At 33.9% G+C, this 57671-nt stretch carries 45 protein-coding genes and 2 tRNA genes (2 of these 47 running past the window's edge); 26 read left to right on the top strand and 21 right to left on the bottom strand.

What is annotated here, in order from left to right:
* The 3 genes in view from ACFQ1Q_RS03540 to tsaB are tightly spaced (at most 2 nt apart) and all read left to right on the top strand, a layout consistent with a single transcriptional unit that may run on beyond the window.
* On the top strand, nucleotides 1–20 hold the 3' end of the coding sequence (locus ACFQ1Q_RS03540; protein ID WP_386128042.1) for a TolC family protein. Its footprint begins 1300 nt before the window's first position; 20 of the gene's 1320 nt are visible here — the last part of the coding sequence; the start codon falls outside the window, past its left edge; its stop codon occupies nucleotides 18–20.
* 2 nt (nucleotides 21–22) lie between these two features.
* Nucleotides 23–1336: an efflux RND transporter periplasmic adaptor subunit gene (locus ACFQ1Q_RS03535; protein ID WP_386128040.1), complete on the top strand. Its 1314-nt coding sequence runs from the start codon at nucleotides 23–25 to the stop codon at nucleotides 1334–1336.
* Complete coding sequence (gene tsaB / locus ACFQ1Q_RS03530) at nucleotides 1337–2011, top strand: tRNA (adenosine(37)-N6)-threonylcarbamoyltransferase complex dimerization subunit type 1 TsaB (RefSeq protein ID WP_386128038.1); 675 nt, start codon at nucleotides 1337–1339, stop codon at nucleotides 2009–2011.
* On the opposite strand, the gene ACFQ1Q_RS03525 is transcribed toward tsaB, so the two are convergent.
* The 4 genes from ACFQ1Q_RS03525 to ACFQ1Q_RS03510 form a co-directional block, all read right to left on the bottom strand.
* Nucleotides 2008–2820 (bottom strand): mechanosensitive ion channel family protein, encoded by an 813-nt coding sequence (locus tag ACFQ1Q_RS03525; protein WP_386128036.1) that lies wholly within the window; start codon nucleotides 2818–2820, stop codon nucleotides 2008–2010. The two genes, tsaB and ACFQ1Q_RS03525, sit on opposite strands and share 4 nt — an antisense overlap.
* A 68-nt stretch (nucleotides 2821–2888) precedes the next feature.
* A complete protein-coding gene (locus tag ACFQ1Q_RS03520) occupies nucleotides 2889–3563 on the bottom strand; it encodes a hypothetical protein (protein WP_386128035.1) in 675 nt (224 codons plus the stop codon).
* Nucleotides 3564–3692: 129 nt separating this feature from the next.
* Nucleotides 3693–3893 carry a dodecin family protein gene (locus tag ACFQ1Q_RS03515; protein WP_386128033.1) on the bottom strand — a complete coding sequence of 67 codons (201 nt, stop codon included), beginning with the start codon at nucleotides 3891–3893 and terminating at the stop codon, nucleotides 3693–3695.
* A 50-nt stretch (nucleotides 3894–3943) separates the two neighbouring features.
* Nucleotides 3944–4846, bottom strand: coding sequence for a NifU family protein (locus tag ACFQ1Q_RS03510; RefSeq protein WP_386128031.1), 903 nt, complete (start codon nucleotides 4844–4846; stop codon nucleotides 3944–3946).
* A 134-nt stretch (nucleotides 4847–4980) separates the two neighbouring features.
* Between ACFQ1Q_RS03510 and ACFQ1Q_RS03505 the strand changes: the two genes are divergently transcribed.
* The 5 genes from ACFQ1Q_RS03505 to ACFQ1Q_RS03485 all read left to right on the top strand — a co-directional run bounded on the left by ACFQ1Q_RS03505 (nucleotide 4981) and on the right by ACFQ1Q_RS03485 (nucleotide 14340).
* Nucleotides 4981–9579, top strand: coding sequence for a choice-of-anchor L domain-containing protein (locus ACFQ1Q_RS03505; RefSeq protein WP_386128029.1), 4599 nt, complete (start codon nucleotides 4981–4983; stop codon nucleotides 9577–9579).
* 4 nt (nucleotides 9580–9583) lie between these two features.
* Entirely contained in the window at nucleotides 9584–10594 is a 1011-nt protein-coding gene (locus tag ACFQ1Q_RS03500) for a PorP/SprF family type IX secretion system membrane protein (protein ID WP_386128027.1), read from the top strand.
* A gap of 220 nt (nucleotides 10595–10814) precedes the next feature.
* On the top strand, nucleotides 10815–12977 hold the full coding sequence (locus ACFQ1Q_RS03495) for a histidine kinase (RefSeq protein WP_386128025.1): 2163 nt from the start codon (nucleotides 10815–10817) through the stop codon (nucleotides 12975–12977).
* A 96-nt stretch (nucleotides 12978–13073) separates the two neighbouring features.
* On the top strand, nucleotides 13074–13808 hold the full coding sequence (locus tag ACFQ1Q_RS03490) for a LytR/AlgR family response regulator transcription factor (protein WP_386128023.1): 735 nt from the start codon (nucleotides 13074–13076) through the stop codon (nucleotides 13806–13808).
* 16 nt (nucleotides 13809–13824) lie between these two features.
* On the top strand, nucleotides 13825–14340 hold the full coding sequence (locus tag ACFQ1Q_RS03485; protein WP_386128021.1) for a gamma carbonic anhydrase family protein: 516 nt from the start codon (nucleotides 13825–13827) through the stop codon (nucleotides 14338–14340).
* A gap of 33 nt (nucleotides 14341–14373) precedes the next feature.
* On the opposite strand, the gene murI is transcribed toward ACFQ1Q_RS03485, so the two are convergent.
* The 8 genes from murI to ACFQ1Q_RS03445 all read right to left on the bottom strand — a co-directional run bounded on the left by murI (nucleotide 14374) and on the right by ACFQ1Q_RS03445 (nucleotide 22651).
* Entirely contained in the window at nucleotides 14374–15153 is a 780-nt protein-coding gene (gene murI / locus ACFQ1Q_RS03480; RefSeq protein ID WP_386128019.1) for a glutamate racemase, read from the bottom strand.
* 66 nt (nucleotides 15154–15219) lie between these two features.
* Nucleotides 15220–15753, bottom strand: coding sequence for an OmpH family outer membrane protein (locus ACFQ1Q_RS03475; RefSeq protein WP_386128017.1), 534 nt, complete (start codon nucleotides 15751–15753; stop codon nucleotides 15220–15222).
* Nucleotides 15754–15789: 36 nt separating this feature from the next.
* Entirely contained in the window at nucleotides 15790–16887 is a 1098-nt protein-coding gene (locus tag ACFQ1Q_RS03470; RefSeq protein ID WP_386128015.1) for an OmpH family outer membrane protein, read from the bottom strand.
* Nucleotides 16888–17036: 149 nt separating this feature from the next.
* Nucleotides 17037–19610: a BamA/OMP85 family outer membrane protein gene (locus ACFQ1Q_RS03465; protein WP_386128013.1), complete on the bottom strand. Its 2574-nt coding sequence runs from the start codon at nucleotides 19608–19610 to the stop codon at nucleotides 17037–17039.
* A complete protein-coding gene (locus ACFQ1Q_RS03460; RefSeq protein ID WP_386128011.1) occupies nucleotides 19582–20322 on the bottom strand; it encodes an isoprenyl transferase in 741 nt (246 codons plus the stop codon). The genes ACFQ1Q_RS03465 and ACFQ1Q_RS03460 overlap by 29 nt, the downstream gene beginning before the upstream one ends.
* 2 nt (nucleotides 20323–20324) lie before the next feature.
* On the bottom strand, nucleotides 20325–21014 hold the full coding sequence (gene porG / locus ACFQ1Q_RS03455) for a type IX secretion system protein PorG (RefSeq protein WP_386128009.1): 690 nt from the start codon (nucleotides 21012–21014) through the stop codon (nucleotides 20325–20327).
* A 98-nt stretch (nucleotides 21015–21112) separates the two neighbouring features.
* On the bottom strand, nucleotides 21113–21991 hold the full coding sequence (locus ACFQ1Q_RS03450) for an NAD kinase (protein WP_386128007.1): 879 nt from the start codon (nucleotides 21989–21991) through the stop codon (nucleotides 21113–21115).
* A 3-nt stretch (nucleotides 21992–21994) separates the two neighbouring features.
* Nucleotides 21995–22651, bottom strand: a complete 657-nt coding sequence (locus ACFQ1Q_RS03445; RefSeq protein WP_386128005.1) for an acetoin utilization protein acuB — start codon at nucleotides 22649–22651, stop codon at nucleotides 21995–21997.
* Nucleotides 22652–22741: 90 nt separating this feature from the next.
* Here ACFQ1Q_RS03445 and ACFQ1Q_RS03440 point away from each other — a divergent pair, with 90 nt between their 5' ends.
* The 7 genes from ACFQ1Q_RS03440 (at nucleotide 22742) to clpX (ending at nucleotide 29083) form a co-directional block, all read left to right on the top strand.
* Nucleotides 22742–23455 (top strand): pyridoxine 5'-phosphate synthase, encoded by a 714-nt coding sequence (locus tag ACFQ1Q_RS03440; protein ID WP_386128003.1) that lies wholly within the window; start codon nucleotides 22742–22744, stop codon nucleotides 23453–23455.
* Entirely contained in the window at nucleotides 23452–24219 is a 768-nt protein-coding gene (locus ACFQ1Q_RS03435; RefSeq protein ID WP_386128001.1) for an alpha/beta fold hydrolase, read from the top strand. Before ACFQ1Q_RS03440 ends, ACFQ1Q_RS03435 begins: the two co-directional genes overlap by 4 nt.
* A gap of 3 nt (nucleotides 24220–24222) precedes the next feature.
* Complete coding sequence (locus ACFQ1Q_RS03430; RefSeq protein WP_386127999.1) at nucleotides 24223–25083, top strand: class I SAM-dependent methyltransferase; 861 nt, start codon at nucleotides 24223–24225, stop codon at nucleotides 25081–25083.
* Nucleotides 25084–25113: 30 nt separating this feature from the next.
* Nucleotides 25114–25464, top strand: a complete 351-nt coding sequence (locus tag ACFQ1Q_RS03425; protein ID WP_386127997.1) for a phage holin family protein — start codon at nucleotides 25114–25116, stop codon at nucleotides 25462–25464.
* A 76-nt stretch (nucleotides 25465–25540) separates the two neighbouring features.
* Nucleotides 25541–26863, top strand: coding sequence for a trigger factor (gene tig, locus ACFQ1Q_RS03420; RefSeq protein ID WP_386130146.1), 1323 nt, complete (start codon nucleotides 25541–25543; stop codon nucleotides 26861–26863).
* A 180-nt stretch (nucleotides 26864–27043) separates the two neighbouring features.
* Entirely contained in the window at nucleotides 27044–27718 is a 675-nt protein-coding gene (locus ACFQ1Q_RS03415; protein ID WP_386127995.1) for an ATP-dependent Clp protease proteolytic subunit, read from the top strand.
* Between the two features lie 132 nt (nucleotides 27719–27850).
* Nucleotides 27851–29083 (top strand): ATP-dependent Clp protease ATP-binding subunit ClpX, encoded by a 1233-nt coding sequence (gene clpX / locus ACFQ1Q_RS03410; RefSeq protein WP_386127993.1) that lies wholly within the window; start codon nucleotides 27851–27853, stop codon nucleotides 29081–29083.
* Between the two features lie 68 nt (nucleotides 29084–29151).
* Here the strand turns inward: clpX and ACFQ1Q_RS03405 are convergent, their stop codons facing one another.
* Nucleotides 29152–30666, bottom strand: coding sequence for a GH3 auxin-responsive promoter family protein (locus ACFQ1Q_RS03405; protein ID WP_386127991.1), 1515 nt, complete (start codon nucleotides 30664–30666; stop codon nucleotides 29152–29154).
* A gap of 80 nt (nucleotides 30667–30746) precedes the next feature.
* Between ACFQ1Q_RS03405 and ACFQ1Q_RS03400 the strand changes: the two genes are divergently transcribed.
* On the top strand, nucleotides 30747–31538 hold the full coding sequence (locus tag ACFQ1Q_RS03400; protein WP_386127989.1) for a DUF2797 domain-containing protein: 792 nt from the start codon (nucleotides 30747–30749) through the stop codon (nucleotides 31536–31538).
* Between the two features lie 46 nt (nucleotides 31539–31584).
* Here ACFQ1Q_RS03400 and ACFQ1Q_RS03395 read toward each other — a convergent pair whose 3' ends face one another.
* The 5 genes from ACFQ1Q_RS03395 to ACFQ1Q_RS03375 all read right to left on the bottom strand — a co-directional run bounded on the left by ACFQ1Q_RS03395 (nucleotide 31585) and on the right by ACFQ1Q_RS03375 (nucleotide 37944).
* The gene (locus tag ACFQ1Q_RS03395; RefSeq protein WP_386127987.1) at nucleotides 31585–32943 is read right to left on the bottom strand and encodes a TrkH family potassium uptake protein; all 1359 of its coding nucleotides are present in this window, start codon (nucleotides 32941–32943) and stop codon (nucleotides 31585–31587) included.
* A 290-nt stretch (nucleotides 32944–33233) separates the two neighbouring features.
* Complete coding sequence (rpsU, locus tag ACFQ1Q_RS03390; protein WP_386060435.1) at nucleotides 33234–33428, bottom strand: 30S ribosomal protein S21; 195 nt, start codon at nucleotides 33426–33428, stop codon at nucleotides 33234–33236.
* 104 nt (nucleotides 33429–33532) lie between these two features.
* Nucleotides 33533–34396, bottom strand: coding sequence for a sigma-70 family RNA polymerase sigma factor (locus tag ACFQ1Q_RS03385; protein ID WP_386127985.1), 864 nt, complete (start codon nucleotides 34394–34396; stop codon nucleotides 33533–33535).
* A gap of 105 nt (nucleotides 34397–34501) precedes the next feature.
* Nucleotides 34502–37132 (bottom strand): AsmA-like C-terminal region-containing protein, encoded by a 2631-nt coding sequence (locus ACFQ1Q_RS03380; protein WP_386127983.1) that lies wholly within the window; start codon nucleotides 37130–37132, stop codon nucleotides 34502–34504.
* Nucleotides 37133–37239: 107 nt separating this feature from the next.
* Nucleotides 37240–37944 (bottom strand): queuosine precursor transporter, encoded by a 705-nt coding sequence (locus ACFQ1Q_RS03375; protein WP_386127981.1) that lies wholly within the window; start codon nucleotides 37942–37944, stop codon nucleotides 37240–37242.
* Nucleotides 37945–38015: 71 nt separating this feature from the next.
* Between ACFQ1Q_RS03375 and folK the strand changes: the two genes are divergently transcribed.
* Both folK and ACFQ1Q_RS03365 read left to right on the top strand, forming a co-directional pair.
* Nucleotides 38016–39149 carry a 2-amino-4-hydroxy-6-hydroxymethyldihydropteridine diphosphokinase gene (folK, locus tag ACFQ1Q_RS03370; protein ID WP_386127979.1) on the top strand — a complete coding sequence of 378 codons (1134 nt, stop codon included), beginning with the start codon at nucleotides 38016–38018 and terminating at the stop codon, nucleotides 39147–39149.
* Nucleotides 39136–39618, top strand: a complete 483-nt coding sequence (locus ACFQ1Q_RS03365; protein ID WP_386127977.1) for a GyrI-like domain-containing protein — start codon at nucleotides 39136–39138, stop codon at nucleotides 39616–39618. Before folK ends, ACFQ1Q_RS03365 begins: the two co-directional genes overlap by 14 nt.
* Nucleotides 39619–39674: 56 nt before the next feature.
* Here the strand turns inward: ACFQ1Q_RS03365 and ACFQ1Q_RS03360 are convergent, their stop codons facing one another.
* Nucleotides 39675–40289 carry a class I SAM-dependent methyltransferase gene (locus ACFQ1Q_RS03360; RefSeq protein ID WP_386130143.1) on the bottom strand — a complete coding sequence of 205 codons (615 nt, stop codon included), beginning with the start codon at nucleotides 40287–40289 and terminating at the stop codon, nucleotides 39675–39677.
* A gap of 105 nt (nucleotides 40290–40394) precedes the next feature.
* Nucleotides 40395–40934, bottom strand: coding sequence for an RNA methyltransferase (locus ACFQ1Q_RS03355; RefSeq protein WP_386127975.1), 540 nt, complete (start codon nucleotides 40932–40934; stop codon nucleotides 40395–40397).
* Between the two features lie 109 nt (nucleotides 40935–41043).
* Here ACFQ1Q_RS03355 and mutS point away from each other — a divergent pair, with 109 nt between their 5' ends.
* From mutS to ACFQ1Q_RS03340, 3 genes are all read left to right on the top strand, one after another.
* Complete coding sequence (gene mutS, locus ACFQ1Q_RS03350) at nucleotides 41044–43656, top strand: DNA mismatch repair protein MutS (protein WP_386127973.1); 2613 nt, start codon at nucleotides 41044–41046, stop codon at nucleotides 43654–43656.
* A gap of 93 nt (nucleotides 43657–43749) precedes the next feature.
* Nucleotides 43750–43821: transfer RNA gene (locus tag ACFQ1Q_RS03345), tRNA-Gly, on the top strand.
* 44 nt (nucleotides 43822–43865) lie between these two features.
* Nucleotides 43866–43952 (top strand) — tRNA-Leu (locus ACFQ1Q_RS03340).
* Nucleotides 43953–44194: 242 nt separating this feature from the next.
* Here the strand turns inward: ACFQ1Q_RS03340 and ACFQ1Q_RS03335 are convergent.
* The gene (locus tag ACFQ1Q_RS03335; RefSeq protein WP_386127971.1) at nucleotides 44195–45304 is read right to left on the bottom strand and encodes a formylglycine-generating enzyme family protein; all 1110 of its coding nucleotides are present in this window, start codon (nucleotides 45302–45304) and stop codon (nucleotides 44195–44197) included.
* A 61-nt stretch (nucleotides 45305–45365) separates the two neighbouring features.
* Here ACFQ1Q_RS03335 and ACFQ1Q_RS03330 point away from each other — a divergent pair, with 61 nt between their 5' ends.
* The 5 genes from ACFQ1Q_RS03330 to ACFQ1Q_RS03310 form a co-directional block, all read left to right on the top strand.
* Nucleotides 45366–49259: a hybrid sensor histidine kinase/response regulator transcription factor gene (locus ACFQ1Q_RS03330; RefSeq protein WP_386127969.1), complete on the top strand. Its 3894-nt coding sequence runs from the start codon at nucleotides 45366–45368 to the stop codon at nucleotides 49257–49259.
* A 170-nt stretch (nucleotides 49260–49429) separates the two neighbouring features.
* Nucleotides 49430–52606, top strand: coding sequence for a SusC/RagA family TonB-linked outer membrane protein (locus tag ACFQ1Q_RS03325; RefSeq protein ID WP_386127967.1), 3177 nt, complete (start codon nucleotides 49430–49432; stop codon nucleotides 52604–52606).
* Between the two features lie 11 nt (nucleotides 52607–52617).
* A complete protein-coding gene (locus ACFQ1Q_RS03320) occupies nucleotides 52618–54150 on the top strand; it encodes a RagB/SusD family nutrient uptake outer membrane protein (RefSeq protein WP_386127965.1) in 1533 nt (510 codons plus the stop codon).
* Between the two features lie 16 nt (nucleotides 54151–54166).
* Nucleotides 54167–56557, top strand: a complete 2391-nt coding sequence (locus ACFQ1Q_RS03315; RefSeq protein ID WP_386127963.1) for a glycoside hydrolase family 3 N-terminal domain-containing protein — start codon at nucleotides 54167–54169, stop codon at nucleotides 56555–56557.
* A 1-nt stretch (nucleotide 56558) separates the two neighbouring features.
* Nucleotides 56559–57671: the 5' portion of a sulfatase family protein gene (locus ACFQ1Q_RS03310; RefSeq protein ID WP_386127961.1), read on the top strand. The gene runs 528 nt beyond the window's last position; the window shows 1113 of its 1641 coding nt (coding positions 1–1113); its start codon is at nucleotides 56559–56561; its stop codon lies beyond the right edge, outside the window.

Below are 57671 nucleotides of genomic sequence, written 5' to 3'. Positions count from 1 at the left end.
CCACAGAATTAAAATTTTAAAAATGAGTAAAGGACTAAAAATTACGTTAATCGTTGTAGCTGTGCTACTCCTAGCATTAGTAGGAGGAAAAGCTTCAGGATTATTCGGAAAAAAAGGAAACCTTAAGCAAGTTATTACTAAAGAAGTCGCGCTAAATGAGATTGTTGAAACTGTTTCTGCTACAGGAAAAATTCAACCAGAAGTTGAGGTAAAAATTTCTTCAGAAGTTTCTGGTGAAATTCTTGAGCTTCCATTTAAAGAAGGGCAACAAGTTAAAAAAGGTGATTTGTTGGTAAAAGTAAATCCAGATTTAGTCATGTCTGCATTAAACCGTGCGCAAGCATCTTATCAAAATGTAAGAGCAAATTTAGAGCAAGCAGAAGCAAACTTAAAACAAGCCAAGGCAGATTATGAAAGAAGTAAGAGCCTTTTTGAAAAAGGAGTTATTTCTAGAGCAGATTGGGATAGAGCAATTGCAACTTACGAAACTGCTCAAGCAGGAAAAAGCTCGGCTTATTATGGTGTGCAAAGTGCAGGAGCTACTGTAAATGAGGCGCGAGATAATTTAGGAAGAACAACTATTTACGCACCAATGAGCGGAACAATTTCTCTCTTAAATGTAGAACTTGGAGAACGTGTAGTTGGTACGCAGCAAATGGCAGGTACAGAAATTTTAAGAGTAGCCAACCTTAACAATATGGAAGTTGAGGTAGATGTCAATGAAAATGATATTGTAAAAGTAAATATTGGCGATACAACTATTGTTGAAGTAGATGCCTATTTAAAGAAAGAATTTAAAGGTATTGTTACAGAAATTGCGAATTCTGCCGCAGGAGCATTAGCAGCAGATCAAGTCACTAATTTTAAAGTAAAAGTTAGAATTATTGAAGAGTCTTATGCCGAATTAACAGAAGGAAAACCAGAATCATATTCGCCATTTAGACCAGGAATGACAGCGACAGTTGATATTATTACAAATAAGCGCGAAAAAGCAGTGGCAGTTCCAATTAGTGCTATTGTTATTAAGACAGATACAAGTTCGACAAAGAAATCCTATAGCTCTAAGCCAGTCTCAAACGATATAATTACTACTCAAGATGAAGAAAAGTTTGAATGCGTTTTCATTGATGACAATGGAGTTGCTAAACTCCGTGTTGTAAAAACTGGCATCCAAGATGATTCTAATATCGAAATTGTTTCAGGATTGCAAGAAGGTGATAAAATTATTGTTGGACCATACGACATGGTTTCAAAAAAATTGAATCCTGGTGATAAAATTGAAGATAAAAATAAAACATCTTCAAGTAGCTCAAAAGAAGACTCAGAAGAAGATTAAATGGCTTTAATCTTAAATATAGAAACCAGCACAACCAATTGTTCAGTCTCCTTATCTAAAGATGAGGAGATTTTGGTTTTAAGAGAAGATAATAATGCTGGTTACTCTCATGCCGAAAAATTGCATCTTTTCATAAAGGACGTTATAAGCTCTTCAGGGTTTTCAAAAAATGATATTGATGCCGTTTCTATTAGTAAAGGACCAGGTTCTTATACAGGTTTACGTATTGGTGTGTCAACAGCAAAAGGTTTGGCTTTTTCATTAAATAAACCCTTAATTTCTATTTCTACGCTCGAGGCTTTAGCGCATCAAGTTAAGATTGAAACTGGTCTCATAGTTCCTATGCTAGATGCCAGACGTATGGAAGTGTATTCTGCAATATTTGATGCAAATTATAATCTTATAAGAGGCGTTGAAGCTCAGGTGTTAAACGACGCAAGTTTTATTTCAGAATTAAAAAATGATAAGGTGTATTTTATAGGGAATGGAACTGAAAAAACAAAAGCACTTATTACCAACACTAATGCTGTTTTTATTGAAGGTAAATTGCCTTCAGCTTCAACAATGGGAAAACTAGCCAATAATAAGTACAAAAAAAGCGACTTTGAAGATGTCGCTTATTTTGAACCCTATTATCTTAAAGATTTTGTGGCTATAAAATCAAAGAAAATTTAACCTTGCTTTTGTATTTCAACTTGATGTGGGTATGGTATCTCAATACCTGCTTCATCTAGGGCTAATTTAACGTTTTCAGTCACATCAAAATATACTCGCCAATAATCTGCGGCATTAGACCAAGGTCTAACTGCAAAATTTACTGAACTATCTGCCAAGGCCAAAACATCAACAGTAGGTGCAGGTTCTTTAAGTATTAGTGGATGTGATGTTAAAACATTCATTACAACCTCTTTAGTTTGTTTGATGTCTGAGTCGTAACTAACTCCGATAACTAAATCTACACGCCTAGTGCCTTCAGTTGTGTAGTTAACAATAGTATCGTTAGATAGTTTTCCGTTTGGAATTATAATTTCTTTATTAGAAAGTCCAATAAGTTTAGTTGTAAAAATTTCAATTTCTTTTACACTTCCAATTTCGCCTTGTGCTTCTATTAAGTCTCCAATTTTAAATGGTTTAAACAACATAATTAATACACCACCCGCAAAATTAGATAATGATCCTTGAAGTGCTAATCCTATAGCCAAACCAATAGAAGCCAAAATTGCCGCAAAGGACGTTGTAGCTATGCCAACAGTACTTAATACTGAAATTATTAGAATTACAAATAATCCCCAACGGGTGAGATTTACCAAAAACTTTTGCAAACTTACATCGTGTTTGCTTTTTGCTAAGACGCGCTTAACGCCCCTGACCATAAACTTTATAACAATACCACCGACAACCCAGATAAGTAAAGCTGCAATAATTTTGGGAGTTAACGCTATGATTAATTCGTAACCTTTGTTAATCCAATCTTGTTTTTCCATGTATTAGTTTTTGTAAATAAAAAAGATGGCTATAAGTAGCCATCTTTAAAATTATTTATTTTCTACTTTTATAATGTAGCTAAGAATCCTGATAATTTTATTAAATCAGCTTCATCTTTAAGTGAGATTTTATTCTCTTTCATAAAACCTTTTATTTTTTTAGCATCTTTTGGATATGCTTTCAATAAGTCTTTTTTCTTAGTAGGAAACACTTTAATTACATTTCCTTTTTTTAGATAGTAATTTGGATCCTCTTCAACAAATTTTGCTGGCTTATCTTGTTGATAACTGGTTGCAGCAGGTTGTTTTTCATAATATTTAACAATCTCTTGCTTTAAAAGCTCATAAGAATCGCTTGAACTCACTACATTTAAAAATCCTCTTTTGGCAATTCCACTTGGCGTTGAAAAATTATAAGTTCTATAAATTTTATTGTTTTGTGTAAACATAACTTCATATCCTTTGGAAACATCTAAGGCAATAACTTTAGTTCCTAAATTAATTTCCATTTCACCGTTGTTTGCATTGTACCTTCCAGTGAATAATTGGTTATCGTATCCAGATATTCTAACAGGTAAGAAATTTTCATCAACGTAAGGCGTTCCATATGCATCGATTGCTTTACTTGCGTCAGAAGACATATATAATCTTTCAGAACTTGTATCTATTGTATACACACCTTGTGCAAAAGATGTTAAAGCTATCACTATTGTAAACACGCTTGTTAAAATTGTTTTTTTCATAGTTGTTATTTTTTTTAAAAAGATTAGTTTCTAAGTCAATATTCAAATCAACAAATAATAGATTGAAATAATAAATTCCTAGTAATATTTAACAATTAAATAACAATAATAGTGCCAAGTTACAGAGATTTACTTCACTTCAAAAGTTAATTTTAAATTAACTCTAAATTCGGTTACTTCACCATCTTTAACTATTGCGCTTTGGTCTTTTATGTAAACAGATTTAATGTTTTTAACTGTTTTTGATGCTTCCATTACTGCTTTTTTTGTTGCATCTTCCCAACTTGTGTTTGAGTTTGATAATACTTCTATAACTTTTAATACTGCCATATTTTTTTATTTTAAATTAATTCAATTTCTTTAAATATAAGAAATTACTACTAACCATTTATGGCATTAACTGTTATATTTTGGTCGTTAAGCATTTCTTTTAGCATACTTTCTATTCCGTTTTTTAAAGTAAATGTTGACGATGGGCAACCACTGCAAGCACCTTGAAGTAAAACTTCTACTTTTTTTGAAGTATCATCATATGAGATAAACTCAATATTTCCTCCGTCACTAGCCACGGCAGGTTTAACATATTCTTCCAATATATTTACAATATTCTTAGAGGTATCATCGAGTTTTTCAAATTGCTGTTCTGTTTTTTGCTCTTTAACTTCTTTTTGTTGAGAAATCGGTTTTGCTAAAACTGGTTTTCCATTTTCTACGTAAGATTTAATAAATTCACGCAATGGTGTTGTAATTTCTTCCCATTCTGCAACATCATACTTTGTAATGGACACATAATTTTTGTCCATAAAAACACTTTTTACAAACGGAAACTGAAACAATTCCATAGCCAACGGTGCATCTTTAGCATCATCTATTGAAGAAAACTCGCAAATCTGCCCAACTAAAGCTTTATTGCAAACAAATTTTAAAACACTTGGGTTTGGTGTGCTTTCTGCATAGACTGTCACAGCATTTTTTGGTTTTGTAGTTTCTTCTTTTACAACAGGTGCATCCGAATTTAAATATGCTTTAATCTGCTCAGCCACTTCATCTTGTACGTCTTGCCATTCTACAATACTGTAGCGTTCTATAGCTACAAAATTAGAAGCGATGTAAACCTTTTTAACAAATGGTAAATAAAACAATTGTTGAGCTAAAGGAGAGTTTTTTGCTTCATCGATATTATTAAATTCGTAACTATTATGTTGAGTTATAAAACGACTGGCTTCGAATTTAACAATAGCATCGTTGGCTGTAGGCTGTATAGTAATATCTGTAGAAGTCATTCTTTTTTTTGCAAAAATATGAAAACCAAAATCTTTACGTTATCTATTTAACCAAAGTTTAATGCCAATTTTAACTTATATAGTTGTTTAAAATTCTTAAATTTCGAACCCATTTAAAAAGTCGGGCAAATTAGATGAAATACAGTTACCCAAATCGTTTTTATAAACTACTTTTTTTTGTAGTTTTTCTTTTTGCACAAAGTCCTTTATTTGCTCAAAATATAAACATGCAGAACGGTATTTTTAACCGTTGTGCGCCTGACCGATTTTTTGATTCTGGTGGAGAATTTGGTAATTATAATTCTAATGAAAATTTTGAAATCACCTTATGTCCTACAAATCCTGGAGAAGTCATAATCCTAGATTTTGTAAGATTTAATACTCAAGTGGGTGAAGATATAATGACTATCTATGACGGTGATAGTACAGCATCGCCAGTTATTGGTAATTTTTCTGGTACAATGAGTCCTGGACGCGTAAACTCTACAGATGCGTCGGGTTGTTTAACCATAACCTATTCTACAAATGGCTTTGGAAATACAACAGGTTGGGAAGCAGATATTATATGCGCTACAGCATGCCAAACCATTACAGCAAGTATTGATAGTACAACTCCTGCCGTTAATCCGATAACCAATCAAATAAATATCTTGGCGTCACAAACGGTAAATTTTGAAGCGAGTGCCACATATTCAGATACTGATGCAAATGCAACGTATTTATGGAATTTTGGTACAGGTGGTACAGCTACGACATTAACGACATCTCACCAATTTAACACATCAGGTACATTTGATGTTACATTTACAGCATCAGACAATAATCCACTAGGTTGCTCAGACACACAAACTGTCCGAGTTGTAGTAGCAGACCCTTTTGTAACAATTAACAATTCTGCTTTTCCCGAATCTTTTTTAGCACCGCCAGATTTAATAGACGAAGTTTTAGTAACAGGTGGTTGTTCTGCAGTTGGAAATTTTATTACTCAAGTTTCTGGAGCACCTTTAGATAATCAAAATAAAAGTTACGGCTATTTTACACGTGGAGGAACTGATTTTCCTTTCGACGAAGGTATTGTTTTAACTAACGGTGTTGCATTTCAAGGAGGAAATACAGCATCTGCTCCTATTGTAGGAACTGACAATGGTTTCGGTGAGGACTTAGACCTAGAAACAGCTGTAGGGATAACTGATTCTAGAGATGCCACTTTTATACAATTCGATTTTACACCAACTACAGACAATATTAGTTTTAGATACATCATGGCTTCTGAAGAGTACAATATGAACGACGAATGTTCTTTTGCTGATAGTTTTGCTTTTCTGTTAAGAGTAGCAGGTAGTGGTGACCCTTATCAAAATTTAGCTGTTTTAGCAAACGGTACGACTGTAAATGTGACGAATATCAACGGCATCAGTTGTCCTGGAGCTCCTCAAAATCCAGATGCTTTTGCAGGATATAATCTTGGTGATACAAATTATGGCGGACGCACAGAAGTGTTAACAGCTTCGGCTGTAGTTATACCAAACACAACTTATGAAATAAAATTGGTTGTTGCCGATGCTGGTACCGATAGTATATTTGATACTGCTATTTTTATTGAAGCAGGAAGTTTCAATCTTGGTGGCGATTTAGGTGATGACATTACTTTGGCTAATGGTACAGCACCTTGTGGAGATATTGAAACGGTAACCTTAGATACACAAGCGCCAGACGCCACACATACATGGTTTTTTAACGGTATGCCAATTGCTGGAGCAGGAATTGGTTCTACTTTAGTAATCGATGAAGCTGGTACATATAGTGTAAATGTAGAATTTGCTCCTGGATGCTCTACAACAGATGAAATTATCGTAGAGTTTAGAGAAAGCCCAGAAATTGTAGCGACACCAGAAGACTTGGCAGGTTGTAATTCAACAGGTATTGCAGAATTTAATTTAGAACAAAATACGCCAATCGTATTTGGTTCTCAAGACGATACCCAATTTGCAATAACTTATCATAATTCTTTAGCTGAAGCAGAATCTGGAGCAAATCCTATTATTGCCGACCTCAACAACTACAGTGGTACTGATGGCGAAATTATTTTTATTCGTTTAGACGATATTGCAACAGAGCAATGTGTTTTAACAACGAGTTTTACACTTAATGTATTTAGCAACGTATCTGCTGAAGACGACATTTATGAGCTATGTGATAACAACGACGATGGCGATGACACAAATGGCGAAGTAGAATTTAATTTACCATCACGAAACCCGATTATTTTAGGTACCCAAAACCCAACACAGTTCACAGTAAGTTATCATCTTAATTTTGCAGATGCAGATAATGGACAAAATCCTTTGCCAGATATGTATACCAATACAACGGCAAATTCGCAAGTGATTTTTTCAAGAGTACAAAACAATAGCGCTATTGAGTGTTATGCTGTTTCAAGCGTAACACTTCAAGTTAATGAGCTTCCAACAATCACAAATAGCGTTGATTTGTTACAGTGCGATGATGATACCGACGGTATTTCAAACTTTAATCTAACTGAATCTAACGAACTTATATCAACTAATGCAGCGGCCGAAACATTCACGTATTACACAGATTTGGCAGATGCTCAAGCTGGTATTAATGCCATTACAAACGAGTTAAGTTACCCAAACACAGATCCATCAGCAACTCCAGATTTGTTATTCGTGCGCGTAGAAAATGCAAATTCGTGTTTTAGAGTTGCAGAGTTAGAATTATTTGTATCAACGACACAAATTCCTGCAGGTTTTGCTATTCCGCCATATCAAGAATGTGACGATACTCGCCTTGACGATAATATTACAGATGGCATAACTATTTTCGATTTTAGTAATGCAACTTCTCAAATTGAAGCTGTTTTTCCTCCTGGCCAAATTATCACAATTTCTTATTACGAATCAGAAGCAGATGCATTAGCTGAGACTAATGCTATAACTGACACAGCAAACCATATTAATTCGGCATCACCATTTAATCAAACAATTTATTTTAGAATTGAGAACGACACTGACAATTCATGTTTAGGTTTAGGTAATTTTGAATTAGAAACTATAAACCCGATACCAAGAACAGATACCGAATCTGTTGATATTATACAGTGTGATGACGTGACAATAGGTAATAATTCTGAAGAGTTCGACCTTACCCAAAATGAAGCTTTTATCTTTGATGGTGAACCCAACTTGGATGCACGTTACTTTTTAAGCTATAATGATGCATTAAACGATATTGTGGCCAATGAAATTATAACGCCAACAGCCTACATAAATACAAATGTAACAGAAACAATATACGTTCGTGTACAAAACAACTTGACGAGTTGTTTTGCTATCGTAGATTTTGATATTACGGTGAATCCATTACCAACTGTTGTGCCTGTTTCGCCTTTAGAAGAGTGCGAAAACGGAACCGATTTTGTATTTACTTTTGATTTAGGCGAGAAAAGAGACGAAATTTTAAACGGTCAAGATCCAACGCAATTTGATGTAACTTTTCATATTTCTCAAGCAGATGCAGATAATTTGAATAATCCGCAGCCCGATATGTTTGAAAATACTGCGAACCCACAAGAAATTTTCTTTGCTATAACAAATAACATAACAACATGTTCAAACAGTACTGGTTCATTTTTCATAGAAGTATTTGAAGGTGCGCAAGCAAATCCTGATGGAGAACCTTTAGATTTTGAACTTTGTGACGATGAATCTAATGATGGTTCTGAACAATTCGATTTAAGAACATTACAAGACGAAGTGCATGATGGTCAAGACCCAGATGATTATACTTTAACTTATCATTTTTCTGAAATTGATGCTATTGATAATGCAAACGAATTACCATTTTTATACGAAAACTTAACAAACCCACAGACTATTTGGGTAAGAGTGAGTAATAATATTTCACCAGATTTATGTTTCGAGGTACAACCAGTACCTTTAATTGTTAATCCTTCACCAGAATTTAGTCTTGAAGATTTATATATTCTTTGTACTAGTACAAATGGTTCTGAAGTTGTACCGGTGCCGCCGGTCATAGATACTGGTTTATCGGATGCTATTTACGATTTCGAATGGTTTTTAGACAACGTTCTTCTACCAACCGAGACCAATCCTAGTCTTGTCCCAACCCAAGGCGGAACATATACTGTCATTGTTACAGATACAACTACATCTACAGTAACACAATGTACAAACAGTGCAGAAACTGTTGTTTTAGAGAGCGAAGTACCTATTGTTGATGCTGAAGTTGTTTCAGAGGCATTTTCTGCTAATCATACTGTAGAAGCTACAACTTTAAATGTTGGAGATTTTGAATTTAGCTTAGATTTAGGTCCGTATCAAGACTTTGGAACATTTGAAAACGTGACTCCAGGAATTCATACGGTCTATGCTAGAGATATTAATGGTTGTGGTGTTGGTTCTACACAAATACTAGTAATGGATTATCCACGGTTTTTTACGCCAAACGGTGATGGAAACAACGACACTTGGAACATAGTAGGAATTGGCATACAACCTAATTCAAAAATTTATATATTTGACCGATACGGAAAATTGTTAAAACAATTGAGTCCGACTTCTTTTGGTTGGGATGGAACCTACCAAGGAAATTTAATGCCAAGTGATGATTATTGGTTTACGGTTGAATATGTTGAGCCGCTTACAGGCGAGACAATGCAACAAACAGCCCATTTTTCACTGAAACGATAAACTTATGAGATTACAAAAAATTTGTATAATAGCCATAACAGGTATAATGTCTTTCTTAGGATTCTCTCAGGAAGGTATGCCTGTATATTCAGACTACTTAACCGATAATTATTATTTACTTCATCCTTCAATGGCTGGTGTTGCAAATTGTGCAAAAGTACGTCTTACCGCTAGACAACAGTGGTTTGGTGTAGATGATGCACCAAGTTTACAAACATTAAGTGCGCATAGTAGACTAGGGGATGGACCATCTGCAATTGGTGCTATTGTTTATAATGATGAAAATGGTTTTCACTCAAATACCGGAGCGTATTTAACTTATGCTTATCACTTATTACTATCCCGGAATGAAGTAGATTTAAATATGATTTCTTTTGGTATGAGTGCCGGTTTTATTCAGTATAAATTAGATGAAACTAGCTTTTTAGCTCCAGGAGATTTTGATCAGTTAATTGCTGGGATTGAGCAAAGTGCTACCAATTTTAATATTGATGTAGGTATGTCTTATCACTTTTTAGACTTTTATGCACATGCAACGGCAAAAAATATTTTAAATAACGAAGGCATTAACTTTAATGAGCAAGGTTTTGAATTTAACAATTTAAGAACCTATTTGTTATCTATTGGTAATGTGTTTCAAAAATACGGTAGTGATTGGAGCTACGAGCCTTCAATTATGTATATGTACAGAGATGCCACCGAAGAATCTTCAATTGATGTAAATCTTAAGGTTTATAGAGAAATGGATTTTGGTAAAGTTTGGGGCGGATTATCTTACAGACGTAGTTTGGATGGTGCTCAATTTTTAGAAGGCAATTCTGTAAGCAGTCAAAAATTACAATATATCACACCTTTTATCGGTGTTGACTATAAACAGTTTGTGTTTGCTTATACATACTCTTACCAAGCCAATACAATTAATTTTAATAATGGTGGTTTTCATCAATTAACTTTAGGATATAACTTTAATTGTCGAAGAGAAAAATACGAATGTAATTGCCCTGCAATTAACTAATACAACAAGCCTCAACTTAAAGTTGAGGCTTTTTTTATAGCTGCTAAACTTTTCTTATAAAAAAACCAGACTGTTTTAGTTTACTGTTTCAATGAGTGTATGGTATATTTTAATGAGTATAATGCCCTTTTTAAGACTTAATGATATCTATAAATCTAATTTCTGATTTTTTAAAGTCGTATAAAGGCAGTAAGTTTATTAAAAATTAGGACGTATTTCTGTGCAAACCATTTTTAGATTCATATTTATATCACTGTTTTTAATAACAAATAATACTGAAGGTAACTGTCAAAACAACAGTAATCAACCTGAATATTTTACGGTACGCGGTTCTGTAAGAGAAGCAGAAACCTATGAACCAATTGCAAAAGCATCAATACAAGTCAATGGAGGCAAATACACCGTAACAGGATATGATGGCAATTTTAAAATCAATGTAAAAATTGGCGACCAATTAATGATAAGTCATAAAGAGTTTCAAACTGTTTATCATACTATAAAAAGTGACGACAGACTCTTAATAGAAGTAGAGCAGCAGAAGCCACAGCCATCCTCAAAATATTTACGCAAACAAAATATAATTGAATTTAATCAACTCATAGATTCTGCTGACACATATTTAAAGACCGATGCAGAACGTAGTGTGCAATTTATTACAGATGCGTTAGAAAAAAGTACATCTCAATCTCAAAATGCTGAAGCTTATTTAACGTTAGCCGATTTATACATGCATTTAAATCAATACGATTTAGCCATTGCCAATTACCGCATAGCACTTCAAAATGTTAATGCAAATGCTACAAAACTAAAATTAGCAAAAGCATTTTTAGCTGATGGACAATACCAAAATGCTTTAAATACATTACAAAATATCGCCGAAACAAATCTCAATAATTACCAGAAAATAGAATATTACGAGACTTTAGGAGATGTTTATTTGAAGCTAAAAAATCAAAAACGTGCTATTACAAATTACGAAGATGGATTGTCTGTTGCCAAGACTACAAATATTCAAGCAAAAGTAACCGATTTAAATTCCAAACTAGCACAAGCATATAATGCTGGCGGTGATGTACAAAAAGCTAAAAAGTTATTTAATAATTCTTTAAATCTTGCAGAACGACAGAGTAAAAAAAGAGGTGTCGAAGAAAAGGTAAAGGTCGCAGAATTTAATAGCGAAAACAAAAACTACGAAGGAGAAATACAATTAAGAAAACAGGTTGTTGAAGAAGTTAAACAAATCGAAAAAGATTCTGTGGTTGAAAACAGCAGCCCAATAACACCACAAAAGCAAAATTATAAAATTGGCGATGCTTTAACTAAACAAGGTAGATTTGAAGATGCCATTTTGTACTATGATGAAAGTATTGAAGAAGCTGATAAACGAGAAGATTTAGAGGTAAAAAAAGATGCGCAACGACGCAAAGTAGACATCTATAAAAACTTAGGAGAGTTTGATAAAGCAAAAATTGCTTTTGAAGAATTTATGGTTACAGTAGATTCGCTTTACATTCGCAAACAACAACAAATTACGCAATCATCAAGATTGGCAAGAAGTATAGAAGAAAGTAGACTGCGCGTAAAAAGTTTAGAAAACGACCGTGAGCTAAATCAGCGTAATTATGAAATAGCCGAGATACGCACAAAAAATCAGGAGATAATTATATACTCACTAATTGGCGGATTGGCATTGCTTTTAATCGCTGCATATTTTATGTACAAATACATCAAGCAGCAACGCTTAGCAAACAATTTACTGGCGTTAAAATCATTGCGCAGTCAAATGAACCCACATTTTATTTTCAACGCTCTAAACTCCGTAAATAGCTTTATAGCATTAAATGATGAGCGTACAGCTAATAAATATTTATCCGACTTTTCGTTTCTAATGCGTGCTGTTCTAGAAAATAGCGAAGAAGATTTTATTCCGCTTCAAAAAGAAATCGAATTGTTAGAATTATATACAAAATTAGAACACTTTAGATTTAAGGATAAATTTGATTATTCCATTATAATAGACGAATCTATAAATGTTGAAGACTACGAAATTCCGCCAATGCTATTACAACCGTACATTGAAAATGCTGTCTGGCATGGATTGCGGTATAAATCTGAAAAAGGAATTTTAAAAATTGAAATTAAAAAGAAGTCTGAAAACGAAATTTCTATTGCTATTATTGATGATGGTGTTGGTAGAGAACGTTCAAAATCTCTAAAAACAGACAATCAAAAGAAACACAATTCTAAAGGCTTAAGTAATATTAAAAAACGAATAAAAATCCTAAACGATATGTACAAAGATAAAGTTGATGTAACAATTAGCGATTATCAAAATGCCGAAGATGTTGGGACAAAAGTTGAGGTCACTTTAAAGAAAGATTAATTATGAAATGAGCCATAATGATTACTTCGATTTCTTACAGAAATGATTAGTGGCGAATTCCATCTGACAATTAAAGATGAAATAAAAAATAAACAGATGAAACTAAATGCCATAATCGTCGAAGACGAAAAAACAAGCCGAGATATTTTAAAAAATTACCTCTCTAAATATTGCCCAACAATCAATGTGGTTGGCGAAGCCGAAAACGTAAACGAAGCTTTAGTTTTAATCCGAAATAATGATTTAGATGTTGTGTTTTTAGATGTAGAAATGCCTTATGGAAATGCTTTTGATTTATTGGAGAAAGTTGGCGATATCGATTTTCAGACCATATTTGTAACGGCGTATAACCATTATGCTATGGATGCCCTAAATGCGCATGCATCTTATTACTTAATGAAACCAATTTCTATTGATGAATTAATAAAAGCAGTCGATTATGTCTCGGAAATATATGCAAAAGAAGATGCATTGCAAGACCAAGTATTAGTAACAAAGACCAATAGCGTTGAAGGTAAAATTACAATTCCGCAGCAAAATGGTTTTGAGGTTTTAGAAACTAAAAACATTTTGTATTGTAAAGCAGATGATAATTATACCGAGATTTATTTAAAAGACAATAAAAAACGACTCATTAGTAAAACATTAAAATATACTGAAGACGCTTTATCCGAGGCAAACTTTGCTAGAGTCCATAAAAGCTACCTAGTCAATGTTGATGAAATTGTAAAATATCTAAAAGGAAAAGGCGGAAGTATTGTATTGAGTAATGGAAAAGAAATCATGGTTTCAGCTTCAAAAAAATCAGATTTGTTAGCTTATTTTAAATAAAATTAAACCTGAAATAATGCCAATTATAAAGTCAGTAAGAGGAAAGTCGCCACAAATTTCAGATGATTGTTATATCGCAGAGAATGCAACTATTGTCGGCGAAGTTTCAATAGGAAAACAATGTAGTGTTTGGTTTAATGCGGTACTTCGTGGTGATGTACATTTCATTAAAATAGGAGATAAGGTAAATATTCAAGATGGAGCTGTGATACACGCAACGTTTCAAAAATCACCAACAACCATTGGTAATAATGTGTCTATTGGGCATAATGCTATTGTTCATGGTTGTACTATTAAAGATAATGTACTTGTTGGTATGGGAAGTATTGTTATGGACGATTGTATTGTAGAATCTAATAGCATTATTGCTGCTGGCGCTGTGGTTACAAAAAATACTATTGTAGAATCTGGTAGTATTTATGCAGGTATTCCTGCCAAAAAGGTGAAGGATATTAGTAAAGAATTAATTTCGGGCGAAATCAATAGAATTGCAGATAACTATGTGGAATATTCGAGTTGGTTTAAGGAATAATTGTAATACTATTTCCTATCGTTTCAGCATTTTTTAAAAATCTAAATAATTTACTTCAAAAGAATCTTCTACAAACGTTTTTAGTATGTCTACATCACTATTAGTGTAAAACTGAACAAAGCCATTTGTCTTTTCTTTATTTAATAAATCATTCGCCTTTAAAACGGCTTCAGTTTGTTTGGCTACCGCTAATCCTGAATCTATAATTTTCACATGACTAGGAAGAATTTCTTTTAATTGCGGAATGAGATATGGATAATGCGTACAACCTAAAACCAAATAGTCGATATTAGCTTTCAACATAGGTTCAATATAGCCAATCAATAGTTTTTTAATCTCATCAGAATTTTGTTTTCCTGCTTCAATTAAAGGGACCAAACCTTCACCAATACGTTCAACTACAGTAACATTTTTAGCATATAGGTCTGAAGTTTTGTGAAACAAAGCGCTGCTTAAAGTACCTTTTGTTGCTAAAATACCAATTGCTTTTGATGCACTTAGTAACGATGCAGGTTTAATGGCTGGCTCAATCCCAATAAATGGAATTTTATAATTTTTTCGAAGATAATCTATAGCATTGGTAGTTGCTGTATTACAAGCCACAACAATGATTTTGCAGTTTTTTTTAAGAAGTAATTCAGTGTTTTTAATACTTAATTGAATAATGTTTTCTTCAGACTTATTACCATATGGTGCATTTTTACTATCGGCTAGGTAGATAATTTCTTCATTAGGCAAAAGGGCACGTATCTCTTTAAAAATAGATGTGCCGCCAATTCCTGAATCAAATATGCCAATAGGGTGTTTACTCATACTTACAAAAATAAAAAGCCGCTTTTAAAAAAGCGGCTTTTAGATATTATTTTATAGAGTTATCAATTAATAACCCAATTGCTTCTTCACGTCAGCAGTAATGTCTTTTCCGTTAGCTACGATAAGCGTACCTTTTTCAAGAATGTAATCGTATCCTAAAGTTTTAGCTACTGCATTTATAGCGTCTTTTATCTTTTTTTGTACTGGTGCAATTTTAGCAATTTGTGCCTCTTGTACACTTTGTTGAATATTTTGCTGAATGCGCTGCTCTTCTTGATAAATAGCTTGCTTCATTTGCTCTAATTCTTTCTGACGCGCTTCGTTAACAGCTTGTGTTTGCGTATTTCCTTCCTTAGCATATTGCTGTGCTTTAGTCTCAAATGCCTTAACCATATCATCGTACTGAGCTCTAGATTTAGTTGCAGTTGATTTTGCGGCAGTTTCTCCAGCTTTTTCAGCTTCAGCAGCTGCGCTTAAGTAAGCAGGGTATGTTTTTACAATTTCTTGCGTATCTACATGTGCAACTTTAGATTGCGCTTGTACCATGCTAATTCCGCCCAAAAATAATACAGCTAATAGTAATGTTTTAAAATTTCTCATTTTTAATTTAGTGTTTACGTGTTTTTCTTTTTTTGTTTAATTGTCATCTTTCTTTTTGGCATTCGCTTTTCTAATAGAGTCGTTTTTGCGCAATTGCTCTAAACGTTCTTCTCTTGCTTTTTTGCGTTGCTCTAGTATTTTTTTCTTTCGCTCCTCTAATTCTTTTTTTCGTTCTTCTCTTGCTTTTGCGGCTTTGTTTCGCTTTTCTTCTAAAAGCTCTTCTCTTGTTTTAGTTTTTGTCGAATCTGTCTTGACGCCAGCTTTGGTTTTCTCTCCAAGTTTTGCAGTTTTACTTGCTGTAGAGTCTGCTGTTTTTTGGGTCTCTTCCTTAGGATTATTTTTCTTTTTACGAGCCTCTAATACTTTTTGTCGTCTCGCTTCAGCTTCTTTTTTCTTTGCTTCTCGAGCTTCTATTTGTTTTTGTCTTCTTTCTTCTAAAGCTTTTTCGCGATCGAGTCTTCTTTGTTCTAAATCTGCTTCGCGTTGTGCTTTTCTTTCTTCTAATGCTTGTGCACGCGCATCTTTTGAATCATCGATTTCTGGTACTGCTTCTTCTTTTTCTAACTCTCTACGTTCACGTTTATTTTTTGCTTGCTCTCTTGTAGAAGCTCTTGTGATGATACGTAAAACTTGTTCACTTATATCAAAACGCTCTGCAGAGTAAAGCATTAAAAAATCTGCATTTTTATCAAAGACAAAATCATATTTTTTGTTTTCTGCAATCTCTTTAACAGCAGCCCAAATTTGATCCTGTACAGGCTGCATTAATTGAGTGCGTTGTATAATCATATCGCCACCTGGTCCAAAACGTTTTTGTTGATAATCTAAAACTTCCGCCTCTTCAAAAGAAATGTCTTCTAGACGCTCTTCGTATAGTTCTTTCGTTAACAGAACTTTTTCGTTTTCTAAAGCTTTTTTCTTGATTTCAATATCTGCAAGCTGTTTTTCTATTTCAGATTTCCATTTTGTGAGTTTAGTATCTAATTGTGCAGATGCTGCTTGGTAGTCTGGTACGTTTTCTAAAATATATTCAGTATCAATATATCCTATACGTGCACCATTGACACGTTGCGCATGACTGCCAAAACTCATTAGACCTGCTATTGCCAATAAGAAAAGAACTTTAAATTTCATGTGATTGTTTTTTAATATTTTAAGTTTCGATGTTTTGAAAATTGCCATAATTAATTGGTACTATTACTTCAAATAAACGAAATATATTCTTAAAAATTTTAACACCACTATGAAATGTTATTATGCAATTAGAAAATATCGTGCCAAACTTAAAATTGTTGACCAATTATGAAGTGTGTTTCCCAACCATTTTTTTGTGATAAGCCTGGTAACGGGTCAAATCCGTGACCAAAATCTATACCTAATAAACCAAAGGCTGGCATAAATATTCTAACTCCTAAACCTGCAGAGCGCTGTAAGTTAAATGGATTAAAATCTCTAAAACTATTTACAGAAGAACCACCTTCAACAAATGATAATGCATAAATTTTTGCACCTTGACCAAGCGTTATAGGATATCTTAATTCTAATGAAAACTTGTTATAAATAGAACCACCATCTTGAGAAGACAATGATTGGTTAGGGTAACCTCTTAACTGTATTACTTCTCTACCATCTAATGCAAAGTTTCCTAGACCGTCACCACCTAAAAAGAAACGCTCAAAAGGAATTACACCTCTATCATTGTTGTAGGCTCCTAAGAAACCAAACTCAATACTTGGACGTAAAACCAATTTTTTAGCAACTTCTGCATACCAATCGGCTTTGAATTTTACTTTATAAAATTCTAACCATTTAAAACGCTCTTGGTCAATTTCTGCAATACGCTCTTGGGTAGTATTAGGATTTTCACGTTCCTCTCTTAAGGCACCATAATCTACACCATTAAATAATGAATAAGGCAAAGATAGTTTAGCCGAAACAGCAAAATTAGAACCACCTGTAGGATATATTGGGTCGTTATAGGTGTTGTTTCTGGTTAAACCAATTGTATATGATAAGTTGTTAGATGAACCGTCACCAAAGGTAAATAAACCTGTATTATAGTTTTGTAAATCGTAGTGTTGGAAACTCAACGCTTGCGATAGTAAGAAATAATCGTCTGGTTCTTTTAAACGTGTTGAAAGTCCAAAAGTAATACCTGTAATATTAAATCGTCTACTTCTGTCTGCTCGTCTTGTTTGCGGGTCAAATAAAAATTGTCTTGAGTGCGAAATAGAAGTAGAAAGTTGAAAAGGTTTTTTGCCACCTAACCAAGGCTCGCTAAATGAAAAACTATAAGTTTGAAAAAATTGACTTGCCTGCAAACGTAATGCTAAGCTCTGTCCGTCACCACGAGGAACAGGTTTGTAAGCTTCGCCATTAAAGATATTTTTTAATGAGAAGTTATTAAAAGACAAACCTAAAGTACCGATAAAACCGCCACCACCGTAACCACCTTGTAGTTCAATTTGGCTAGAACCTTGCTCTTCGACCGTATATTCTATATCCAATGTTCCATCAACTGGATTAGGGTTTTTAATATCTGGTACTATGGCCTGCGCATTAAAGAAACCTAATTGACCGAGTTCTCTAATTGTTCTAATAATGTTTGCTCTACTATAAAGTTCGCCTGGGCGAGTTCGTATTTCTCTATAGATAACATGGTCGTTCGTAATGTCGTTTCCTTTTACGCTAACGCTATTAAAATATGCTGGTTTACCTTCAGTAATTCTAATTTCTAAATCAATAACATTACCATCTGCACTAACCTCTACAGGATTTATAGTAGAAAACATGTAACCTGTATTTTGATAGACGTTAGTAATGTCTAAACCATCTGGTTTTTCATCATTAGCAATACGTTTTTTTAATTCGACACCGTTGTAGGTGTCTCCTTCTTCTATGCGCAAAATTTGAGATAAAAATTCATCTGTATAAACGGTATTACCAACAAAATCTATTTTTCCGAACGTATATTTTTCACCTTCCTCAACATCGATAACTAAGCTTATCGTTTTGTCATCAATGTATATAATTGAATCTTTTATAACGCGCGCATCTCGATATCCATTCTCTTTGTACTTGTCTATTAAGCTTACTAAATCTTCTTTATAATCTTCTTCAACGTATTTTGATCGCTTTAGTAAACGAAGTGGACTCAAGCTTTTTTGCTTAGTGTTTTTCATGGCCTTTCTAAGCTTTTTGTCTTTAAGCTTTTCGTTACCATTAAAAGAAATAGATTTAATTTTTACTTTATTGCCTTTATCAATATTTACAAACATATTGACACGTTGTTTTTCAACAGAATCGTTTTGTACTTCGGAAGTAAGAACACTTACTTTAGTATTTAAAAATCCCTTTTTCTTGTATTTGTTTGTAAGATAGTTTTTTGTAGTGTTGACTAAATTTTCTGTAACCTTTACTTTAGGCTTTAGATTATTTTCATCAATAATTTCTTCTTTCTTTCCTTTTTTGACACCTTCTATACGGACTTCATTTAATTCTGGCAAGTCTGAAAGATTTATTTCTACATCTACTTTATTATCTTCAGTAATGTTAGTAAAGTAAATATCAATTGAACTAAATAGATTTGATTTCCAAAGTTTAGTTACGGCTTCTCCAATCTTTTCGCCACCAATATAAACTTCTTGCCCTTTTTTAAGACGTGAGTAAGTAATTATTGTACTTGCATTAAATGACGTATTACCGGTAACGACAATGTCGTTAATAGTGTATTTATCTCCATTTTGCCCAAATGTATCTTGAGGGAATGATATTAATAGAATTACAAATAAAACGTAAATGTGTTTCAATGCTTTTGAGTTTATGCTTTTAAGTAAGCTGTTCGCTTGTTTTTCCAAATCTTCGTTCTCTTTTTTGATAGTTTTGTATGGCTTTAATAAGATGTTCTTTCTTAAAATCTGGCCACAAAACGTCTGTAAAATATAATTCAGCATAGGCAATTTGCCACAATAAAAAATTACTAATTCGTTGTTCTCCACTAGTACGAATTAGTAAATCTACGTCTGGTAAATCTTGCGTGTAAAGATGCTTATTAATAATTGATTCGTCAATACTTTCGGCTGAAATTATATTATTTTTAACTTTAAACGCTAACTCTTTAACAACATTTACTAACTCTTCTCGTGAGCCGTAGCTAAGTGCTAATGTCAACGTCATTCTGTCGTTATTTTTTGTTTCTTCAATAACATACTGAAGCTCTTTAAACGCCTTTTCTGGCAAATCTTTTAAGCTTCCTATGGCTGTTAGTCTTATACCGTTATCTTGAAGTGTTTTAATTTCTTTTTTTAACGATTTTACTAGAAGTTTCATTAGGGTTTGTACCTCTAATTTTGGTCGTTTCCAATTTTCGGTAGAAAAGGCGTAAAGTGTTAAATGTTTAACACCTAGCTCGGCACAAGCTTCAACAGTTTCTCTAACCGATTTTGTGCCACTTTCATGACCAAGTACTCGCATAAGACCTTGTTTTTTTGCCCAACGACCATTGCCATCCATAATTATAGCAATATGGTGCGGTAAGTTTGTTGAGTCTATTTGGTCTTTTAATTTCATGTCTAAAAATCGCAGTAACAGGGTTTTCGGCCAAAAGTATAAGTCAGTGTAAAACCAGAGAACACATACCAATCGTTACTGTTGGTATTGCCAAAACTAAATTGCTCTCTAAAGCTGGCATCTGGTACGCTACCGTCTAATTCATCTGAAAACGTATATCTAGCACCAACTTCGGCTCCTAATATCAAATGCGGACTTATAACATATTTATACCCTAAAACTATAGGAATGCCGTAAGCCCAACTCGCTGTATTTTCTTGTGTGAGAGTACCACTATTGTCGAAATAAAAATTCTCATGCCTTGCAACTGAAACTCCAGTATATAGATAAGGTGTGCCTTTTGAGGTTAAATCATGCAAATTCCAGTCAAAAAAAGTAAATTCCATTCCTAAAGACGCTTCTAATAATCCGTTCTTAAAACCATATCCACGCTGTATGCGTCTTGGGTCATCAGATTTGCTGTCTTCTACTTTTAAATTGGTATATGTTATTGATGCTCTAAAGGCATGTCTAGGACTGCGATTCCATTTTACCAAGCCGCCTAAAGCCAATTGATTTGGCGAAATATAACTTGTTGAACCTACATCTCCCACAAAATTACTTCCACCAGCAAAAATGCCAAACTCATAGATTTGGGCACTGCTGATTTGACTACTTAATAGACCTAAAAAAAATACCAGTAAATACCTCATAAATTTTTAAAAGTTTGCAAATATAACAATTAAGATTACTCTATAACAATTTGATACAAATTGTCTTACAGAAAACAGTATTTGTAAGGATTTATTGCCTAATTGCGTCTATCTTCTCCCCAAAGCATTTTTTTTCGGAGTGTGTCAATAAAACTTTCATTATGTAGCTCAACCATCTTTATATGAAAAGGGGCTTTTTTAATTTTTACGGTTTCGGTGTTCGATAAAGTTATAATCCGAGAATCTAGAGATAATAGAAATTGATTTTCGCGACCGCTAACATTTAATTTTACCGAAGTTTTATCAGGAATCACAAGTGGTCGTGCATTTAAATTATGTGGTGCGATAGGAGTTAAAACAAAACTTCCAGCATCTGGCGAAATAACTGGTCCGCCACAACTTAAAGAATATCCTGTAGAGCCTGTTGGTGTTGCTAAAATTAATCCGTCTGCCCAATAAGAGGTTAAGTACTCATCATCTAAATGGGTTTTTACAGTAATCATTGAAGTTGTGTTCTTTCGGCTTATGGTGATTTCATTTAGTGCAAAATTGGTCTGTTTAAGTTCTTCATTTTCAGAATCTACTTCGACAGATAATAAAGAACGCTCACTAATAGTATAACTTCCATCAAACACATCATTTAGTGCATCTGCAATCTCATTGGTTTGTATCGTTGCTAAAAATCCTAGCCTTCCCGTATTAATCCCAACTATTTTAATGTTTAAATCTCGCACATAAGTAACAGCTCTTAAAATAGTACCATCGCCGCCGATACTGATTAATAAATCATAACTGTTATCTAAGCTAGAAAAAATGCCTAATGACCAGTCATTATGATACTTAGGCTTTTGAAGTTTTAAAAATTGCTCTTCTACAAATATTTCAGCTTTATGAGCACTGAGATGCTCAACTAAAAGCACAAATGCTTCGTTGTTTTTCTCATTTTCAAAACTCTGACCATAAATAGCAACTTTCATAGTTTACATATTTAAATATTTGTCTAAATACTTTGAGCGATCTTTTAAACTTTTTAAATATGTGTCGTCCTCATGACCTGCAATAATATTGTAGCTGTAACGTCTAAAAGTTTGCGTCACATCATTAAGGCTGGTATTGCCAATTTTTAAGGTAATTTGCGCTAAATCGTTTTCGGTTTTCGAAATAAAAGCGCCTAATAGCTTTGCGTTGTTAGATTCAACAATTTGGCTAATTTCACTAAACGAATAATCCTGAAGTCCTTTTTCAACAATCAAAATTCCGCCAGGCTCAGAAAAGAAAGGTGTTTCGTTAAACAAGTGAATAATATCATTAAGCTCATAGTAGCCCAAATACTTATTTTCAGGACTTAAAATAGGCATAATGTTACTGTTGTTTTGTGCAAATGCTTCTAAAACATCTAACCAATTGGTAGTGCTTCTAACATAAAAACCTTCAGCAGTATAACTACAATCCGAAATTAATTTTTTAGCTTCAAAACAATGCGCATCTGTTTCTGGAATACAACCCAAATACACATCACCGTTTTTTATAGGAATGTGAGAATAGGTTAATTGATTAAACAACTGCTGTAAATCACCAATAGTATCTGTGATTTGTAAAGGTTTAATATCGTTAATTATATAATCTTGTAGTTGCATAAATCAATTTATAAGGTTCTGCAAATTAATTAAAAATAAACAGAATTTGCGTGTTCTACTTTGTATTTTTGTCTTTAAAACCAAAGAGAAATGACAAAACTCAGTGTTAATATTAATAAAATTGCAACCTTAAGAAATAGTCGTGGTGGCGATGTGCCAAATGTGGTCAATTTTGCAAAAGATGTACAGCGTTTTGGAGCTGAAGGCGTCACAATACATCCAAGACCAGATGAGCGTCATATTCGATATCAGGATGCTCGAGATTTAGTATCTGTCGTACATACCGAATATAATATTGAGGGCAATCCTATACCAAAGTTTATAGATTTGGTATTAGAAACCAAGCCAACACAAGTCACCTTGGTGCCAGATAGTGTCGATGCCATAACCTCAAATGCAGGTTGGGATACTATAAAGCATAAAGACTTTTTGGTTGAAGTTATTTCGGAATTTAAGAGAAACAACATCAGAACTTCGATTTTTGTTGACCCGGATTTAAAACAAATTGAAGGAGCAAAACACACAGGAACAGACCGTATAGAATTATATACCGAAGCTTTTGCCCACGAGTATTCACTAGGCAATGAAGATGCCATAAAACCTTATGCAGATTGTGCAAAACTTGCCAATCAATTGGCTTTAGGTGTTAATGCAGGACACGATTTGTCATTAGATAATATTAAATTTTTTAAAAATAATATTGAAGGTCTTTTAGAAGTCTCTATTGGTCATGCCTTAATTTCTGAAAGTTTGTACATGGGAATTGAAAATGTTATTCAAATGTATTTGCATAGATTATCATGATTCTACACAGCAACATCATCGGTAACGGTAAGCCATTTGTTATACTCCATGGGTTTTTAGGTATGGGCGACAATTGGAAAACTTTGGCGCGTCAGTTTTCAGAGTTGGATTATCAAATCCATTTGGTAGATCAGCGCAATCACGGACGTAGTTTTCATTCTGATGAATTTGATTATGATGTTTTAGCTGAAGATTTAAAAAATTATTGCGACGAGCATCAACTTGAAAATATCGTATTATTAGGTCATTCTATGGGTGGAAAAACGGCAATGTTATTTGCTGCAAAATATCCGGATTTGGTTGAAAAATTAATTGTTGCAGATATTTCACCACGATATTATCCTGTGCATCATGATGCTATTTTAGAAGGCTTATCTCAGTTAGATTTTTCAGAAATAAAAACTAGAGGCGAAGCCGATAAAGCATTATCAAACTATGTTTCAGAAATTGGAACACGTATGTTTTTATTGAAAAATTTATATTGGGTAGAAAAAGGAAAATTAGGATTACGTATTAATCTTCCTATTTTAAAAGCAGAAGTTTCCGAAGTTGGTGAAGCTCTACCAATACATGCCACTTTTTCAAAACCAACATTATTTCTACGCGGAGATAGATCCGAATACATTGGTCCAACAGACGAAGGTTTAATCAATCGCCACTTTACAGATGCCAATATTAAAACAGTAAGCAATGCAGGTCATTGGTTACATGCTGAGAATCCTCAAGAATTCTTTGATTTTGTTGTTCAATTTTTAGATGAATAGATTATGTCTAGACCACAGTTTTTAAGAGATTTTTGGTATGGTTTATCATCTAATCAGCGATTTTTAATTCGCAAATTATACTATTTTCCTGCCGATTTAAGAGATAAATTTTTAGGAAAAACACATAAATATGTACCATCTCGTGGCGATATTTATACAGGTTCGCCAGCAAGCGCAACCGAATACATTAAGCAAGGCGAATTACATCTACAACATTTAAAGCAATACATAGACCTTCAGCCAGACGATAAAGTTTTAGATATTGGAAGCGGCGTTGGACGTTCAGCCATAGCGCTTTCAACATATATCAATCAAAATGGTTCTTACGATGGTTTCGATGTCGTAAAACAAGGTGTCGATTGGTGTAATAATCGGTTGGGAAAGGATTTCCCGAATTTCAATTTTAAATACGTTCCGCTTTTTAATGATTTGTATAACACGTCGACCTTAAAAGCGACGGAATTTCAATTTCCTTATGAAGATGCGTCTTTTAATAAAGTGTTTTCAGTGTCCTTGTTTACGCATATGACTATTGATGAAATTCAACATTACCTTCATCAAATTTATCGTGTTTTAAAATCTGGCGGCTATTGTTTTTCAACATTTTTTCTTTTTGATGAAACGGATGAAGCGCATATTTCGATACAAAAAGATTTCAATTTTCCGCATAAATTTAAAGATTACCGTTTAATGAATCCTAATGTAGTTTCAGGAAATATCACAATTCATAAAACCAAATTAAAAAGCATGATTACCGAGGCTAATTTAGAATTGGTTACTATTGTTGATGGCTTTTGGAGAGGACAAAATGAAGTAGAAGATAGAAATGAATATCAAGATATTGTTGTCTTCAAAAAAACGTAACTTTAAACAACTAATTAAAAATCTTTCATTATGAATTTAATCATCCGTTTACTCATTAACGCTTTCGCGGTTTTTGTATTAGCACATTTTTTAAGCGGCGTTGCTGTAGATGGCTATGTTGGTGCCATTATTGTAGCTGTTGTGCTTTCAATTTTAAATCTTTTGGTTAAACCAATTTTAGTGGTATTAACTTTGCCAGTCACCTTAATAACGTTAGGATTATTTTTGCTGGTCATTAATGCATTAATAATTCTACTCGCCGATAAATTAATTGATGGATTTGCAGTATCTAGTTTTTGGACGGCGTTGCTATTTAGTATATTACTATCTATTTTACAATCGATACTTCAAGCAGTGTTCTCCGACGCTAAAAAGAGCTAAAAATCAATACCTTAAAACTATTGTTGGGTTGCAAAAAAATATGTACTTTTGCAGCCCAATTTTAGATTGTATTACAATGAATATTACAAGAGAAAACATTGATGCGTTAAACGCAGTTGTTAAAGTAGATATCGCTAAAGAAGATTACAGCGATAAAGTAGAAAAAATCTTATCAGATTATCGTAAATCTGCAAACATCCCAGGTTTTAGAAAAGGGCACGTGCCAATGGGAATGGTTAAAAAGCAATACGGAAAAGCCGTTTTGGTAGATGAGGTCAATAAATTATTACAAGATGCTCTTGGTAAGTATTTAGTTGAAGAAAAGCTTGACGTTTTAGGTAATCCGTTACCAAAAGCTCAAGACGATTTAGATTGGGATGCAGATGCGTTTTCTTTCGAATTTGAATTAGGTCTTGCTCCAGAATTCGATGTAAAGCTTAAAGGTAAAAAAGCCATCACGCATTATAATATCGTTGCAGACGATAAAATGATAGACAACCAAGTTGAAACAATCCGTAAGCAATATGGTAAAATCGTTTCTCAAAACGAGGTGACTGAAAATTCTGAAGTGACAGGAAAGTTCACTAACGAAGAAGCAGGCATTGATAATGTAGCAACCTTTGAGGTTAGTAAAATAAAAGGAAAAACAAATCTTAAGAAATTTGTTGGGGCTAAAGTTGGTGACTTCATTACAGTTAAAACTAAAAATTTATTCGAAGACGCTCATGATTTGATGACATACTTAAAGGTATCTCACGATGATGCTCACGACTTAAATGTTGAAGTAACTTTTGAAGTTTCTGAAATTAACGAGCGCGAATTAGCAGATTTAGACCAAGAGCTATTCGATAAATTATTTGGAAAAGATGTCGTAACATCTGTTACCGAATTAAAACAAAAAATAAAAGAAGATTCTGAAAAGCAATTTGCACAGCAAGGTGACCAAAAGTTATTAAATGATGTAACTGAGTATTTGGTAGAAAGCACAAAGTTTGATTTACCAGCAGAATTTCTTCAAAAATGGATGCAAACCGCAGGTGAAGAGCCAATGTCTGAGGAGCAAGCTAAAGAAGAATACGAGAAGTCTGAAAAAAGTATGCGTTACCAATTAATAGAAGGTAAACTAATCACAGACCACAAATTGCAAGTGCAGTTTGAAGATTTAAAAGCATACGCCATACAAATGATAAAAGGGCAAATGGCACAGTTTGGTCAAATGAACCCAACAGAAAAAGAATTGGAAGATATTGCAGCTCGTATTTTATCAAATAAAGATGAAGTAAAACGTTTATCAGAGCAGCTTATGAGCCAAAAGCTTTTAGAATTATACAAGAACGAAGCTAATCTCAAAACAAAAGAGATTACTTATGATGATTTTGTAAAAGAATTTTACAGCTAAATAAACTGCAATTAAAATTGTATCTTTAAGGCGTAATTTCGAAAGATTTTACGCCTTTTTGATGATAAAATTTTGCTTTCAAAATTTTGTTACCCAGAAATTGAATCTGGGTCTCTTATATTAAATAGGCAAGATGATTAAAGAACAATAAAAGTATTAATTCAAAGACAAGATTAGAATATGAACTACGGAAAAGAATTCGAAAAGTTTGCAACCCAAGACCAAGGTGTAAATCCTAATTATTATAGCAAAATCATGCAAAGCATGTATCCAACTAATTTAACGCCAAATATTATTGAAGAGCGTCAAATGAATGCTGTGGCAATGGATGTGTTTTCGCGTTTAATGATGGACCGTATTATATTTTTAGGTACTGGCGTTAATGACCAAGTTGCAAATATTATTCAAGCGCAATTACTCTTTTTACAGAGTGTAGATGCGTCGAAAGATATTCAGATTTATATCAATTCTCCTGGAGGTTCGGTCTATGCAGGTTTAGGTATTTATGATACTATGCAGTTTGTAAAACCAGATGTAGCTACAATTTGTACAGGTATTGCAGCATCTATGGCAGCCGTATTGTTATGTGCAGGTGAAAAAGGAAAACGTTCTGCATTAAAACACTCAAGAGTGATGATTCATCAGCCAATGAGTGGTACGCAAGGTCAAGTAAAAGATATGGAGATTGCTGTAAAAGAAACGCTCAAGGTAAAAGAAGAATTATACAACATCATTGCCAGTCATTCAGGAAATAGCTACGAGAAAGTTGAAAAAGATTCTGACCGTGACTATTGGATGAAGTCTGATGAAGCTTTAGAGTACGGAATGATTGACGAAGTGTTAGGTAGAAAGTAAATGTGTTTTCTTTCGACAAATAATTAAACTTCGGTTTTAAAATTTAATTCGAAAGATATTTTAAAGATTATAAAATTATGGTTGAAAGTATAAAGGCTTCAAGCTAAAAACCTTCAACTTCAAACTTAAATAATGGCAAAGGAAGAATTAGAATGTAGTTTTTGTGGACGAAAAAAGCCAGAAACAAATTTATTAATTGCTGGTTTAGATGCACATATTTGCGATAGATGTATCACGCAAGCCAATGGTATTGTTATAGAAGAGTCCAAGCAAGGAACAAACGCTGAGTTGAGTGCCGAATTGATGTTAAAAAAGCCAAAAGAAATAAAAGCTTTTTTAGACCAATACATTATTGGACAAGAATATACCAAACGCGTAATGTCTGTAGCGGTTTATAATCATTATAAGCGTTTATTACAACCACCAACTGATGATGATATTGAGATTCAGAAGAGTAACATTATCATGGTTGGGCAAACAGGGACAGGTAAGACATTGATGGCAAAAACAGTAGCACGTATGCTCAACGTGCCTTTAGCTATTGTCGATGCAACTGTTTTAACAGAAGCAGGTTATGTTGGTGAAGACGTTGAAAGTATCCTGACAAGACTTTTGCAAGCAGCAGATTACAATCTTGAGAAAGCCGAAAAAGGTATCGTTTTTATTGACGAAATTGATAAAATTGCTCGAAAAGGCGATAATCCATCTATTACAAGAGATGTTTCTGGTGAAGGTGTGCAACAAGCTTTATTGAAATTACTTGAAGGTACCGTTGTAAATGTTCCGCCAAAAGGTGGTCGTAAGCATCCAGACCAAAAATTTATTGAAGTAAACACCGAGCATATTTTATTTATAGCTGGTGGTGCTTTTGATGGGATTGAGCGTGTTATTACAAAGCGTTTAAATATGCAAGCCATTGGTTATAGTTCTATAAATTCTGATGATAATATAGACAACAGCAATATTTTACAATACATTATACCAAAAGATTTAAAAGATTTTGGACTGATACCAGAAATTATTGGTCGTTTACCAGTTTTAACGCATATGGATCCATTAGATGCAAAAACGCTAAGAGCTATTTTAACGGAGCCAAAAAATGCGATAGTAAAACAATATAAAAAGTTGTTTGAAATGGATGATATCGACTTAAGTATCACAGACGACGCTTTAGAATTTATTGTAGAAAAGGCAATTGAGTACAAATTAGGTGCACGAGGTTTACGCTCACTTTGTGAGGAAATATTAACCGATGCTATGTTTCATTTGCCAGGCTCAGATGATAAAAAATTAGAAGTCACAAAATCTTACGCTGAAGATAAATTGTCTAAATCTACTTTAAAGAAGTTAAAGGCAGTGTCTTAGATTTGAAAGCGATAATAAAATTAAAAACCCATAAAGAAATTTATGGGTTTTTTGTTCTTGTGGTAAATTCAACTATTCAAACTCAACAACTCATCCAAATAATCTCTTGAGTTAGATAATCTTGGTACTTTATGTTGGCCACCCAACTTATCATTCTGTTTTAACCAATCGTAAAACAAATTTGGTCGCGCTTGATGAATTGTTGGTTGGTTTAACGTCATATTATTGTAACGTTTGGCTTCGTAATCAGAATTAAGAGATTGTAAGGCATTGTCAAAAGCTTCAGAAAATTGATTAAAATTTTCAGGTGCTTTTTTAAATTCTATCAGCCATTCGTGTGCGCCCTTTTCTTTACCTTGCATAAAAATGGGTGCAGCTGTATAATCTACAATCTCAGCTCCAGTGAGTTTGCAAACTTTCTTAAGTGCGTCTTCGGCGTTTTCAATAATTAGCTCTTCGCCAAAAGCGTTAATATGATGTTTGGTACGACCAGAAACTTTAATTCGGTATGGATTTAAGCTTACAAAACGCACCGTATCGCCAATCTTGTAACGCCATAAACCAGAATTTGTGGTTATAATTACTGCGTAATTTTTATTAAGTTCTACTTCGCTTAGCGGAATTACTTTTTGACTTTCACTTCCGTAAGTATCCATTGGTATAAATTCATAGAAAATACCGTAGTCGAGCATCAATAATAAGTCGCCACTATTGTTTTGGTCTTGAATGGCAAAAAAACCTTCGGATGCATTATATATTTCGTAGAATTTAAATGATGGCTTTGGTAAAATGGCGCGATACTGTTCTATATAAGGATTAAAACTTACTCCACCATGAAAGTAAACTTCCAGATTCGGCCAAATTTCAAATAAATTATCTTTTCCTGTTTGGTCGAGAATATTGTTAAGTAACACCAACATCCAAGATGGCACACCAGCTAAACTTGTTACCTTCTCGTTTATTGTTTCGTCAACAATGGCTTTCATTTTGGTTTCCCATTCGCTCATTAAAGACACTTTACTGCTTGGTGTACTACTGAATTCTGCCCAAAATGGCATATTATCAATTAAAATAGCAGATAAATCGCCGAAAACTGTTCCGTTTTCTTCGTATAATTCTTTGCTTCCGCCGAGTCTTAAACTTTTCCCCGTAAATAATTGCGATTCTGGATTATTATTTAAATACATGCATAATAAATCCTTACTCGCGGCGTAGTGGCAATCTTCTAAGGCCGATGTACTCACGGGAATAAACTTACTTTTTGCGCTTGTTGTTCCGCTAGACTTTGCAAACCATTTTATAGGTTCAGGCCAAAAAATATTATGCTCACCTCGACGAGCACGTTCAATTTGTGGTTGCACAGCTTCGTAATTTACAACAGGTAAACGCTCATTAAATTCTCGATAAGATTTTATAGATGCAAAGTCGTATTGTTTTCCTACTTCAGTATTTTTTGCCATTTTTAATAAAGAAAAAAGTAGCTCATTCTGTACCTCGTGTGGGTATTTTAAAAATAACTCAATCTGATGAAATCGTTTTTTTAAAAACCACGAAGCAATAGAATTTACAATAGGAATTGGCATGGATTAGTTATCTTTAACCGTTAAATGGCGTTAGCTAAAAGTTGGTTGCTTTTACTTGCTAAAATTAATAAAAATATATTATGATTTACACGGGTGTACTTACCAAAATGCAAACCGAATTTCAAGACCCAATTCAGTATTATTTGGTGTTTAAAAATGATTTCATTCATGTTAACCAAATGATAGATAAAGACATAAGCTTAAAGTTTGTAGGCGAAGAGTGCCTTAACTGCCATTTAAACAAAGAAATTTACCGTCAAGGGTTTTGTAAAAGTTGCTTTTTTGATATGCCAAATGCAGGAGATTGGATTATGCGACCAGAGTTAAGTACTGCGCATTTAGGTAAAGAAGATCGTGATTTAGAATACGAAAAAAAGGTGCAACTGCAACCGCATATTGTTTATTTGGCAAACTCAAGCAACGTAAAAGTTGGTGTAACCAGAAAAACTCAAGTGCCAACACGTTGGATAGACCAAGGAGCTCACGAAGCCATTGAAATTGTTGAGGTGCCCAACCGTTATTTGGCTGGCATTACAGAAGTTGCACTCAAAGATTACGTAGCCGATAAAACCAACTGGCGCAAAATGTTGAAGAACGATATAGAAGATGAAAATCTTAAAGAATGGCGCGAAAAACTAAAATTGTACATTCCTGCGGAAGCTTTGGATTATTATATTGAAAGTAATGAAGAAACACATCTGCATTTTCCTGTTAACCAATATCCTGAAAAACCAAAAAGTTTAAACTTAAAAAAAGATGGGCAATACAGCGGAAAATTAGTAGGTATAAAAGGGCAGTATTTTATTTTTGAAGATAATACGGTTTTTAATATTAGAGCCAATGAAGGTTTAGTCGTTGAACTTTCTGTTTAAATTAGTTTCCTTCGTTGTATTCAAGATAAGGTGTAAATTATTTTTTCTAAACTGCAATATCATCTTCTAGATAAGTTTCTTCACCTTCTTTAGAAGCTTGTTTAGACCAAATAGCTAAGCCAAACGTCAACACACCTAAGCGACCAATAAACATCAATAGTATTATTACAATCTTACCAATAGAGGATAAATCGCCAGTAATTCCCATGCTGAGACCAACGGTTCCTAGTGCAGAAGCCACTTCAAAAATTATACTTTCAAGATTAAACCCTTCTGTAAAAGTGAGGATAAAAACGCCTAAAAATATAATTGAAGTGTAAAATATAAATGATGAGGTAGCAATATATAAACGCTCAAACGGAATTTTTCTTCCAAAGAATGTAATGCGCTTGCTACCACGTAATCTGCTTTTCATAATTGCCAATACAGCGGTAAGCGTTGTAATTTTCATACCACCTGCAGTACCAGATGGAGATGCACCAATGTACATTAAGAATACTGTAGCTACTAGCATAGGCATTGCAAAAGCACCAAAATCAACGGTATTAAAACCAACTGTTGTCATAGCTGTCATGGCTTGAAAAAACGCAGCATAACTTCGCGAAGCACCATCTAAGCTAGCTACCGTTGGCTCAAAGAAGTAGAAAAACGAGAATCCGAAAGACAATAATATTAAAAACCCGACCAATATAATTTTAGTGGTAAAACTCAGTTTATGTTTTTTGTTTTTAAACCAAAGCACAAAATCGGTAACTACAATAAAACCTAATGAGCCACAAATGGCTAAAAATGAAATTATAAAATTTATAAAGCCATCATCTACATACTCTGTAAATCCTGAATTGAATAGACTAAAACCAGCAGTACAAAAAGCACTGATACTGTGAAAAAGGGCATTCCAGAGTGCTTCGCCAGTTGCCATTCCATTCATCTTAAAAGCAATAAAAAATAAAATGGTACCGATAATTTCCATGATTAAAGTAAATAGAATCACAGATTTTAAAAAGTCTTTAATTTTTATGGTTACGGGTAAGGTAAATTCAGAACTTAAAATGCTTTTATGCCAGCGTGTTATACGTCGTGTGGTGGATAACAACATAAAAGTGGTAAAGGTTAAATAACCAATACCACCAATTTGAAACAATAACATCACTATAAATTGACCGCCCATATTATACGTGTCAAACACACTAATGGTGACTAATCCAGTTGTTGAAACCGCGGAAGTCGCTATAAAAATATTGTCTAAAATTGAAGGTGAAGTTTTTTGCAGAAATGGTAAACTCAGTAAAAAAGAACCGACAAGTATGTAAGTTAAAAATCCGTAAAATAAATTTTGTTGTGGCGTTCGCCCAATTTGAATTCTTAAATATCTATTACTAATTCTTTTTAGAAGATTTGCCATTGAAGTAGAGTTGGTTGATAAATAAACAATGTAAAATTAATCAAAAATAAGGGGCAGTAAATAAAACTATTTAGATGAGTTAAATAAAAAGTCTTTTCTCGTAAAACTCAAAAATAATATTATCAACTCTTGAGAAAATTCAAAATTTTTATATAAAAAATAAGTGGATGGTAAAGTTTAAAAATTATACTCATAGAAATGCATCCCAATTTTTTTTAAAGCTAATTTAATTTTTGGGCATAAAAAAAGCGACCAGATTTGGTCGCTTTTATATTTATATATCAAAAAAATTAAACGTTTTCAGCGTCTCTTAAACTCTGAATGTATTCAGCTTTTTGAATTTCGCGTCTTCTTTTTACTGAAGGTTTAGTAAAATAACGAGACTCTCTAAGATTCTGCATAATCTGCACGTTTCTGTGCTTACGCTTGTAACGCTTAAGAGCTCTTTCTATGTTTTCGCCTTCTTTGATTTCTATCTTAATCATATCTTGTAATATTGTATTGTCTATTTTACTAAAGAGTGTGCAAAGATAATACAATTTTTAAATTATCTAATTTTTTTGAATATTTTTTGTTCAAAACTACAGTATTATCCTAAATAGGTTCTTAGTACTTTGTTTTTGCTCGTTTTACGTAGTCTTCTAATGCCTTTTTCTCTTATTTGACGAATACGTTCTCTGGTCAAATCAAAAATTTGTCCTATTTCTTCTAAGGTCATAGGGTGTTTTTCTCCAATACCGTAGCTTAATTTTATAACTTGACTTTCTTTTTCTGGTAGTGTGCTCAAAGCACGCTCAATCTCTGTGTTTAGAGATTCTGCCATTAAATTTTTATCTGGCTGAGGCGATTCTTTTTGAGACATTACATCGTACAAACTAAAATCTTCTTCTTGTCCAAGCGGCGCATCCATTGATAAATGACGCCCAGAATTTTTCATAGAGCTTTTTACTTCTCTAACGCTAACATCTAGTTCTCTAGCAATTTCTTCAGCATTTGGTGGTCTTTGATGGAGTTGTTCTAAATATGCAAATGCTTTACGCATTTTATTAATTGTCCCAATTTTATTTACCGGTAATCTTACGATACGAGATTGTTCGGCTAATGCTTGCAATATAGATTGTCTAATCCACCAAACAGCATACGAGATGAATTTAAAACCACGTGTTTCATCAAAGCGTTTGGCAGCTTTCACTAAACCGGCATTACCTTCGTTGATTAAATCGGTTAATTTTAAACCTTGGTTTTGGTATTGTTTTGCTACAGAAACCACAAACCTTAAGTTAGCTTTTGTTAACTTATCTAAGGCTTCTTGACTACCACTTCTAATTTTTTGTGCAAGTTCTACTTCCTCATCTGCTGTAATCATTGGAAGTTTACTTATATCGTTTAAGTATTTGTCTAATGATTTGTCTTGTCTGTTTGTTACTTGCTTGGTAATCTTTAATTGCCTCATAGTTTGTTTTTAGAATTATACGTTCTAATAACATAACGCAATTATTGAGAAATCCAAAAAATTGGCACTTTTTAACGATTTTAAATCAAAATTAGACTGAAATCATCAGTTTTTGGTCGAATCTTTGTCTTTTTTACGATTTTTTAGAATTCCGCCTAAAATATTTTTCACACCTTCTTTAACGTTGTTTTTTGGATTTGTTTTGGTTGAATCAACTTTTGTAGAATCTATAGTTGGTGTCTTATCTTTTCCGCCCAAAATATTATCTAATAGGCCCGAAACTTTATCAGTGCCTTTATCAATTAATTTTTGCTTCTGAATTTCCACCAATTGTGCTGTTAAATTTTTTACACCGCTTGTAAGGTCTGTTGACACATTAGGGCTCGCAAACGTTCCTGTTACATTAGCAGTAACAGGAATTGAAATCTTATTCACTTCAGTATCATTTATCTTTCCTATTAAACGATTAACATCACTTCCTAAATATTTTGCAGGCACTTGCAGGGTTAAATTGTAATTTACCGTGTTCGAAAAGCTATGTGATCCTGATATTTCAATAGGTATATCTTTATAATTTATAGTAAATGGCTTTACGTCTACTTGTCCATTATTAAAGCTCAGTCTTGTTTTTAAATCTTTTAAATCAAGCTTACTAAAATCTATAAAATCGAGTTTACTATCTAAGCCCTGAAGGATTTTGCTTTGCGATTCAGAAATATTTATAGTGGCCAATTCTGCCAAAGCATTACCAGCAATTGTGCTTAAATCTGGAGAAAAACTTTCGTCTAGCAACCCGTTTAACGTAATACTGCTAGTTAATTTACCTTGCAATACTTTTGCAATTGGAGCAATGGCTTTAAGCATTTCTAACTCCTCAAAAGATTGAGCAATATCAAATTGATTAATTGCCAAAACCATATCAAATTTCGGTTTGTCTTCTGCGGTAGAAATATTACCAGACAACCCTAACTTACCATTAAAAACATCGGTGGTCATATCTGCTAAATTGGCAATCTGGTTTCTTATTAGAAGTTTTCCTGTTACATTTTTTAGATTCAAATTGTCATAAACTACAGTGTTTGCTTTTGCTGTAATTGTAGCATCTAGAAATTCAGGAATTTTTAGTGATGTGCCTTTTGATGTTGTTTTGTTAGAAGTTGAAGCAGCAGCTTCATCTTCAACCATAAAATCTGCAACTTTGAATTTATTTGAAAAAACGTTGAAATTTCCTGTCAGTTTTTTATCACTCAGAAGAAAGCCTAAAAGATTATTGATTGTTCCTGTGGCGGAAATATCACTTTCGCCAGTCAATGCATCAAACTTTTGGAGTGTTACTGTACCTGGATTAAAACTTAAATTTGCAATATTAATCTGAAGTGGATTTACAATGTCTTCAGACGAGAATATAAAATTTTCAATTGAAACGTTTCCAGTGTTTTTGATGCGTTGATACGCGTTGGTTTCAATCGCATTCATATCAAAAGCAGTATTTAGCTTTCCTTTTAAAATTCCACTTAGTTCATTTTCTAATTCAACAGGATAAGCCTTTGTTAGATTGGCAAGGTTAAGTACGCCATCTAAGTTGGCATCGACATAAATATTTTTGGTTAAATTTTTAATATGCGCTTCAGACCTAAATACGTCTTGGTCTATTTTAAAATTGAGTGTGTTAATGTCAATGTACGTATCGTCAAGATTTCCAGTAGTATTTATTACGGATGCATCAATAATTATATTATCAACTTTTTTAGGTAAGTCTGGATATTTAAATGACGCGTTATTAGAGTTGATTTTAAAATCCAACGTTGGAATGGTTTCGTCTGAAACCAAACCTTTAATTTTTCCATTTAAGGTAAAATCTCCCGTTGTGTTTACGTTTTCAATATTTTTAGCATACGTTTTAGGGATAATTGCCAAAAAGGATTTAAATGAAGATTCAGGATTTTTGAACGTTAAATCTATGTTTTGTCCTTTTTCAACTTGCTGAATATAACCTTGAAATTCAATAGGTAGTTGATTTATAAAACCTTTGTTTTCTTTGAAGGTGTATTTGCTTTGCTCCAGGTCCAAATCTATAAGTGCATCTAATTTTATACTGTTGTTGCTTAAATACTCTATATTGTCAATAGAGAGCGTAATATTGGCTTCGGATTCAGTATCTAACTCGGATGTTCCGCCAGAAAAAATTCCGTTTCCAGTATGGTTAATTTCAGTGACATAAACATTGGTATTTGTACCTTCATCGATATATGTTAGTGCACCTTTATTAATTTCGTAATGTTCTATATCAAAGCTAAAAGCGTTGGCTTCACTATTACCTTCTGTTACTTCTGAGGGTTTTACAATATCGTAATTAACATTACCCGAGGCATTGGTTTTTAAGGTCAATAAAAGTTCGTCTGCAATAATTTCATTAACAGTTAATGGCTCGTTGGCGTCATTAAATAGCTCGGCTAAAGGCATCTCAAATGAAATGTTTTTAGCCAATGCGAGAGTCTCATCTTCAAAAGGCGCTAAGGTTTCAATTTTAAGGCCTTTAACAGATACTTTTGCTTGTGGAAAACTAGAAATTAAACTTAGGTTAACATCATCAAAACTCAATTTTGCATTAAGATTTTCGTCAGCATAATTTTGTACAATCGCATCTATTTTAGATTCTAAAAAAAACGGAACACTAATAAGTATTACGAGAAATATGGCAACTAAAATGCCAAGTATTTTGAATATTTTTTTCATTTTATTTTTTGATTTGATATCAGTAGCTATAGTATAGTACGAAAAATTAGCACCAATACGCTATTTGCACCACAAGATTAGGAAGAATTTAGGATTTGTTTTTGCGCTTATGCGAGATTTATTTCCTCATTAACGCTAAGTTTAAAACGCTTGCGGAAGAGATACACTCCTAAATATAAAAATGGTGTATCTAAAAAGGCAACAAGTACTTTAAATAAAAACCCGCTAATAAGTAAACCTTGAAAGCTCGACCATGGTAAAACCTTAAAATAACAAAGCAAGGTGATTATTGATAAGGTATCTACAAACTGCGAGAGCCACGTGCTAAAATTATTACGCAACCACAAATGTTTGCCTTTGGTAAGATTTTTCCAGAAGTGGTAAATTTTAATATCTATAAACTGTGCAAAGAGGTAAGCAAACATACTTGAACCAACAGCTACAATTGTTTTGCTAAAAACGTTATTAAAGGTACTGTCGTTGAGCGGTGATTTTTCTAAAGCGGGTACATAGTCGGCCACTAAAATAATACCTACAGAAAAAAGTGAAGCAAAAATTCCAGCAACTACAACATCATTAGCTCGCTTTTTTCCGTAAATCTCACTAATTAAATCTGTAATTAAAAAGGTAATGGGATACGGTAAAATTCCAACAGAAATCTCAAATAATTTCGACCCAAAAATTTCAATATCTACAGGATACCAGTAAAAAAACTTCTGAAAAATTAGATTTGAAACTACCAATGAGGTAATAAATAAGGCACCTAAAAAAAGGTAGATGCGTTGTGCAAGAAGCTTGTCTTTTAACTGCATTAAAAATCGTTAATAAATAGTTGAAGTAAAGATAATCTTTTCATATTTCTTTTAGTTATTTTGGGCATTCAATGAAACCATTAAAATTAGTTTATATAGCGCTCGGCAGCAACAAAGGCAATAGGTTAGAGTACCTGCAAACTGCTGTGAATGCTATTTTTAAGCGTGTTGGTGCGGTAAAAAAACTATCAAAAGTCTATGAGACACCCGCTTTAGGATTTAATGGTGATGCCTTTTATAATGCGTGTATACTTGTAGAAACAGAGCTAAAACCAAAATCGCTTTTAAAGGTTTTACAAACTATCGAAAAGGATTTAGGACGAAACAAAAAAACTACAAGTGGTTATCAATCTAGAGAGATAGATTTAGATATTTTGTTTTACGAGGATGTGATTATTGATGATAAAAGTCTAGTAATACCACATCCCGAAATTCAGAATAGAAAATTTGTACTTCAGCCATTATTAGATATTCTTAAAGATTTTGAACATCCCGTATTAAATCAGAAGCTTGAAGTAATTTTTGAACATTGCGAAGATAAATCTGAAATTGAATCTGTAAACATTTGGCTAAAAAATCCAAGAAAATCTTACACATTTGGCAATTATAATTATATAGCTATTGAGGGAAATATTGGTGCTGGAAAAACAAGTTTGGCTAATAAAATTTCAAACGATTTTAATGCAAAATTAATTTTAGAACGTTTTGCAGATAACCCATTCTTGCCCAAATTTTACAAAGAACCAGAACGATACGCCTTTACCTTAGAAATGTCTTTTTTGGCGGATAGGTATCAGCAAATAAGTGACGATTTATCGCAGCTCGATTTATTTAAAGATTTTATGGTGAGTGATTATGATGTGAACAAATCACTCATTTTCTCCAAAGTAACGTTGCCAGAAGACGAGTTTCGCTTATACCGAAAATTATTTTATCAAGTATATAAGGATATTGCTAAGCCAGATTTGTACGTCTATCTCTACCAGAATACCGAAAGACTTCAAAAAAACATAAAAAAACGCGGACGTAAATACGAGAGCGATATTAAAGACGAATACCTTGAGAAAATTAATTCTGGATACTTAGAATTCTTGAAATCTCAAACAGATTTAAACGTAAAAATCATTGATATTTCTGAACGTGATTTTGTAAAAAATCGTGAAGATTATTTATGGATTTTAAATCAGATAAATGATGAAGCATAGAATAGTTAAATCTGAAGATATTTTTGTTGTTGGTCTAAGTGCTGAAGCTAATTTTCAAAACATCAGTCGGGTAACCCCGCAATTGGCCAAACAATTTATGCCAAGATTAGGAGAAATTTCTAATAGAAAAGACGATTACACGTTATCACTTCAGAATTATAAACACTTCGATTTTTCAAAATTCAACCCAACCGAAACGTTTGAAAAATGGATTGGTGTTGAAGTATTGCATTTAGATGATGTGCCACAAGGCATGCAAAGTTTAACAATAAACGTAGGAAACTATTTAGTGATTGACTTTAAAGGGTCGATTCCTGATTTTATAAAACACTGGAAATACATCCATTCCACTTGGTTACCAAATTCTGAATTTGAGCTAGATAATCGACCACATTTTGAGCGTTTACCACCGAGTTACAGTCCGATGAATGAAGTGAATGCCGAAGAGATTTGGATTCCGATTAAGTAATATTGTCATTCTGAACTGTTCCACTGAGCTCGGTCGAAGTGTGTTTCAGAATCTCATCAAAGAATAAAAAGCGTAGTCACAATCCGACCATCCTTTTCACTCAAAACAACTTCATTCAAAACCTTGCTAGATTTAACCTTGAAATTAAAAGGCTCTGCCAAAATATCAACGCCACTATGTTGTTTTAGTCTGATGCCTTGACTAGCAATTTTATCTTTGTTTGGAATAAAATTACCAATAGGAATATGCTCCGTTAAGATGATGTACTTAAAGTTTGAAAGCTTAATTAAAATATTCTGAATTTCAGTATTAGATAAATGCTGGAGCACTTGTCGCAGAATGATACAATCTGCTTTTGGTAAGTCGTCTTTAGAAATATCAAGGCAATGAAATTCTAAGTTTTCAGCTTTAAAAAGTTGTTTGTTTCGTTCAATTAATTCGTCAACAATGTCAATGGCAAAATAGTGTTTGGAGTAATTAACCAAATGACATCCAATATTAAAATCACCACAACCCAAATCGCAAACGGTCAATTTTTTGTCATGAGATTTTAAAAAATTGAGAACCGTTTCGATATAAGGTTTGGTAATTTGTTCCTCATGAGAACCTTCACCAGAATAGAAATCAGAACCATCAGTTCCCCAAAGCTGCTGCTTGTAGATTTGCTGCATTACGGCTTTTGTTGGCCAAGGTTTCTTCGGACGATTCAAAGTTTATAATTTAATATTCAATATATTAATGAGAATAGCGGAGCAAAGTCTTCCCTTTGGGAAGATTTAGATGAGCTGTTTTTTTAATTTCGAAAACACATCCCAAACCACGACACCACAACTCACCGAAATATTCAAAGAATGCTTGGTGCCAAATTGTGGAATTTCAATAACTACATCACTCACGTCTACAACATTTTGTGCTACGCCTTTAACTTCGTTGCCAAAAACAAAAGCATATTTGGTTTCTGGTTGAGGTGAAAAATCGTTGAGCATTGTGGCGTTTTCGGCTTGCTCAATAGAACAGATTTTTACGTTATTTTCTTTTAGTTTTTCAATAACATCCATGGTGTTTTTGGCATATTTCCAATCTACGGTTTCGGTGCTGCCGAGCGCGGTTTTACGAATATCGTTATGTGGCGGTTTTGCTGTGATGCCGCAGAGATAGATTTTTTCAATCAAAAAAGCATCACTTGTTCTAAATACCGAGCCGATGTTATTTAGACTTCGGATGTTGTCAAGAACTATAATTATGGGCGACTTTTCAGCTTGTTTAAATTCTGAAACATCCAATCGGTCTAATTCGCTATTTTTTAGTTTTCTCATGTTGAAATCTTGGCATTTTTGTAGATAACTTATCGGTTTCAAGCTTTATAAAACTAAGCTATTTAGCTACATTAGCAATCTTACAATTAAAGCAAAAATAAACAATCCATTGGCTAAAAAGGCAAAAAAAGAAACACCGTTAATGAAGCAGTACAATGCCATAAAGGCAAAGTATCCTGATGCTTTATTGCTGTTTCGTGTTGGTGATTTCTACGAAACCTTTGGTAGTGATGCCGTAAAAGCATCTAAAATATTAGATATTATTTTAACCAAACGTGGCGCTGGTAGTGAGAGCGAAACGGAGCTGGCTGGCTTTCCGCATCATTCATTAAATACCTATTTGCCAAAATTGGTGAAAGCTGGCGAACGTGTGGCAATTTGCGACCAGCTCGAAGACCCAAAACAAACCAAAAAGATTGTAAAACGTGGTGTTACAGAATTGGTAACGCCAGGTGTTGCGCTTAATGATGATATTCTGCATTCAAAATCTAACAATTTTTTGTGTGCGGTACATTTTGATACAAAATATATCGGTGTTTCGTTTTTAGATGTATCTACAGGTGAGTTTTTAACCTCTCAAGGTAATGCCGAATATATAGATAAGTTACTTCAGAATTTCAGTCCGAGCGAAGTGCTGATTTCAAAAAAATGCAGAAAAGAATTTTCCGAAACTTTTGGAACTGATTTTCACACCTTTTATTTGGAAGATTGGGTATTTCAAGCTGATTATGCCAATGAAACCTTAACCAAACATTTCAACACAAAAACGCTCAAAGGTTTCGGGATTGAAGATTTATACGAAGGTATTATTGCTTCTGGTGTCGTTCTTCATTATTTAAGCGAAACACGACATAATAAATTAGAGCATATTGCCACGATTTCGAGAATCGCCACGGACGATTATGTATGGATGGACAAGTTTACCATCAGAAATTTGGAGCTATACCATTCTACCAATTACAATGCTGTAACACTTATTGATGTTATTGATAAGACGATTTCTGCAATGGGCGGACGCACGCTAAAACGTTGGTTAGCTTTGCCACTAAAGCAGGCTGATAAAATTAAGCAGCGTCACGAGGTTGTGCAATATTTGTTGGATAATGTGGCTGAACTTCAAAAGATTCAAAATCAGATAAAGCACATCGGTGATATTGAGCGTTTGATTTCGAAAATAGCAACGACTAAAGTGAGTCCGCGCGAGGTCATTCAGCTAAAAAATTCATTAGAAGCAATCGTTCCCATTAAATCTTTAGCTGAAAATTGCAAGAATGAAGCCTTAAGAATTCTCGGTGGAAATTTGAATAATTGCGATTTGCTTCGCGAAAAAATTAAGCAAACCCTTAACGAAGAAGCACCAGTTAACGTTTTAAAGGGTAATACAATTGCTGAAGGTTTTTCTGCAGAATTAGATGAGCTGCGAGGTTTATCAAAATCTGGGAAAGAATATCTCGATAATATGCTTCAGCGCGAAAGTGAGCGCACGGGAATTACATCTTTAAAAATAGCATCAAACAATGTGTTTGGCTATTACATTGAAGTCCGAAATTCGCATAAAGACAAAGTACCAGAAGAGTGGATTCGTAAGCAAACTTTGGTAAATGCCGAACGTTATATTACGGAAGAACTCAAAGAATACGAGGCTAAAATTTTGGGTGCGGAAGAACGTATCCTTGCCATCGAACAACAATTATTTTCAGACTTGGTACAATGGATGCATCAATATATTCTACAAGTGCAACAGAATGCGCAATTGATTGGACAACTCGATTGTTTATGTGGTTTTGCAAGTTTAGCAAAAGCCAATGACTATAACTATCCGCAAATTGAAGACAGTTTTGCTTTGGAGATAAAAGAAGGTCGTCATCCAGTCATAGAAAAGCAATTGCCATTGGGTGAAGCGTATATTGCCAACGACGTTTATCTCGATAGAGAATCACAACAAATTATCATGATTACTGGTCCAAACATGTCTGGTAAATCGGCAATTTTAAGACAAACGGCGTTGATTGTGTTGTTAGCTCAAATCGGGAGTTTTGTGCCAGCCAAAGAAGCGAAAATTGGTTTGGTCGATAAGATTTTTACGCGCGTTGGTGCCAGTGATAATATATCTATGGGTGAATCTACTTTTATGGTTGAAATGAATGAAACAGCATCTATTTTAAATAACATTTCGGACCGAAGCTTGGTGCTTCTCGATGAAATTGGTCGTGGTACAAGTACTTACGATGGTATTTCTATTGCTTGGGCAATTAGTGAATACCTGCACGAACATCCTGCAAAACCAAAAACTTTATTTGCTACGCATTATCACGAGCTTAATGAAATGACTGAGACATTTGGTCGCATCAAAAACTTTAATGTTGCTGTAAAGGAGTTAAAAGACAATGTACTTTTTGTGCGAAAGTTGGTTGAAGGCGGTAGCGAACATAGTTTTGGTATTCACGTGGCTAAAATGGCTGGTATGCCGCAGCAAGTGATTCGTCGAGCAAATAAGATTTTATCAAAACTAGAAAAATCTCACTCGAGCGAAGAGCTTACGGATAAAGTTAAATCACTTAAGGACGATTTACAACTCAGCTTTTTTAATTTAGACGACCCATTATTAGAAGAAATAAAAGACGAAATATTGCATACGGATATAGATACGTTGACGCCAGTAGAAGCTTTGATGAAGCTCAACGAAATAAAACGAATGTTGGTGAAGAAAAAGCAAGCCTAAAAAAAATTAATTTATTTTTGAAAAAGGCTTTGGATTTTTAATAAAAAGATTAAATTTGCATCCGCTTTTACAGCGAAAGTTCTTATAAAAATTGCGAAAGTAGCTCAGGGGTAGAGCATCACCTTGCCAAGGTGGAGGTCGTGGGTTCAAATCCCATCTTTCGCTCAGAAATAACATACCAAATTTGATTACAATTCCGTAATCAAGATGCTGAAGTGGTGGAATTGGTAGACACGTTGGACTTAAAATCCAATGACCATTAGGTCGTGCGGGTTCAAGTCCCGCCTTCAGTACCAACTGGGACAAATCATCATTATTTGATTTGTCCCTTTTTTTATGCCCTTCGGACACCCTATTAACACTGATAATTGTGTTTAAAAATGAATTTATATCAGCGGTTCGAACTCTATTTTCTTCAAATTTAATTTTAAGTCATTTAAACCTTTGATTTATGACTATCAGAACAAGATTTTTTCAACGAGGTTTTCTTATTGTTTAATTTAGAATAGCAGATTACAATTGTTTTATAAAAGTTGATTTAAGGCTTATTATTTTTTAACATAGCGAAATTCAATACCGTTCTAAATCCTAAGTGGTCTGTACCAGAATCTTTACTGGTAGACATCCTTGCAGAAATACGATAACTTGCGCAATAACTATCATGGCATAAGTACGAGCCTCCTTTCATTACCATTTCTACTTGATATGGATTTTGTGGATTGTAGTAAGACGTAGCGCCTTTTGGATTGTCAACAACCTCATTGCTGTTTATATTTATATAGTAGTTTTCGTTATAAATATCGCTAGTCCATTCCCAAACATTCCCTAACATATCGTAAATACCAGCACTATTGGGTTCGTAAGATTTTACAGGCGCTAAATACGAGAAACCATCGCTAGGAATGTTTTTTACAGGAAATTGTCCTTGCCAAGTATTAGCCTTGTTTATTATTTCTTCTTTTTCATTGCCCCAAGTATATATATTGTCTGTATTATTTCCTTGCGCTGCAGATTCCCATTCGGCTTCGGTTGGTAAGCGTCTATTTGCCCATTTGCAATATGCAAGAGCATCTTCATAAGCAATATGTACAACAGGATAATTGTCTTTGCCTTCGATGCTACTTTCTGGACCTTCGGGATGCTTCCAATTGGCACCAATTTTCCAAGTCCACCATTGCGAATAATTATTCATCCCTACAACACCTTCAACATTTTTATTAAAAATAAGACTTCCTGGTTGTAATATAGAATCATGAGGTTTTGGAGTATTAGGTGGTAATTCTTTTTTCATTTCGTCCCAATCAATCGGTCTTTCTGCAACAGTTATATAACCGGTCTCATCAACAAATTTTCTAAATTGTGCATTGGTCACTTCGGTTTTATCTATAAAAAAAGCATCTACCTTTACCATATGTGCAGGTTTTTCTCTGGGCATAGCATAAGCATCACCCGATTTTGCACCTCTTAAAAATATTTTTTCTTCAATAAGAACCATACCTTCTGGTGGTGTTATTGCTTCTGTAGCGTCTTTAATTTCTTTGTTTTTGTTTTCTGTGTCTTGATTTTCAGAAGGTTCTTGATTCTTGCAATTAATTAAAGCTAGAGAAAATAGTAATAGTGATATGTAGGTAAACTTTGTGTACTTCATTTTAGAGGCTTATTTGTTTCAAAATAATTACATTTGGTTTAATTATTATCAAATATAGGGATTGAAAATTATTAGATATACATTATTGTTCACGCTTTTTTGCATTATAAGCATTAATGCTCAAAGTTCTATTGAATTTCAGCAGCTTATTGGTAAAAATACGCCAACACCAAGTATTACTTATGGCATTGAGTCTGATAGTATTGGGAATATCTGGATTGCTTCAGAAGAAGGCGTTTTAAAGCATAATTCTAAATCTTACGTCACTTACAATTCTTACAGAGGACTTCCTTCAATATTAAATAATCGAATTAAGGAGATTTTTGTAGATTCTAAACAGCGTGTTTGGATTGGTTCTGAAAAAGGTGTTGGTCTATACAATAAAGATTTTGACCGATTTGATTATGTGCAAAGTACATCCGAACTCAATCCATCATTGGTAGAAGTTATAATTGAAGATGAAGAGAAAAATATTTGGGTAGGAGCTTATAACGGACTATGGAAATATGATAACGAGACTAAAAAACTTCATCGAAAATTAGAAGGTCATAACATCGAAGCTCTAGCATCTATTAACAGAAAAATTGTTTTTGGAACTTCTAAAGGCGCTTTTATTTTCAATACCGACAGGAGTTTAGATGAAATAAACGCCGACATTAAAAATGTAAGAAGTATAGTTAATATTGATGATGTATTATTTATTGGAACAAAATCTGGTGAGTTGTTCAAAACCGATTTAACTGCAAGTTCAGCAACTCAGATTCAATTTAATTTCGACCTTTCAGATGCTATAACAGATATTATAAAAGACAGCGATAATACAATCTTGTTGGCTACGGACGGCGAAGGTATTTTTAGACTAAATTCTGAATTTAAAAAAATAGCACACTTTACAGAAGACCCAAACAATCCATTTTCCATATCTAGTAATGGGATTTACGACATCGAATATGGTAAAGAAGATATTTTATGGATTGCGACTTATGGCGGAGGTTTAAACTATCTGAAATCTAGCGATGCTATTTTCGAAAACATTAGACACAAAATAAATAATAAGAATAGCCTTTTAGCCAATTTTACACGTTCTATTGCTGAGGATAATAAAGGTAATGTATGGTTTGGCACCAAAAAAGGGATTAGTGTCTGGAACAAATCGACAAATAAATGGAAGCATATTACCAATTTTGGTAATAACAACGATAGCGATGATGCCATTGTATTAGCTATGACCTTGCGAGCTAATTACATGTGGGTTGGCACATATAATAAAGGGCTTTATAAAATTGATGTTGATGATCTTAAACCTATAAGAATTTCTAAGAACTCAAAAGCCGATATAATAGAAAAGGCTTATGCAGTTTTTAAAGATTCTAACGGCAATATTTGGGCAGGAGGTATTGAAAAAGGATTGACCGTTTTCTCTAAAGATAATCAGGTTTCAACCTATCCTATTCAGCAGATAAAATCCATAACAGAGTTACAAAATGGCGATATTTTGGCCGCAGGAAGACGAGGTGTTTATAGAATTAATCACTCTAAAGAAACATTTGGGCTTATAGAAAATCTTATTCCAGACCAAAGTTTTTTAGCCTACGCGACGATTAACAGTGTGTTGCAACTGTCTAAAAACAAACTTGTTTTGGCAACTAATGGCGAAGGCTTAGTTTTTTATAATTTAGAAACTAAGGAGGTTAAAAAAATCACAAAGGAAAACGGAATGCCTTCAGATGTGGTTCAAGGTGTTTTACTTTCAGACAGCAATCAAATTTGGGCAAGTACTACAAGTGGTATTGTTAATTTAAATATCAAGGGAAAAGACACCATCATAAATGTTTACGACAAAAAAGACGGACTAGCGAGTACAGAATACAACTACGGGAGCTTTTACAAATTTAAGGACGGAACTCTGGCGTTTGGAGGTGTAGATGGCGTGACATCTTTTAATCCAAAAAATATTAAGATGGAAGGCTATAAGCCAAACCTAGTTTTCGAAACTTTTAAACTATCTAACGAATTAATTCTTCCAGGTAAAGAACCCTTAAATAAACATATAAATCTTACCGATGATATTAATATAGAACACTATAACAACTCGTTTGAGTTAGAGTTCGCAGGAGTTTCGCAACGATTGTCTTCAAAATTAAAATACTCTTGGATATTAGACGGATTTGACGAAGATTGGTCAAAACCCGGAAGTAATAGTATAGCCACTTACACAAATATTAACCCTGGAAATTATACATTTAAAGTCAAAGCCATAAATAAATATGGCGTTTCTAGTGATGTAAGGGATATTCAAATAACTGTTAATGCGCCTTGGTGGGCGACTAAAAAAGCCTATCTCATCTATGTGCTTTTACTAATAGGTTTGTTATATGCCATCGTACATTTTACAAGTGTAATTATTAAAAAGAAAAATGCCGACGAGCAAATAGACTTTTTTAATAACATTACGCACGAGATAAAAACACCACTTACAATCTTAATTTCTTCTTTAGATAATGTCACCGAAGATGTTTCCTCAGGAAAAGACAGCAAAAAAAGAATAAAGACCACTGTAAAGAGAATAAATTCTCTTTTTGAGCAGATGCTCAACTTTCAGAAGGTGACAACAGAAGATAATCTAAATCTCAACATCACAGAAATTGATGTTTTTGCAAGTATTCAACAACGTATCAATAATTTTAAGCCTTTAACAGAGGAACACGATATCACAATAGAGTTTAATAATACGTGGAACGAATCTTTGTTTTTCGGAAAAGACAATTTCGATAAGATTATACTTAACCTCTTATCTAATGCCATAAAATATTCGCATAAAGGTGGGACAATTCAAATTAATACTTCAAAAACTGCCAATGGCGAATTTAAACTTGAAGTTATAGATAACGGTATAGGAATTCCTAAAGACCAACAAAAACATATATTAAAGCGATATTTTAGAGCTCGAAACGTTATAAATAGTCAGCGTGTTGGTACAGGTTTAGGACTAATGATGGTAAAAAAGATATTAGAAAAAACCGAAGGTTCTATAAGTTTCACGAGTCAAGAAAATAAAGGAACAACATTTATTGTATTTATAAAAAACTTAAAAGAAGACTATAATAAAAGTCTTGTTTCCGCTGAAAATACTGTGGCTAAAAATGATATTGAAGCAGAACCAAACCAAGATGAATTATCAGAATTAAGCGATAGTAAAATCTTAATTGTTGAAGATAATGACGAGCTGCGTGATGTGCTCTCTAGAACTTTAGGAAATTATTTTCAGGTTTTTGAGGCAAAAAACGGTATTGAAGGTTTAGAGATGGCATCAACCATGTTCCCGAACATTATAATAACAGACCTTATTATGCCAGAAATGGATGGCATGCAAATGGCCAAAAAATTAAAAGAAGATATTAGCCTTAATCATATTCCGGTTTTTATGCTTACCGTACTCCAAAATTCTGAACAGAAGCTCGAGAGTATCGAAACAGGAATTTCAGAATATCTAGAAAAACCAGTGGATATTAAATATCTGTTAGCAAAAATTACAAACACCCTTAAATGGCAAAATAAACTGAAGAAAAAGTTTATTCACCAAGGTGATGTTGAGAGTGCAGAAATCTTCAGAAATAAAAACGACCAAGATTTTCTTATGCAGTTAGAAGAAAAGGTTATAGAAAATATCGAAAATGAAAACTTCTCTGTACATGATTTGTCTGGTAGTTTTGGCATGAGCAGAACGTCACTTTATATGAAGTTAAAAACACTTATAGATTTATCACCTCAAGATTTTATAATTCATACTAAATTAAAACGTGCAAAGTCGCTTTTAGTTAAAGGCAATTTAAGTATTAAAGAAGTGGCTTATAGGTCTGGATTTTCCAATCCAAAATACTTTAGTACATCCTTCAAAAAATTCTACGGAATGACGCCGAGTGGATTTATTGATAGCCTAAAAAAGGATAAATAACCTCAATTACTACTTCTTTCGGATAACTATTTCTTTTAGTTTTAACTGTCGAAAACATCAATTTTACTTGTATTACAATGGGTTTGACAATTAACAAACCTTTTATGATGCTTTTTGCAACTAGGTAATCAGAGAAAAAAATAATTTAGCCCTAATTAACTTTATTAATCATGAAGCAACACATATTTCTAGCACTATTATTGTTTTCTGCATTTTCTTTTTCTCAGACAACTATAAAAGGAACAGTTACAGATAATAATAATTTCCCACTTCCAGGAGCCTCAATTTTGGTAAAAGGAACAACAAAAGGAGAAATTACAGATATCGACGGTAAATTCGATTTAAGCTTAGAGAAAATACCAGCAACCTTAGTTGTAAGTTATATAGGTTTTAAAACAAAAGAAATAGTCGTAGACAAGCAGACAGAATTAACAATTAAGTTAGAAGAAGACACTGCTACTTTAGATGAAATTGTAATTATAGGTTATGGTCAAGTCACTAAAGAAGATGTTACAGGTTCTGTTTCAAAAATTAAACCAAAAGAAGATGCTGTTGCGCAAGCGCAAACAGTACAAGACTTAATACAAGGTAGAGCTGCGGGTGTAACTGTGAGTGCTAATAGTTTTGAGCCTGGAGCCACAACGAGTATAAGAATACGTGGTATAAATAGTTTAACAGGTAATACTGAGCCTTTATATGTAATTGATGGTATAATTGTAGATTCTGCTACAGAAGATGTTCTCGATCCATTACAAGGAGGAAATAGTTCTTTGTCTTCTCAAAATGGTATTACAGGCGTAAACCCAAGAGATATAGCTAGTGTTGAAATATTAAAAGACGCTTCTGCAACAGCTATTTATGGTTCAAGAGGTGCAAATGGAGTGGTTATTATCACAACTAAAACAGGTAAAAGAGGTAATGCAAAGTTCAATTATTCAACCACAACAAGGTCAGGACAAGTTGTAAACGAAATAGATGTACTATCAACTGGAGAATACATAAACTATTTTAATGACGTACAAGCAAACAATGGTTTTTCGCCACGCTTTTATGTTTATCCTGATGGAAGTTTTGCTGAGTTTTCAAACAATGAGCAGTTTATGATAGATAATGCAGACACTATCCCAAGACTAGAAGGTGTGGACTGGAGCGACGATACATTTAAAAGTTCTATAACAACTACGCACAGATTAACTGCTTCTGGAGGTTCTGATACGGGAGATTACTATTTTGGATTGGGTTACGTAAAAAATGAAGGAGTTGTACCAAATGCTTTTACAAAAAGTGTAGACTTAAATATTAAATTAAACAATCAGCTTAACGATAAGCTTAAGCTTTCAACAAAAATTTCGGCGTTTTATGGAGATTTTTCAGCTTCAAAAGGAACAGAAGATTTGGGTGGTAACAATAATAACCTTGTACGACAAATTATTTCTGGAGCTCCAATTTTAAATTTAAGTGCTAACTTTTTTGGTCTTCAAGATGATTTTACCGAAAATTTAGATGGTCCAAGAGCTTGGATTACTGATTATGACGATTTATCTACAGAAATTAGACTATTAGGTTCATTAGGCTTAAACTACAAGCTGTCAGATATTTTTACTTACGACTTACGTGTTGGAACAGATTATAGAAATAAAGAGCGTAAAGTTTGGTACGGTACATCGATTTTTAGAGGTGCTAATGTTAACGGCGAAGCTGGTATTGCAAACCTTTCGAGATTTAGATATAACATTGATAATACATTACGATTTAGAAAAAGATTTAATAAAAACCATAACATCAACGGGACTGTTGGTGTAATTGTCGACCAAAGATTTTCTAAACAAGTGGCAAACACGGGTTCTGGATTTGCAGTGAAGGATTTAAGAGCAGATGGTATTGGTAACGCTCAGGTAACGCAGCCTACAGTATTATTAAGAGAGAATGAATCTTTATTATCATTTTTAGGTCGATTTAATTATACCTTAAAAAACAAATATTTATTCACAGCAACTTACCGTGCAGATGGAAGTAGTCGTTTTGCACCAGGTAACCGTTGGGGTCATTTTCCAGCTGTTGCATTAGCATGGAAAGTAGATAAAGAAAAATGGCTTAAAAAAGTTGAAAGTTTAGATGAATTTAAACTAAGATTAGGTTGGGGACTTACAGGAAATCAAGCTATACCTAACTATAGATTCTACACATTAATGACTGGTTTTAATCTCCCGCCATATGGCGATGTCTCTAATGGTGCACAAAACGGTTTAGTGCCAGCGTTTTTAGCTAATCCAGACTTAACGTGGGAAACATCTAGCCAATTCAATGCAGGAGTCGATGTCTCTCTTTGGGATAGAGTAACGTTTACAGGAGATGTTTTTTACAAAGAAGTAAATGATTTATTACAGAACAGACAGATTGGACCTTCAAACGGTTTCGATTCAGTTTTTGTAAATCAAGGTACACTTATAAACCAAGGTATTGAATTATCATTCTCTGCTGATGTTATTAAAAAAGATGATTTAAATCTCAATGTATATGGAAATATTTCTTTCATAAAAAATAAAATTCAAGATTTAGGAATTCCACCAGCACCATTCGGAAATCAAACCTACAGTGCTTATTTTGGAAGACGTATCTCTGGAGGTACCTTCTTTAAAGTACCTGCAAATATTTTTATAGAAGGTCAGGCACCAGGATTATTCTTTGGATTTCAGACCAACGGAATTATCAGCGATACCGACCAATTACAAAACTCACCTTCTTTCCAAGGAATTGCGCCACAACTTGGTGATGTAAGACTCGTAGACCAAAACGGAGATGGTAATATTACCGATGCTGATAGAACAATAATAGGAGACCCAAATCCAGACTTTACTTTTGGTTTTGGTTCAACTCTTGAATATAAAAGAGTTTCTCTAAGTTTCTTTTTTAATGGTGTTTATGGAAATGATATCGCCAATGGAAACTTACTAAGAGAAGCCTATGCAGGTGGTTTCAATTCTGATAATATCCGAACAGAGGCTTATGTTAATGCGTGGACACCCCAAAATCCTAATAGTACGTTTCCTAGAGTTGGTTACGATTTAGCGCCAAACACTGGATTTACAGACAGAATTGTAGAAGACGGTAGTTTTTTAAGGCTTAACTATATCACGTTAGGGTATAATATTCCAGTTGAAGATACTAACTTCTTCGATAGTGCTTATGTGTCCGTTTCGGGTCAAAATTTATGGTTGCTTACTAATTATAGTGGTTACGACCCAGAAGTCAATAGTTTTGCTTTCGACCCAAGTAGACAAGGAATTGATTGGAACTCATTTCCAAATCAAAGGTCAATTTCATTATCATTAAATCTTAGCTTTTAATAATATTCATTATGAAAAATTATAAACACATTATTCTTACAGTTCTTAGTCTAGTATTTTTTATTAGTTGTGAAGACTACCTAGAAGAAGAACCTGTTACAGATTTTTTTACTGAACAAATATTTACAACAGAATCTGCGGTAGAATCTGCTGTTACTGGGATGTATATCGAATTTTCAAGTTTTGCCTATCATGGGTCAGGCATGCTTAACGCAATGATGCCTATGTCTGGTAAATTTTGGTCAAGCCAAGTGGCAAATGTAGATGCCACAAGCTTAAATGCAACACCTTCGAATATAAATATCAATCAGTTGTGGGGCGGCATGTATTCTACAATAAATAGTTGCAATGTTGTCATAAAAAATCTTGAAGACTCAGCAGTTGAGTTAAACAATAGAGATACATCGTTAGGTCAAGCCTATTTGCTTCGAGGTATAACTTATTTTGATTTGGTAAGATTATGGGGCGGAGTTCCTTTAAAAACAGAGCCTGCAACTTCAGATAACTTAAATACGCCAAGAAGCACTAAAGAAGAAGTGTACACACAAATAATCTCAGATTTGCAATTGGCTAAAGAATTACTGCCGGATTTAGGTGAATATAATCCATCTAGGCCAGCAAAATATGTCGCTAATACTTATTTAGCAAAAGTTTATATGCAATTAGCAGGAGAAGATAATGGCAATCCTGCGCTTTGGCAATCTGCTTATAATGAAGCTATAGAAGTATTTGGAAAATATAGTTTAGTGAGTACTTATGCAGAACTTTTCGATATAAGTAACGAAAATAATTCGGAATCCATGTTTGAGATTCAGTATACAAGTGAAGGTGGTCGCAGAAGCTCCGATGCTATAAGAATGTTTAATCCTAATAACATTTTTCCCAATGTGAATACGTTTGGTAGAATACGACCTAACAAAGAAGTTTTTGATCAACACGTAAATGAATATACAGAACAAGACCCTAGAGTGGATGCAACTTTTTACTACGGAAGTTATACAAGAGCAAACGGAAGCAGTCAAAATTTATATCCAACAATTACCAATAACAACAATGGTTTTGCTTGTATTAGAAAATATACAGACCCGAGCTACAATGGTACAACAACCGAAAGAAACTTTTATAAGCTGAGGTATGCAGATGTTCTTTTAATGCTCGCGGAAATAGAGAACGAACTTAATGGGCCAACAAATGCTTATCAGTACGTTAACGAGGTGCTTGCAAGAGCTAGAAATACAGAAAGTGGAGTAGTAGCTGAGCCTGCCGATTGGAGCGGAATGACACAAGACGAGTTTAGGATGCGAATCATGAGAGAGCGCCAGTACGAATTACTTGCCGAAGGACATTCTTGGTACGACACACGAAGACGCGGCTACGAATACTTTTTAGATGAGGTAATAACCCTTCATAATACACAACCAAATTTAGGAAATAGAGATTATATCTATCCAATAAGCGTAAAGAATATGCTTATGCCAATACCTTCGGATGAGATAAATAGTAACGAATCTATTTCTGAAGCTGATCAAAACCCTGGATATTAATTTTTTAAGAATAAAAATGAAATTTAAAAATAGCAACTCTATAACTATTACTATTAAAGTACTCATATTTTTCATTGTACTATTAACTGCTTGTAGCGATTCTAAAACGGCTAATTCAGATGCAAATCCTCTTTATTTAGATGCAACAGCATCCGTTGAAGACAGAGTCGAAGACTTAATGTCTAGGATGACATTAGAAGAGAAAATCTATCAGATGTGCCAATATGTTGGCTTAGAACATATGAAACAGGCTGAGGCAAAAATCTCACCAGAAGAATTAGAAAAAAATGATGCCCTTGGTTTCTATCCTGGCGTTCGTAGCGATAGTGTCGGCCGTCTTGCAGAAGCTGGTAAAATAGGTTCATTTCTTCATGTTGTAACTGCAGAAGAAGCAAACTATTTACAGAGTTTGGCTCAAAAATCCCGATTAAAAATTCCCCTATTAATCGGGATTGATGCCATTCATGGAAATGGACTTGTAAGTGGCTCAACAATTTATCCATCACCAATTTCTCAAGCTGCGACTTTTGCTGATGATTTAATTTTAGAAGGAAGCAGACAAACTGCACTCGAAATGAGAGCCAACGGTATGCATTGGTCATTTACACCAAACATAGATGTACTCCGTGACCCGCGTTGGGGAAGAACAGGAGAAACCTTTGGTGAAGACCCATTTTTAGTAGGTAATATGGGCGTGGCAACCATAAAAGGTTTACAAACTGATGACTTTACAGGAAACGACAAGGTCATTGCCTGTGCCAAACATTTAATTGCAGGAAGTCAGTCTGTAAATGGACTTAATGCATCTCCAACAGATGTATCTAAACGTACCTTATTCGAGGTTTTTCTTCCGCCTTATAGAAGAGCCGTTCAAGAGGCGGATTTGTATTCTATAATGGCAGCACATAACGAAGTTGCAGGAATGCCAGGTCATATGGACAAGTTTATGATGACAGAATTAATGAGAGAACGTTGGGGCTTCGATGGTTTTTATGTTAGTGATTGGAACGATATTTCAAGAATTGCACTTTGGCATAACGTAGCTAAAGATTTTAAGCAATCTATAGAATTCTCAGTCAATGCAGGCATGGATATGAACATGCATGGTATTTTGTTCGATACGCTTTTAACCGAATTAGTAAACGAAGGTCGTGTAGAAGAACAACGAGTAGACGAAGCCTGTCGTAAAATATTAGAAGCCAAATTTAAATTGGGACTTTTTGAAAATCCTTTTGTAGAAGTAGAAAAAGCTAAGGATTTTAACTTTAATAAAGCACACCAAGAGAATGCTTTAGAGCAATCGAGACGATCCATAGTACTTCAAAAAAATAAAAATAACACATTACCACTTTCTGAAAATGGTAACGGCAAAACCATTTTTATTACTGGGCCAAATGCCAATAACCAAACGACACTAGGCGATTGGGTTTCTCCTCAACCAGAAGAGAATATCGTTACCATGTTAGAAGGCATTACAGAGCTTGGAGAGACTAATGGTTATAAAATTAATTATTTCGATTCTGGTGACAGGTCTAAGGAAATTACACAAGAAAATATCGAAAAAGCAAAACAACAAGCTCGTAGTGCCGATATGATTGTTTTAGTGCTTGGAGAAAATTCTTTTCGTCATGACTGGAAACGTAAGACTACCGGAGAGAATATTGATAGAGCTACTCTAAAATTATCTGGAAATCAAATGAAGTTGGCAGATAAAATGTTTGAGCTTAATAAGCCAGTTATTGTTGTTTACGTCAGTGGTAGCCCTATTGCAGAACCATGGTTAGAGCAACGTGCAGCAGCAGTTGTAAATACTTGGGAGAGTGGTGCATTTGCAGGCCAAGCTACAGCAGAAATACTATTTGGTAAAGTAAATCCTTCAGGTAAATTACCATTAACCATTCCACGAAGTGTAGGACAACTACAAATGATTTATAATCACAAACCAACGGCTTTTATTCATAAATACAATACAGAGAAAAAGAAGCCATTACACCCGTTTGGTTTTGGTTTAAGTTATTCAAAATTCGAATTTTCAGAACCAAGAGCTTCTAAAATACAGTTCAATGATAAAGAAGACGCAATTACAATATCTGTAGATGTAACAAACACCAGTGATGTAGATGGAGAAGAAGTTGTTCAACTATACATCAGAGATAATATTAGTTCTTACACAAGACCGGTAAAAGAACTAAAAGGGTATAAGCGTGTCGCGATAAAGGCAGAAGAGACTAAAACAGTAGATATTGCTGTTACAGCAGAGAGTTTAGCGATGTACGATAAAGATTTCAACTTTGTCGTAGAACCAGGAGATTTTACCATAATGACTGGAAATTCGTCTGCCGATAGTTCACTTAAAACAACAACAATTTCTGTAGCGGAATTGATAACACTTGATAAAGCAAAATAGTATGAATAAGCTATTAAAATTGGGTTTAATATGTGGAGTTTTACTCGTGTCTTGTAAGGAGACAGGTAAGGCTATTGCATACCAATCTTCTAAACCTGTAATTACCGAAAGACCGAACATTATATACATCATGGCCGACGATTTAACCACGCAAGCCATTAGCGCTTATGGTGGCATTTATAAAGATATCGCGCCTACACCAAATATCGATAGAATTGCCAAAGAAGGCATGTTGTTTCAAGACGTACTTTGTACAAATGCTATATGTGGGCCATCGAGAGCTGCAATTCTAACAGGTAATTATAGCAATCTTAACGGTTATTATAAAAACGAAAGCGGTGGAAAATTCGATGCTAGTCAGTGGACCTTTCCACAAGAGTTTCAGAAAAATGGCTATCAAACCTCTCTCTTTGGAAAATGGCATTTAGGAACAGAACCAAAAGGTTTTGATGTGTTTAAATATCATAATTCCGCAGGACAACAAGGACACTACTGGAATCCGACATACAACATCAATGGTGAAGATAAAAAAGTAGAAGGCTATTCAACCAATTTAAGCACAGATTTTGCCATGGAATGGTTAGAAAATGAGCGTAAAAAAGATGACCCTTTTATGATGGTACTCCAATACAAAGCACCACATAGACCTTGGGAGCCAGACACAAAATATGAGCAGCTTTGGGAAGATATCGAAATGCCTTATCCTTCAAATTTTAACGACGATTATAAAGGAAGAGAACTAACTGCAGGAGATACAGAAATGACCATGGATTATTTTTCTCGTCGGGACATGAAGTTTGAAGAGCCTAAAGGACTTCAAGGAAAAGAAAAACTTAAATGGGCATTTTATGGTGCAAAACCAGGAGAGATTGTACAACCCGAAGGAATGACCGCTGAAGAAGGAAAAAAATGGAGGTATCAAACTTACATTAAAGATTACTTGGCTTGTGTAAAGTCTGTAGATGACAATATTGGTCGAGTACTTAAATACTTAGATGATAATAATCTGACAGAAAATACTGTGATAGTCTTAACTTCAGACCAAGGATTTTATTTAGGAGAGCATGGTTTTTTTGATAAAAGATTTATCTACGAAGAATCGCTAAGAATGCCA

It is taken from the genome of Winogradskyella litorisediminis (genome assembly GCF_042675765.1).
Taxonomy (GTDB): domain Bacteria; phylum Bacteroidota; class Bacteroidia; order Flavobacteriales; family Flavobacteriaceae; genus Winogradskyella; species Winogradskyella litorisediminis.
This window is presented reverse-complemented; position numbering and strand designations above follow the sequence as displayed.

Excerpts from the sequence above, each read along its gene's own strand:
- ACFQ1Q_RS03535 (WP_386128040.1), top strand. The coding sequence starts at position 23 with ATGAGTAAAGGACTAAAAATTACGTTAATCGTTGTAGCTGTGCTACTC.
- tsaB (WP_386128038.1), top strand. The coding sequence starts at position 1,337 with ATGGCTTTAATCTTAAATATAGAAACCAGCACAACCAATTGTTCAGTC.
- ACFQ1Q_RS03525 (WP_386128036.1), bottom strand. The coding sequence starts at position 2,820 with ATGGAAAAACAAGATTGGATTAACAAAGGTTACGAATTAATCATAGCG.
- ACFQ1Q_RS03520 (WP_386128035.1), bottom strand. The coding sequence starts at position 3,563 with ATGAAAAAAACAATTTTAACAAGCGTGTTTACAATAGTGATAGCTTTA.
- ACFQ1Q_RS03515 (WP_386128033.1), bottom strand. The coding sequence starts at position 3,893 with ATGGCAGTATTAAAAGTTATAGAAGTATTATCAAACTCAAACACAAGT.
- ACFQ1Q_RS03510 (WP_386128031.1), bottom strand. The coding sequence starts at position 4,846 with ATGACTTCTACAGATATTACTATACAGCCTACAGCCAACGATGCTATT.
- ACFQ1Q_RS03505 (WP_386128029.1), top strand. The coding sequence starts at position 4,981 with ATGAAATACAGTTACCCAAATCGTTTTTATAAACTACTTTTTTTTGTA.
- ACFQ1Q_RS03500 (WP_386128027.1), top strand. The coding sequence starts at position 9,584 with ATGAGATTACAAAAAATTTGTATAATAGCCATAACAGGTATAATGTCT.
- ACFQ1Q_RS03490 (WP_386128023.1), top strand. The coding sequence starts at position 13,074 with ATGAAACTAAATGCCATAATCGTCGAAGACGAAAAAACAAGCCGAGAT.
- ACFQ1Q_RS03485 (WP_386128021.1), top strand. The coding sequence starts at position 13,825 with ATGCCAATTATAAAGTCAGTAAGAGGAAAGTCGCCACAAATTTCAGAT.
- murI (WP_386128019.1), bottom strand. The coding sequence starts at position 15,153 with ATGAGTAAACACCCTATTGGCATATTTGATTCAGGAATTGGCGGCACA.
- ACFQ1Q_RS03475 (WP_386128017.1), bottom strand. The coding sequence starts at position 15,753 with ATGAGAAATTTTAAAACATTACTATTAGCTGTATTATTTTTGGGCGGA.
- ACFQ1Q_RS03470 (WP_386128015.1), bottom strand. The coding sequence starts at position 16,887 with ATGAAATTTAAAGTTCTTTTCTTATTGGCAATAGCAGGTCTAATGAGT.
- ACFQ1Q_RS03460 (WP_386128011.1), bottom strand. The coding sequence starts at position 20,322 with ATGAAATTAAAAGACCAAATAGACTCAACAAACTTACCGCACCATATT.
- porG (WP_386128009.1), bottom strand. The coding sequence starts at position 21,014 with ATGAGGTATTTACTGGTATTTTTTTTAGGTCTATTAAGTAGTCAAATC.
- ACFQ1Q_RS03450 (WP_386128007.1), bottom strand. The coding sequence starts at position 21,991 with ATGAAAGTTGCTATTTATGGTCAGAGTTTTGAAAATGAGAAAAACAAC.
- ACFQ1Q_RS03445 (WP_386128005.1), bottom strand. The coding sequence starts at position 22,651 with ATGCAACTACAAGATTATATAATTAACGATATTAAACCTTTACAAATC.
- ACFQ1Q_RS03440 (WP_386128003.1), top strand. The coding sequence starts at position 22,742 with ATGACAAAACTCAGTGTTAATATTAATAAAATTGCAACCTTAAGAAAT.
- ACFQ1Q_RS03435 (WP_386128001.1), top strand. The coding sequence starts at position 23,452 with ATGATTCTACACAGCAACATCATCGGTAACGGTAAGCCATTTGTTATA.
- ACFQ1Q_RS03430 (WP_386127999.1), top strand. The coding sequence starts at position 24,223 with ATGTCTAGACCACAGTTTTTAAGAGATTTTTGGTATGGTTTATCATCT.
- ACFQ1Q_RS03425 (WP_386127997.1), top strand. The coding sequence starts at position 25,114 with ATGAATTTAATCATCCGTTTACTCATTAACGCTTTCGCGGTTTTTGTA.
- tig (WP_386130146.1), top strand. The coding sequence starts at position 25,541 with ATGAATATTACAAGAGAAAACATTGATGCGTTAAACGCAGTTGTTAAA.
- ACFQ1Q_RS03415 (WP_386127995.1), top strand. The coding sequence starts at position 27,044 with ATGAACTACGGAAAAGAATTCGAAAAGTTTGCAACCCAAGACCAAGGT.
- clpX (WP_386127993.1), top strand. The coding sequence starts at position 27,851 with ATGGCAAAGGAAGAATTAGAATGTAGTTTTTGTGGACGAAAAAAGCCA.
- ACFQ1Q_RS03405 (WP_386127991.1), bottom strand. The coding sequence starts at position 30,666 with ATGCCAATTCCTATTGTAAATTCTATTGCTTCGTGGTTTTTAAAAAAA.
- ACFQ1Q_RS03400 (WP_386127989.1), top strand. The coding sequence starts at position 30,747 with ATGATTTACACGGGTGTACTTACCAAAATGCAAACCGAATTTCAAGAC.
- ACFQ1Q_RS03395 (WP_386127987.1), bottom strand. The coding sequence starts at position 32,943 with ATGGCAAATCTTCTAAAAAGAATTAGTAATAGATATTTAAGAATTCAA.
- rpsU (WP_386060435.1), bottom strand. The coding sequence starts at position 33,428 with ATGATTAAGATAGAAATCAAAGAAGGCGAAAACATAGAAAGAGCTCTT.
- ACFQ1Q_RS03385 (WP_386127985.1), bottom strand. The coding sequence starts at position 34,396 with ATGAGGCAATTAAAGATTACCAAGCAAGTAACAAACAGACAAGACAAA.
- ACFQ1Q_RS03380 (WP_386127983.1), bottom strand. The coding sequence starts at position 37,132 with ATGAAAAAAATATTCAAAATACTTGGCATTTTAGTTGCCATATTTCTC.
- ACFQ1Q_RS03375 (WP_386127981.1), bottom strand. The coding sequence starts at position 37,944 with ATGCAGTTAAAAGACAAGCTTCTTGCACAACGCATCTACCTTTTTTTA.
- folK (WP_386127979.1), top strand. The coding sequence starts at position 38,016 with ATGAAACCATTAAAATTAGTTTATATAGCGCTCGGCAGCAACAAAGGC.
- ACFQ1Q_RS03365 (WP_386127977.1), top strand. The coding sequence starts at position 39,136 with ATGATGAAGCATAGAATAGTTAAATCTGAAGATATTTTTGTTGTTGGT.
- ACFQ1Q_RS03360 (WP_386130143.1), bottom strand. The coding sequence starts at position 40,289 with ATGCAGCAAATCTACAAGCAGCAGCTTTGGGGAACTGATGGTTCTGAT.
- ACFQ1Q_RS03355 (WP_386127975.1), bottom strand. The coding sequence starts at position 40,934 with ATGAGAAAACTAAAAAATAGCGAATTAGACCGATTGGATGTTTCAGAA.
- ACFQ1Q_RS03335 (WP_386127971.1), bottom strand. The coding sequence starts at position 45,304 with ATGAAGTACACAAAGTTTACCTACATATCACTATTACTATTTTCTCTA.
- ACFQ1Q_RS03325 (WP_386127967.1), top strand. The coding sequence starts at position 49,430 with ATGAAGCAACACATATTTCTAGCACTATTATTGTTTTCTGCATTTTCT.
- ACFQ1Q_RS03320 (WP_386127965.1), top strand. The coding sequence starts at position 52,618 with ATGAAAAATTATAAACACATTATTCTTACAGTTCTTAGTCTAGTATTT.
- ACFQ1Q_RS03315 (WP_386127963.1), top strand. The coding sequence starts at position 54,167 with ATGAAATTTAAAAATAGCAACTCTATAACTATTACTATTAAAGTACTC.